At 61.9% G+C, this 57,671-nt stretch carries 52 protein-coding genes, 1 tRNA gene and 1 pseudogene (1 of these 54 running past the window's edge); 37 read left to right on the top strand and 17 right to left on the bottom strand.

Features of this window, described 5'->3' with window-relative positions; all coding sequences use genetic code 11:
* The 6 genes in view from GTP46_RS27315 to GTP46_RS27290 are tightly spaced (at most 49 nt apart) and all read right to left on the bottom strand, a layout consistent with a single transcriptional unit that may run on beyond the window.
* Positions 1 to 655: the 5' portion of an efflux RND transporter periplasmic adaptor subunit gene (locus tag GTP46_RS27315; protein ID WP_161009786.1), read on the bottom strand. It extends 206 nt beyond the left edge of the window; only the first 655 of its 861 coding nucleotides appear in the window; the start codon lies at positions 653 to 655; its stop codon lies beyond the left edge, outside the window.
* Between the two features lie 29 nt (positions 656 to 684).
* On the bottom strand, positions 685 to 897 hold the full coding sequence (locus GTP46_RS27310; protein ID WP_229259124.1) for a DUF1656 domain-containing protein: 213 nt from the start codon (positions 895 to 897) through the stop codon (positions 685 to 687).
* Entirely contained in the window at positions 875 to 3,028 is a 2,154-nt protein-coding gene (locus tag GTP46_RS27305; protein ID WP_161009785.1) for an FUSC family protein, read from the bottom strand. Before GTP46_RS27305 ends, GTP46_RS27310 begins: the two co-directional genes overlap by 23 nt.
* A gap of 10 nt (positions 3,029 to 3,038) precedes the next feature.
* Positions 3,039 to 3,536, bottom strand: a complete 498-nt coding sequence (locus tag GTP46_RS27300; RefSeq protein WP_161009784.1) for a MarR family winged helix-turn-helix transcriptional regulator — start codon at positions 3,534 to 3,536, stop codon at positions 3,039 to 3,041.
* A 49-nt stretch (positions 3,537 to 3,585) separates the two neighbouring features.
* Positions 3,586 to 5,028, bottom strand: a complete 1,443-nt coding sequence (locus GTP46_RS27295) for an efflux transporter outer membrane subunit (RefSeq protein WP_161009783.1) — start codon at positions 5,026 to 5,028, stop codon at positions 3,586 to 3,588.
* 9 nt (positions 5,029 to 5,037) lie between these two features.
* Complete coding sequence (locus tag GTP46_RS27290; protein ID WP_161009782.1) at positions 5,038 to 5,352, bottom strand: DUF4148 domain-containing protein; 315 nt, start codon at positions 5,350 to 5,352, stop codon at positions 5,038 to 5,040.
* Between the two features lie 152 nt (positions 5,353 to 5,504).
* Between GTP46_RS27290 and GTP46_RS29570 the strand changes: the two genes are divergently transcribed.
* Positions 5,505 to 5,744: a hypothetical protein gene (locus tag GTP46_RS29570; protein WP_202414459.1), complete on the top strand. Its 240-nt coding sequence runs from the start codon at positions 5,505 to 5,507 to the stop codon at positions 5,742 to 5,744.
* Here the strand turns inward: GTP46_RS29570 and GTP46_RS27285 are convergent.
* The 4 genes from GTP46_RS27285 to GTP46_RS27270 all read right to left on the bottom strand — a co-directional run bounded on the left by GTP46_RS27285 (position 5,737) and on the right by GTP46_RS27270 (position 9,422).
* Positions 5,737 to 6,639 carry a LysR family transcriptional regulator gene (locus GTP46_RS27285; RefSeq protein ID WP_161009781.1) on the bottom strand — a complete coding sequence of 301 codons (903 nt, stop codon included), beginning with the start codon at positions 6,637 to 6,639 and terminating at the stop codon, positions 5,737 to 5,739. The two genes, GTP46_RS29570 and GTP46_RS27285, sit on opposite strands and share 8 nt — an antisense overlap.
* Entirely contained in the window at positions 6,639 to 7,679 is a 1,041-nt protein-coding gene (gene mgrA / locus GTP46_RS27280; RefSeq protein WP_161009780.1) for an L-glyceraldehyde 3-phosphate reductase, read from the bottom strand. Before mgrA ends, GTP46_RS27285 begins: the two co-directional genes overlap by 1 nt.
* A 77-nt stretch (positions 7,680 to 7,756) precedes the next feature.
* Positions 7,757 to 8,335, bottom strand: coding sequence for a superoxide dismutase (locus GTP46_RS27275; protein WP_161009779.1), 579 nt, complete (start codon positions 8,333 to 8,335; stop codon positions 7,757 to 7,759).
* A gap of 106 nt (positions 8,336 to 8,441) precedes the next feature.
* Entirely contained in the window at positions 8,442 to 9,422 is a 981-nt protein-coding gene (locus GTP46_RS27270; RefSeq protein WP_161009804.1) for a LacI family DNA-binding transcriptional regulator, read from the bottom strand.
* 251 nt (positions 9,423 to 9,673) lie between these two features.
* Between GTP46_RS27270 and glk the strand changes: the two genes are divergently transcribed.
* Positions 9,674 to 10,666 (top strand): glucokinase, encoded by a 993-nt coding sequence (glk, locus tag GTP46_RS27265; RefSeq protein WP_161009778.1) that lies wholly within the window; start codon positions 9,674 to 9,676, stop codon positions 10,664 to 10,666.
* A gap of 97 nt (positions 10,667 to 10,763) precedes the next feature.
* Here the strand turns inward: glk and xseA are convergent, their stop codons facing one another.
* Positions 10,764 to 12,113 (bottom strand): exodeoxyribonuclease VII large subunit, encoded by a 1,350-nt coding sequence (xseA, locus tag GTP46_RS27260; RefSeq protein WP_161009777.1) that lies wholly within the window; start codon positions 12,111 to 12,113, stop codon positions 10,764 to 10,766.
* 1,088 nt (positions 12,114 to 13,201) lie between these two features.
* On the opposite strand from xseA, the gene GTP46_RS27255 reads away from it, so the two are divergent.
* From GTP46_RS27255 to GTP46_RS27220, 8 genes are all read left to right on the top strand, one after another.
* On the top strand, positions 13,202 to 13,807 hold the full coding sequence (locus tag GTP46_RS27255; RefSeq protein ID WP_161009776.1) for a MotA/TolQ/ExbB proton channel family protein: 606 nt from the start codon (positions 13,202 to 13,204) through the stop codon (positions 13,805 to 13,807).
* Positions 13,808 to 13,816: 9 nt separating this feature from the next.
* Positions 13,817 to 14,251 (top strand): ExbD/TolR family protein, encoded by a 435-nt coding sequence (locus tag GTP46_RS27250; RefSeq protein ID WP_161009775.1) that lies wholly within the window; start codon positions 13,817 to 13,819, stop codon positions 14,249 to 14,251.
* Positions 14,238 to 15,338: a tetraacyldisaccharide 4'-kinase gene (gene lpxK / locus GTP46_RS27245; protein ID WP_371869773.1), complete on the top strand. Its 1,101-nt coding sequence runs from the start codon at positions 14,238 to 14,240 to the stop codon at positions 15,336 to 15,338. The genes GTP46_RS27250 and lpxK overlap by 14 nt, the downstream gene beginning before the upstream one ends.
* On the top strand, positions 15,319 to 15,495 hold the full coding sequence (locus GTP46_RS27240; protein WP_081632595.1) for a Trm112 family protein: 177 nt from the start codon (positions 15,319 to 15,321) through the stop codon (positions 15,493 to 15,495). Before lpxK ends, GTP46_RS27240 begins: the two co-directional genes overlap by 20 nt.
* A 3-nt stretch (positions 15,496 to 15,498) precedes the next feature.
* Entirely contained in the window at positions 15,499 to 16,245 is a 747-nt protein-coding gene (kdsB, locus tag GTP46_RS27235; RefSeq protein WP_161009773.1) for a 3-deoxy-manno-octulosonate cytidylyltransferase, read from the top strand.
* A 174-nt stretch (positions 16,246 to 16,419) separates the two neighbouring features.
* Positions 16,420 to 17,076, top strand: a complete 657-nt coding sequence (gene adk / locus GTP46_RS27230; protein ID WP_161009772.1) for an adenylate kinase — start codon at positions 16,420 to 16,422, stop codon at positions 17,074 to 17,076.
* A 228-nt stretch (positions 17,077 to 17,304) separates the two neighbouring features.
* Positions 17,305 to 19,428, top strand: coding sequence for a sodium-translocating pyrophosphatase (locus GTP46_RS27225; protein WP_161009771.1), 2,124 nt, complete (start codon positions 17,305 to 17,307; stop codon positions 19,426 to 19,428).
* A 69-nt stretch (positions 19,429 to 19,497) separates the two neighbouring features.
* On the top strand, positions 19,498 to 19,932 hold the full coding sequence (locus GTP46_RS27220; protein ID WP_161009770.1) for a hypothetical protein: 435 nt from the start codon (positions 19,498 to 19,500) through the stop codon (positions 19,930 to 19,932).
* On the opposite strand, the gene GTP46_RS27215 is transcribed toward GTP46_RS27220, so the two are convergent.
* On the bottom strand, positions 19,919 to 20,362 hold the full coding sequence (locus GTP46_RS27215) for an OsmC family protein (protein ID WP_161009769.1): 444 nt from the start codon (positions 20,360 to 20,362) through the stop codon (positions 19,919 to 19,921). The two genes, GTP46_RS27220 and GTP46_RS27215, sit on opposite strands and share 14 nt — an antisense overlap.
* A gap of 39 nt (positions 20,363 to 20,401) precedes the next feature.
* Here GTP46_RS27215 and GTP46_RS27210 point away from each other — a divergent pair, with 39 nt between their 5' ends.
* The 14 genes from GTP46_RS27210 (at position 20,402) to GTP46_RS27145 (ending at position 39,571) form a co-directional block, all read left to right on the top strand.
* Positions 20,402 to 21,088 (top strand): YjjG family noncanonical pyrimidine nucleotidase, encoded by a 687-nt coding sequence (locus tag GTP46_RS27210; protein ID WP_161009768.1) that lies wholly within the window; start codon positions 20,402 to 20,404, stop codon positions 21,086 to 21,088.
* Positions 21,089 to 21,130: 42 nt separating this feature from the next.
* On the top strand, positions 21,131 to 21,889 hold the full coding sequence (locus tag GTP46_RS27205) for a 3-hydroxyacyl-CoA dehydrogenase (RefSeq protein ID WP_161009767.1): 759 nt from the start codon (positions 21,131 to 21,133) through the stop codon (positions 21,887 to 21,889).
* A 25-nt stretch (positions 21,890 to 21,914) separates the two neighbouring features.
* Positions 21,915 to 22,256 carry an SMR family transporter gene (locus GTP46_RS27200; RefSeq protein ID WP_161009766.1) on the top strand — a complete coding sequence of 114 codons (342 nt, stop codon included), beginning with the start codon at positions 21,915 to 21,917 and terminating at the stop codon, positions 22,254 to 22,256.
* Positions 22,257 to 22,271: 15 nt separating this feature from the next.
* Positions 22,272 to 24,044 carry a gamma-glutamyltransferase gene (gene ggt / locus GTP46_RS27195; RefSeq protein ID WP_161009765.1) on the top strand — a complete coding sequence of 591 codons (1,773 nt, stop codon included), beginning with the start codon at positions 22,272 to 22,274 and terminating at the stop codon, positions 24,042 to 24,044.
* 39 nt (positions 24,045 to 24,083) lie between these two features.
* Positions 24,084 to 25,259, top strand: coding sequence for a patatin-like phospholipase family protein (locus tag GTP46_RS27190; RefSeq protein WP_161009764.1), 1,176 nt, complete (start codon positions 24,084 to 24,086; stop codon positions 25,257 to 25,259).
* Between the two features lie 3 nt (positions 25,260 to 25,262).
* Entirely contained in the window at positions 25,263 to 30,185 is a 4,923-nt protein-coding gene (locus tag GTP46_RS27185) for a two-component regulator propeller domain-containing protein (protein ID WP_161009763.1), read from the top strand.
* Between the two features lie 79 nt (positions 30,186 to 30,264).
* Complete coding sequence (locus tag GTP46_RS27180) at positions 30,265 to 30,978, top strand: response regulator (RefSeq protein ID WP_161009762.1); 714 nt, start codon at positions 30,265 to 30,267, stop codon at positions 30,976 to 30,978.
* An 80-nt stretch (positions 30,979 to 31,058) separates the two neighbouring features.
* Positions 31,059 to 32,666 (top strand): AMP-binding protein, encoded by a 1,608-nt coding sequence (locus GTP46_RS27175; RefSeq protein WP_161009761.1) that lies wholly within the window; start codon positions 31,059 to 31,061, stop codon positions 32,664 to 32,666.
* Between the two features lies 1 nt (position 32,667).
* Positions 32,668 to 34,995, top strand: a complete 2,328-nt coding sequence (locus GTP46_RS27170) for a bifunctional salicylyl-CoA 5-hydroxylase/oxidoreductase (protein ID WP_161009760.1) — start codon at positions 32,668 to 32,670, stop codon at positions 34,993 to 34,995.
* Positions 34,985 to 35,461 (top strand): MarR family winged helix-turn-helix transcriptional regulator, encoded by a 477-nt coding sequence (locus GTP46_RS27165; protein WP_371869776.1) that lies wholly within the window; start codon positions 34,985 to 34,987, stop codon positions 35,459 to 35,461. The genes GTP46_RS27170 and GTP46_RS27165 overlap by 11 nt, the downstream gene beginning before the upstream one ends.
* A gap of 9 nt (positions 35,462 to 35,470) precedes the next feature.
* Positions 35,471 to 36,271: an enoyl-CoA hydratase family protein gene (locus GTP46_RS27160; RefSeq protein WP_161009758.1), complete on the top strand. Its 801-nt coding sequence runs from the start codon at positions 35,471 to 35,473 to the stop codon at positions 36,269 to 36,271.
* Positions 36,271 to 37,431: an acyl-CoA dehydrogenase family protein gene (locus GTP46_RS27155; RefSeq protein WP_161009757.1), complete on the top strand. Its 1,161-nt coding sequence runs from the start codon at positions 36,271 to 36,273 to the stop codon at positions 37,429 to 37,431. Before GTP46_RS27160 ends, GTP46_RS27155 begins: the two co-directional genes overlap by 1 nt.
* The gene (locus GTP46_RS27150; RefSeq protein ID WP_161009803.1) at positions 37,431 to 37,835 is read left to right on the top strand and encodes a RidA family protein; all 405 of its coding nucleotides are present in this window, start codon (positions 37,431 to 37,433) and stop codon (positions 37,833 to 37,835) included. The genes GTP46_RS27155 and GTP46_RS27150 overlap by 1 nt, the downstream gene beginning before the upstream one ends.
* A 395-nt stretch (positions 37,836 to 38,230) precedes the next feature.
* On the top strand, positions 38,231 to 39,571 hold the full coding sequence (locus tag GTP46_RS27145) for an NHL repeat-containing protein (RefSeq protein WP_202414455.1): 1,341 nt from the start codon (positions 38,231 to 38,233) through the stop codon (positions 39,569 to 39,571).
* On the opposite strand, the gene GTP46_RS30240 is transcribed toward GTP46_RS27145, so the two are convergent.
* The 5 genes and pseudogenes from GTP46_RS30240 to GTP46_RS27130 all read right to left on the bottom strand — a co-directional run bounded on the left by GTP46_RS30240 (position 39,533) and on the right by GTP46_RS27130 (position 41,863).
* Entirely contained in the window at positions 39,533 to 40,165 is a 633-nt protein-coding gene (locus GTP46_RS30240) for a tyrosine-type recombinase/integrase (protein WP_371869775.1), read from the bottom strand. The genes GTP46_RS27145 and GTP46_RS30240 overlap by 39 nt on opposite strands.
* A gap of 159 nt (positions 40,166 to 40,324) precedes the next feature.
* Positions 40,325 to 40,463: pseudogene (locus GTP46_RS30435) on the bottom strand (phage integrase central domain-containing protein); the annotation flags it as partial.
* A 57-nt stretch (positions 40,464 to 40,520) separates the two neighbouring features.
* A complete protein-coding gene (locus GTP46_RS30235; protein ID WP_308495456.1) occupies positions 40,521 to 40,841 on the bottom strand; it encodes an Arm DNA-binding domain-containing protein in 321 nt (106 codons plus the stop codon).
* Positions 40,842 to 41,017: 176 nt separating this feature from the next.
* Positions 41,018 to 41,092 (bottom strand) — tRNA-Arg (locus GTP46_RS27135).
* A gap of 96 nt (positions 41,093 to 41,188) precedes the next feature.
* Positions 41,189 to 41,863 carry a hypothetical protein gene (locus GTP46_RS27130; RefSeq protein ID WP_229259123.1) on the bottom strand — a complete coding sequence of 225 codons (675 nt, stop codon included), beginning with the start codon at positions 41,861 to 41,863 and terminating at the stop codon, positions 41,189 to 41,191.
* Positions 41,864 to 42,063: 200 nt separating this feature from the next.
* Here GTP46_RS27130 and GTP46_RS27125 point away from each other — a divergent pair, with 200 nt between their 5' ends.
* The 13 genes from GTP46_RS27125 to GTP46_RS27065 form a co-directional block, all read left to right on the top strand.
* The gene (locus GTP46_RS27125) at positions 42,064 to 43,965 is read left to right on the top strand and encodes an ATP-binding cassette domain-containing protein (RefSeq protein WP_161009755.1); all 1,902 of its coding nucleotides are present in this window, start codon (positions 42,064 to 42,066) and stop codon (positions 43,963 to 43,965) included.
* A gap of 120 nt (positions 43,966 to 44,085) precedes the next feature.
* Complete coding sequence (locus GTP46_RS27120) at positions 44,086 to 44,748, top strand: CAAX prenyl protease-related protein (RefSeq protein ID WP_371869772.1); 663 nt, start codon at positions 44,086 to 44,088, stop codon at positions 44,746 to 44,748.
* Positions 44,749 to 44,808: 60 nt separating this feature from the next.
* Positions 44,809 to 46,077: an XrtB/PEP-CTERM-associated polysaccharide biosynthesis outer membrane protein EpsL gene (gene epsL / locus GTP46_RS27115; RefSeq protein ID WP_161009753.1), complete on the top strand. Its 1,269-nt coding sequence runs from the start codon at positions 44,809 to 44,811 to the stop codon at positions 46,075 to 46,077.
* 1 nt (position 46,078) lies between these two features.
* On the top strand, positions 46,079 to 47,461 hold the full coding sequence (locus GTP46_RS27110; RefSeq protein WP_161009752.1) for an undecaprenyl-phosphate glucose phosphotransferase: 1,383 nt from the start codon (positions 46,079 to 46,081) through the stop codon (positions 47,459 to 47,461).
* Between the two features lie 318 nt (positions 47,462 to 47,779).
* Positions 47,780 to 48,751, top strand: a complete 972-nt coding sequence (locus GTP46_RS27105; protein WP_229259122.1) for an EpsD family peptidyl-prolyl cis-trans isomerase — start codon at positions 47,780 to 47,782, stop codon at positions 48,749 to 48,751.
* A 42-nt stretch (positions 48,752 to 48,793) separates the two neighbouring features.
* Positions 48,794 to 49,582, top strand: coding sequence for a polysaccharide export protein EpsE (gene epsE / locus GTP46_RS27100; RefSeq protein ID WP_202414456.1), 789 nt, complete (start codon positions 48,794 to 48,796; stop codon positions 49,580 to 49,582).
* Between the two features lie 73 nt (positions 49,583 to 49,655).
* The gene (epsF, locus tag GTP46_RS27095; protein WP_161009751.1) at positions 49,656 to 51,062 is read left to right on the top strand and encodes a chain length determinant protein EpsF; all 1,407 of its coding nucleotides are present in this window, start codon (positions 49,656 to 49,658) and stop codon (positions 51,060 to 51,062) included.
* Positions 51,063 to 51,076: 14 nt separating this feature from the next.
* Entirely contained in the window at positions 51,077 to 51,970 is an 894-nt protein-coding gene (gene epsG, locus GTP46_RS27090) for a chain length determinant protein tyrosine kinase EpsG (protein ID WP_161009750.1), read from the top strand.
* Entirely contained in the window at positions 51,970 to 52,884 is a 915-nt protein-coding gene (xrtB, locus tag GTP46_RS27085; RefSeq protein ID WP_161009749.1) for an exosortase B, read from the top strand. Before epsG ends, xrtB begins: the two co-directional genes overlap by 1 nt.
* The gene (gene epsI, locus GTP46_RS27080) at positions 52,881 to 53,579 is read left to right on the top strand and encodes an exosortase-associated protein EpsI, B-type (protein WP_161009748.1); all 699 of its coding nucleotides are present in this window, start codon (positions 52,881 to 52,883) and stop codon (positions 53,577 to 53,579) included. The genes xrtB and epsI overlap by 4 nt, the downstream gene beginning before the upstream one ends.
* Before the next feature lie 45 nt (positions 53,580 to 53,624).
* Positions 53,625 to 55,541, top strand: coding sequence for an asparagine synthase (glutamine-hydrolyzing) (gene asnB / locus GTP46_RS27075; RefSeq protein WP_229259121.1), 1,917 nt, complete (start codon positions 53,625 to 53,627; stop codon positions 55,539 to 55,541).
* The gene (locus GTP46_RS27070) at positions 55,538 to 56,647 is read left to right on the top strand and encodes a glycosyltransferase family 4 protein (protein WP_161009746.1); all 1,110 of its coding nucleotides are present in this window, start codon (positions 55,538 to 55,540) and stop codon (positions 56,645 to 56,647) included. The genes asnB and GTP46_RS27070 overlap by 4 nt, the downstream gene beginning before the upstream one ends.
* Positions 56,644 to 57,671: glycosyltransferase family 4 protein (locus GTP46_RS27065; protein WP_161009745.1), on the top strand; the 1,028-nt coding region annotated here is incomplete at its 3' end. The genes GTP46_RS27070 and GTP46_RS27065, both read left to right, overlap by 4 nt.

Genomic DNA, 57,671 nt, shown 5'->3' with positions numbered 1-57,671 from the left:
GCGCTTCGCCGCTCATCATGTGGATCTCGACCTTGTCGTTCACCTTCAATAGCGGCAGTTTAGTCTCTTCGAAGTAGCCCACTACGTAGAACGATTCGCTGTTGATCAGCGCCAGCTTGGCCGAACCGACGGCGGCGAAATCGCCTGCGTGCACATTCAAGTTGGTGACGTAGCCGGTGACCGGTGCGCGCACCACGGTGCGCTCCAGGTTCAGCTCCGCGAGATTGCGCGACGACAGTGCGGCCTGATACTGCGCCGACGCCGTGCCGACCGCCGCTTCCGCCGTCTCCTTGCTTTCGGCCGAAACGATGGAGCTGTCCAGGCCCGCGCGGCGCTTGGCCTCCTGCGAGCGGCGGCCTTTTTCCACCTGTTGCGAGGCTAGCATGGCGTTGGCCTGCGTCAGCGCGTTTTCGTAGCGCGCCTTATCGACCACGAACAGCACATCGCCTTTTTGCACCAGCTGGTTATCGTGTACCAGCACCTCGGTCACGGTGCCGGCGACGTCGGCGCTGATGGTGACCACGTCCGCCTTGACGCGGCCATCGCGGGTCCATGCCGAGTCCATGTAATGGTCCCACGCCGAGCGGCCCATCCACAGGGCCGCCGCCAGCAACAGCATGGTCAGGCAAAATCGGAAAATTTTAGAGACGCTCATAGAACTCATTGAACTCATAGAAGGTTAAATTATTTATACAAGGTGACCAGCAGGGCGCTGAAGATGCAGACGAACATGGACAGCCGTACCAGCGCCGGGTGCCAGCTGCGGCGGTACGCGCCGATGTAGCTCAGGCCCGCGTCCAGCACCAGCTGCAACAGCACGGCGATCAGGAACACCGGCAGCACGCCGGGTAGCAGCACACCAAAAAAATCGACTTCACGCGGCAGGTGTTGGAACATGGGGTTCTCCGGAAAGCTGGTCCAGCAAGGACGTGTAGATGGAATGCAGGTCGGTCAGCGCAGTGTGCAGGCGTGCGCGCCGTTCTGGATGGGCGTCGGCCAGGGCCGCGCGCACGGCGGTGCCAGCGTCGAGGATGGCGCGCAGTGCTGCTTCGCCGCTGGCGTGCGACGGTGCGTGCAGATAGGCGGTCAGCAGGCGCAGGACTTTTTCCAGGCTGTCGCGCGCGGCGCCGGCGTGCGAGGCAGCGATTAGCTGGCGCAGTTCGATGATGGCGTGGCCCAGTTCCAGCAAGGTCAAACCCTGGCGCACTACGCTGCGCGTTTCGGCATTTGGCGCGGGGCCGGCGGCGGCGTTCAGTTGGCTGAGCAAGTCGCGCACACGGTTGTCGAAGCGGCGCTTGAGGCGATGCAGTTTGGCAGTGCAAGCGGTTTGCGCTTCGCGCCACAGAGCTGTCGCCACGTGGTTGCGGTGGCCCATGGTGTGCTCGGGCAGCACCACCTTGAACATCAGGTAGGCCACTGCTACGCCCATCGTCAGCGATAGTTCGCTGCTGATGAAGGATTCGACGTCGTAGCGCATCAAGTTGGTCGGCACCACCAGCGTGGCGCAGAACATGCCAAGGCCGACGCCGACGCCGCCCCAGCGCGGGCTGCTGCTCAGGTATGCGCCGAAGGCGAACAGCGGCAGTGCGGCCAGCACCAGCGGGTAGAAGTTGTCGGCCTTGGCCACCAGCAGGAATTCGGTGATGAAGGCCAGCGGCATGGCGATCAGGAAGCCAATCAGCACTTGCGATACCAGCACGGTGGGGCGCGGCGAGGAGGAGGCCAGCGCGCAGAAAATCGTCGCCATCAGGATGGCGTTGACAGTGGCCGGCCATGCGAGCCAGTACCACATGGCGGCGGTGACCAGCAGCGTGGCGGCGGCGCGGAAGCCGCTGGCGGCGATGATGGCGGGCGGCGTCTTTGGCGAGTAGGAGCCGGGATCGCTGACTTGCTGGCGCTTCTGCTGCGTCAGGCCGTGATACAGCACGGCGAAGTCGGCGAGATCGCCGGCGAAGCGCTGTAGCAGTTCGACGGCGGTGTCGAAATCGATTTGCTGCGCGCGGTCCAGTGCTGGACCGGCGGCCCATTGCGCGCGTGCGGCGGCGATGTCGTTGGCCAGTGCGTTGCGCATCTGCGCAAGGCGCGCTGCAGTCAGGTCGTTGCGCAGTGCGGAAGCCATGTGCGCTTCCAGTGGCGCGACCAGCGCCAGCACGCGGTCCGTGCCGGCCATCGTGCTCGCCGCGCGCAGGCGGTGGCTCAGGCGATGCAGCGTGTAGAAGGTGGTCAGCGCCGTCATGAAGGCGGCGTTAAAGGCGTGCAGCTGGCGCGTGTGCGAGCGCGAATGGCCTGCTTCAAAGAAGGCAGCGGCGCGGCCCGATTCCAGGGCAGCGATATCAGCGGCGAACTTCAGGTGATTCAGCTCGGCGTCTGCCGGTGTGATGCGCTGCTCCAGCACCTTGACGCAAAAGTCGATAAAGCCTGCGTAGCGTTCCTGTACGGTGCGCATCACGGCGCGCGAGTGGCGGCGCGGGAAGATCACATCATGCACCACGGCGGAACAGATAATCCCCAGTCCCACCTCGGTCACACGCGTGACGGCCAGTGTGAATACATGGTCCGGCGCATCGACCGCCGGCGTGGCGATCATCACCGCCGTGTACCCGGCCAGCACGAAGCTGTACGACTGCTGGTTGCGATGCATGGCCGCGCCGCCTGTGCACAGCGCCACCCACAGCGCCAGGCCGAGGAACAGCATGACCGGCGTTTGCGGGAACAAGGCCACCAGCGCCAGCGCGGCCGAACATCCCACCAGCGTACCGAGAAAACGATAGAACGCCTTTTCCAGCACCATGCCGCTGCTAGGCATGGCAAGGATAATGGTGGTGGCAAGGGCGGTGTAGGGAGCGTCGAGACCTAGCCGGAAGGCCAGCCACAAAGCAGAGAAGGAGGCCAGCATGGCCTTGGCGACGAAGATCCAGCGTTCGCCTTCAGTGCTTGCCCAGCCGGCGGTTTCGGAAGAAAGCCACCGGAGCACTCTCCGCGCCGCGCTGTGTTCCTGGGAGGGCTGGGCGGCTGGAGAGGCGTTCATGTGATGAGGTCTAGCTAATAGATTCTAAGTTGTCGAGCTGCCGTTTCAGCAGCGATTCCAAAAGTTTTACTTCTTCCGCGCTGTAGCCGTCGTAGGCACGCGTGGTTTTGCTCCAGACTTCAGGCAGCACTTGTTCCGCCAGCGCGCGGCCGTTGTCGGTCAGCGAAATCATCACGCAGCGACGGTCGCCAGGACGATTGCCGCGCGTGATCAGGCCTTGTGCTTCCAGGTCGTTACACACGCGCGTCAGGTTGGCCGGCTTTTCCATGCAGGCCTCGCCCAGCGTGGACGCGGTCGAGGTCTCATTGTCCGAACCGTACAGCACTGCCAGCACCATATAGCTGGCATCCACCAAGTCGTACTTGCGCAAGGCGGCGTTACTTAAATCCTTCATCCGTTTCTGGATGTGATAAGTCATGCGCACCAGGCGCATAGCGTCCTCTGGGAACTCCGGTATTCGGGCATGGATATTTTTTAGGCGTTTTTTAGTCGCTTCAAAACTACTCATTGCCACTCCTCTGATATTTTTGGAAAGGATTGATTGTACTATCTAAGTATCAATGTGAATCCAGTTTTATGCCCCCACCCAGCGCAGACATCAACAATGCGAAGTTATCCAGTTGTTTGCTAGCCACTTGCGCCATCTGCTGCTGTTCGTTCAATAAGGTCAGCTGCGCGTTGATCACATTCAGCGTGTCGGTCAGGCCGGCTTGGTAGGCGCGTTCCGCCAGTTGCTGTTGGTGCTGCGCCGATGCCAGCGCGCGTTGCGCCAGCTGGTCCTGCTGCTTGATCGATTCGATCTTCACTACTGCGTTGGCCACGTCCGACATGGCCTGGATCACGGCGGCGTTGTACTGCTCGACCGCGCCGTCGTAGATCGCGGTCTGGTTACCGAGCTGGCTGCGCAGGCGGCCGCCCTCAAATACGGGCAGACTGACGGCCGGCGTGATGCCGCGCATCTGCGAGCCTGATTCTAAAAAGTGACCGAAGCCCAGCGACTGCACGCCGACAAACGCCGCCAGGTTGATGTTCGGGTAGAAGTCCTTCTTGGCGCTGTCGATGCGCGAACTGGCTGCTTCCACGCGCCAGCGCTGTGCGACGATATCGGGACGACGCCCCACCAGCTCCGCCGGCAGGTTGGCAGGAACCGCCGCCTGTGCTCCGGCTTGCGCGCCTGCCTTGAGGGTCAGCATTGGCCGGGCGATCGTATCGCCGTCGCCCGGTCCCTTGCCAATCAGTGCCGCCAGCTGGTTGCGCAGCAGCGCAATGGCTTCGCCATGCTGCTCATGCTCGCGCCGTCCAGCGGGCAGCGTAGTTTCAATGCTCGTTACTTCAATATCGCTGGCCAGTCCGGCCGCCTTGCGGCGACGCGTGATGTCCAGGATGCGCTGGCGCTGCGCCAGATTCTCCGTCACGCTATCCAGCAGCGCGTACTCCAGCGACAGCTGGATGTAGGTGCGGACGATGGAAGTCTCCAGCGTCAGGCGCGCCATTTGCGACTCGGCCGCTGCCATGTGCACATCATCCAGCGCAGCGGCCAGCGCATCGCGGTTGCGACCCCACAGATCCAGATCGTAGGAACCGGATAGCGTGGCCGTGTTCTTCCACGCGTAGTTCCCTGCGAGCGGTGCGGGGATCGTGCTGTGCGCCGAGTACAACTCGCGGTCGGCGCTGGCCGATGCATCCACGCGCGCTTGCGTGGCGGCTTTGCTCACGCCGGCCAGGGCTTCGGCCTGGCGCACGCGGGCCAGCGTCGCGCGCAGCGAGGGATTGTCACTCAGCGCGGTGTTCATCAAACGGTCCAGCTGCGCGTCGTGCAGGACTTCCCACCACTGCTCTTCCGGCCACGCCACGTTGGCGCTGGCGGCGCTGAGCGCCTTGCCGGGATGGAGGTCGGTGGATTTGAGCTGCACGGCTTGCGGCTTGACTTTGCCCATGTCCGCACAGCCGGCCAATACTGCTACGGCGATGACGACGGCGGCGGACGCGAGCTGTTTCACGGGTGCTGCTTACTTGGCGTTGTGCTTGCGGGTCTGGGCGACGTCGAAGTCCGCCTCGGTTTCCAGCAGGGTGCCGTTTTTGCGGGCTTCCAGGAACTCAGCCTGTACTTCGGCGCGGGTTTTACCGGCTGCCTGAACTTTGACCGATGCCAGTGCGCTGTTGGCCACGCTGTTCTGGGCAGCGGTGGTGGTGGCAGCGGCGGTGGTTGCAGCCGGGGTAGCCGCGGTCTGGGCGAAAGCGTTAGTCACGGTGGTGGCAGTGGCGGCGATCGCAAACGCCACGGTTGCGGCAGCGGTCAGCAGGTGCTTGGTGGTTGTGCTCATGATGTTCTCCTTGGTTGATGGCTTAACTATAGGGATGAACATTACATTTGTAAAGTAAAAAATTCCTATGAGCACGATAGCCTTTTGTGCGGACTCACACCGACATATAGCGGACGCGGTGGTTCAATAGTTTTTTTGACAAGGAGACCGTCATGGCTGACAGTACTTTAGACCCGGACAATATCCCGGTAGGCACTGATCGCAAGCTGGGCAGTGGTCACGACAAGCGCACGCTGGGACCGAGTGACACGTCCGACAGCGGCAGTGACCTGGTAGGTGAGTCCGGCAGCGATCTGGATAGCGATACCGATGCCGAGGGCACAGGCGAAAGCGATGTGCCGTTGAAGCCGCAGCGTGAGGAACGCCGCGACTGGTCGCGCACCTCTAGCTAGCGGCGCTCATCACGTCGGCCAGCCAGTCGACGAACACACGCACGCGCGGCGACAACTGGCGCTGATGCGGATATAGCACCGACACCGGCATCGGGCGCGGGCGCCACTGCGCCAGCACTTCGACGAAAGCGCCGCTGCGTAGCTGCTGCTCAACGTGGTAGCGCGGCATCTGCACCAGTCCGAGGTCGCTGGCGCAGCAGGCCGCGTAAGCCTCGGCGCTGCCGACCGAGACGCTGCCCGGCAAGTGAATGCTGCGCTGTTCGCCCTCGACGATGAAATCGAAGGGGAACAGCTTGCCGGTAGCGGAAGAGAAAAAATTGACGGCGCGATGGCCCTGGCTGAGCAAGTCATCCAGCGTCAGCGGCGTGCCGTACTGCTCAAAGTACGCCGCGCTGGCACAAGTCACCTGCTGCAGGCTGGCGACGCGGCGCGCCACCATGCTGGAGTCGCGCAGCTCGCCCACGCGCAGCACGCAATCGACGCCGTCGCGCACCAGATCGACCAGCCGGTCGCCCATGCCGATTTCTAATTCAATGCCGGGATAGCGGGCAAAGAATTCCTTCAATCGCGGCAACACGTAATGGCGCGACAGCGTGCCTTGCAAATCCACGCGCAGCTTGCCGCGCGGCGCCGCGCCGCTGTTGCCAAATCCTGCCTCGGTCTCCTCCACATCAGCGAGGATGCGTACGCAACGTTCGTAATACGCTTGCCCGTCCAGCGTGGTGCTGACGTGGCGCGTAGTCCGCTGCAGCAGGCGCACGCCAAGGTGCGCCTCCAGCTGCTTGATGGTGTAGGTGGCCGTGGCGGCCGGAATCTGCACATCCTCCGCCGCCTTGCTGAAACTTCCCAGCTCGACGATGCGGGCGAATATGCGCATGGCATTGAAGCGGTCCATTAGCGGTGCGAGGACGACCCGGCCCAGAGGTTGATGGCGCCTTCCTGCGCTTGCGCGTCGATCTGCGCCAGCTCTTCTGCGGTGAAGGCGAGGTTCTTCAGCGCCGCCACGTTCTCGCGGATTTGCGCAGCGTTGCTGGCGCCGATCAGCGTGGAGGTGATGCGCGCGTCGCGCAGTACCCAGGCCAGCGCCATCTGCGCCAGCGTTTGTCCACGGCGCTTGGCGATTTCATTCAGGCCGCGCACACGTTCCAGATTGGCCACGCTCAAATGCGATTGCAGCAACGAGCCGCCGCCCGGGCGGTTGACGCGCGCATCGGCCGGTACGCCGTTCAAATACTTGTCGCTCAGGATGCCTTGCGCCAGTGCAGTGAAGGTGATGCAGCCGATACCCTCCTGGCCCAGCGTGTCGAGCAGGCCGTCGGTTTCGATCCAGCGGTTCAGCAGATTGTAGGACGGCTGGTGGATCAGGCACGGCACCTTCCATTCCTTGAGCAGGCGCGAAGCTTCCGCAGTCTTCTCTGCTGAGTAGGAGGATACGCCGACGTACAGCGCCTTGCCTTGCTGGACTGCGTGCGCCAGTGCGCCCATGGTTTCTTCCAGCGGCGTATCGGGATCGAAGCGGTGCGAGTAGAAGATGTCGACGTAATCGAGGCCCATGCGCTGCAGCGATTGATCGAGGCTGGCCAGCACGTATTTGCGCGAGCCGCCGCCCAGGCCATAAGGGCCGGGCCACATATCCCATCCGGCCTTGGTGGAGATGATCAGCTCATCGCGGTACGGTTTGAAGTCTTCCTTGAACAGGTGGCCGAAATTGGTTTCAGCGGAGCCGTAGGGCGGGCCGTAGTTGTTGGCGAGGTCGAAGTGGGTGATGCCCAGGTCGAAGGCGGTGCGCAGCATTTCGCGTTGCGAGGCGAGGGTGTTGGAATCGCCAAAGTTGTGCCACAGGCCGAGCGACATCAGCGGCAGTTTCAGGCCGCTGCGGCCGCAGGTACGGTACTGCATTTCTTCATAGCGTTGCGGGGACGCGAGGTAGGTCATGCGTAATCTCCGATGTGATAAAAAAAGCCCGCAGGCGCGGGCGCTGCGGGCTTTCTGGCTTAGGCTGCCGGGATCGCTCAGGCGAAGTTGGCGGCAGCGAAGTCCCAGTTGGCGAGCTTGAAGAAGGTCTCGATGAACTTAGGACGAGCGTTGCGGTAGTCGATGTAGTAAGCGTGTTCCCACAGGTCGATGGTGATCAGCGCTTTGGCATCGCTGGTCAGTGGGGTAGCGGCGTTCGAGGTGTTGACGATGTCCAGCGAACCGTCAGCCTTTTTCACCAGCCAGGTCCAGCTCGAACCGAAGTTGCCAACGGCCGACTTGGTGAACTCTTCCTTGAACTTGTCGAACGAACCCCATTTCGCGTTGATGGCTTCAGCCAGCGCGCCTTCTGGTGCGCCTTTGCCGTTTGGCGTCAGGCTGTTCCAGAAGAAGGTGTGGTTCCAGATCTGAGCCGAGTTGTTGAAGATGCCGCCCGACGATTTCTTGATGATTTCTTCCAGCGACAGGGCTTCGAATTCGGTGCCCTTGATCAGGTTGTTCAGGTTGGTGACATACGTTTGGTGGTGCTTACCGTAGTGGTATTCCAGCGTTTCTTGCGAGATAGCAGGCGCCAGGGCGTCGATTGCATAGGGCAGAGGTGGCAGGGTATGTTCCATTGTTCTTCCTTTGTGTAGGTGTTAAAAATGTCGAAACGCCCACCATTGTAAAGCGGATGGGCGACGATCGCTGAAAAGTCCGGCGTTTTGTGTGGGTTAGCTGGCGTTACCGTACGCGGCGGGTGGTTTCGCGCACAATCAGCTCTAGCGGCGGCACCTCGCCGCACGCCGCTTCGCCGTTGATGATGCGCAGCAGCGCCTGGGTGGCAATGCGGCCGATGTCGTACAGCGGCTGGCGGATGGTGGTCAGCGGCGGCGTGGTGTACGACGAGCCCGGCAGATCATCGAAGCCGACCAGCGAGATATCGTCCGGCACCCGGATGCCCTTGCGGTACAAGGCCAGCCTTGCACCGTAGGCGCTCAAGTCATTGGCGGCAAACACGGCGGTGAAATGCTGGTGGGTGTCGAACAGGCGGTTCATGGCCAGCATGCCGCTGGCCTCGTGGTAATTACCCTCGACGATCAGGTTCTCGTCCACCGGCAGGCTGGCTTCCTGCAGTGCGCGCTTGTAGCCGGCCAGGCGCTCGTCGGCGTCGGCGTTGTTGGACGGGCCGGAAATAAAGGCGATGTGGCGGTGGCCCAGCTCGATCAAATGGTGCACGGCCAGGTAGGCGCCGTATTCATTGTCCATCTTGAAGCCGAGCGCGGTGCGGGTTTTCAGTGCGCGGCCGGTGGAGACGATCGGGCGCTGGGTGGAGAAATTCAGCACCGTGTCGTCGGCCATGCGGCCCGACAGCAGGATGATGCCGTCCACCTTGCGCGCCAGCAGCAAGCGGATGCGCTCGGCTTCCTCGTCGGCGTTCCAGTGGCCGCTGACGATCACCGAGGCGAAGCCGGTGCCTTTCAGGCCATCGTCCACGCCGCGCAGGGTTTCGTCGAAGAAGGGCGAGGAAATATCCTGCACCACAATGCCGATGGTCATCGAGCGGCCTTTTTTCAGGCCCTGCGCCATCTGGTTGGGCGCAAAGTTCATCGCCTCGATGGCTTTCAGCACGGCCTGGCGCTTGTCGTCGGAGACCTTGGCAGTGCCGTTCAGAATGCGGGAAACCGTACTGGGCGACACTCCCGCCTGGCGTGCAACATCCATCAGGGTCGATGGGCCGGGGGAACGGGAGCTATCTGCCAAAGTATTTCCTTTATCGATGTAGTTATGAAAACCTTTTCTGCTCAAGATTACCATATTCTAGGGACATTCCGCCAATTTGGAGAGTGACAGCGGATTGACTTTCTGCTGTTGGCGGTATTTAATGGCCGGGTGTTTGAAAACGTTTTCATGACATTGTATGCCATATAATTCAAGCGCCAGCAGGAAACACAAAAGATAGAACGGAAAGAGACATGAAACGCGACGCTTTTTCGCACCTCGCGCACGGCCCGCGCATCCTGGCCGACATAGGTGGCAGCAGCGCCAGCTTCGGACTGGAGACGGCGCCGAACCAGATCGAAGCGGTCTGGATGACTGAGTGCGCGGCTTACCCGACCCTGGGCGCGGCGCTGGTGGCCTATTTGTCGCAGGCGGCGACGGTGGCGGCGGGCGGCTACCAGGCGCGCTTTGCCGGCATCGCCATCGCCAACCCGATCGACGGCGATTGGGTGACCATGACCAATCATCACTGGTCGTTCTCGATTGAGGCCGTGTGTTCGCAATTCAGTTTGAAATCGCTGGTGGTGGTGAACGACTTTACAGCGCTGGCCAGCGCCTTGCCGTATCTGGCGCCGGAGCACAAGCACCAGATCGGCGGTGGCATCGTTCGCAGCGGCGCGCCGATCGGGCTGGTGGGGGCGGATGCGGGCTTGGGCGTGTCGGCACTGGTGCCGGTGGACGACCGCTGGATCGCCATCGACAGCGAGGGCGGTCATGCTACTTTCGCGCCGATGAACGAGCGTGAAATCGACATCCTGCGTTATGCGCGGCGTTATCACGAGCACGTGTCGAGCGAGCGGCTGGTGTCGGGCATTGGCATTGCGCTGGTGTACCGCGCCTTGTGTGAGCGGGCGCGTGTTGAGCCGCAGAATTTGAATACGGCAGAGATTATGGAGCGGGGCGTGCATCGCCATGACCCAGTGTGCGAGGAAACTTTGCTGGCGTTCTGCGAAATGCTGGGCACCGTGGCTGGCAACGTCGCGCTGACCTTGGGCGCGAAAGGCGGCATCTACATCGGCGGCCGCACCGTGCTGAAGATGAGCGAGTTCTTCGAACGCTCAGGCTTCCGCGCCCGTTTCGAGCAGAAAGGCCGTTTCTCCGATTACCTGGCGCACATCCCCACCTACGTCATCACCGAGCAGAACCCCGTACTGACCGGCATGTCCGCCATGCTATCCGCCGCATAATTCGGGGTCAGCTCTGTCATTTGGACATGCGCACACGATGTTTGAGAAATCTCAATACGTAAATTATTTGTCCGAATGACAGAGCTGACCCCGATTTTTAGCTCACACTGTCGATGCCAATTTGGGCGGTGCCCTCAGCCAGACGTACGGTGACGATGCTGCGCGGCTTCAGTTGTGTTGGCGCGCGCATGATGGCGCCGGCTTCGTCGGTGACGATGGCGTAGCCGCGCTCCAGCGTGCGCTGCGGATTCAGCAGTTCCAGCTGCGAGGCGAGGGCGGCCAGTGCGTCACGCCGCTGGCCCAGTTGGGTGTTGATGCTGATCGCGGCCCGATGCTGCAAGCTCGCCAGCACGGAGCGGGCGCCGCTTACTTCCGGCTTGCGCGCGCCGAGACGGCCGCTCAGGCGATCCAGTTGATGGCGTGCTTGCGTCAACGGCGCACGGTTGGCGTGCGTGATGGCCGCTGCCATCGCTTGCAGCTTGTGGCGCTGCTGATCGATCTGCGCGCTTGGGTTCAGCAGGCGGCGCGTGTAGCCATCCAGCGTTTGCCCTGCATCATTCACCTTGCGGCGCATGGCGCGGCGCACGTCAATCACGTCCGCCTTCAGCGAGCCGATCCAGTCCGCGCGCGGCGTGACGGCCAACTCGGCCGCCGCCGTCGGCGTCGCGGCGCGCAGGTCGGCGGCGAAATCGCAAATCGTGAAGTCGGTCTCGTGGCCCACGCCGGAAATCACCGGCATGCGGCAATTGGCCACCGCGTACGCCACTTCCTCATCATTGAACGACCACAAATCCTCAATGCTGCCGCCGCCCCGGCACACAATCAGCACGTCGCAATCATTACGCAGCGAGGCCGTATCAATCGCCGCCGCAATCTTCGCCGCGGCCAGCTGGCCTTGTACCGGAGTCGGATACAGCACCACCTGCACGTGCGGCGCGCGGCGCTTCAGAGCCGCCAGTACATCGCGCAGCGCCGCTGCTTGCGGGCTGGTGACGATGCCTACCGTACGCGGGAAGATCGGCAGCGCGCGCTTGCGGTCCGGATGGAACAGGCCCTCCGCGTCCAGTTTCTCTTTCAGCCGCTGGAACGCCTCAAACAACGATCCCACACCGGCGCGGCGTATCGCCTCCACATTGATCTGGTAGTCCCCACGCGGCCCGTACAGCGTGACCAGCGCCCGCACCTCGACCTTGTCGCCCTCGCGCGGCACAAAGCTGGCGTATTGCGCGCGGCCGCGGAACATCACTGCCCGCACCTGTGCGCCATCATCCTTGAGCGTGAAGTACCAATGCCCCGATGCCGCCCGCGTGAAGTTGGACACTTCGCCCGAAATCCAGGTCAGTGGAAAACTGCGCTCCAGCAGTCGCGAAACGGCCTGGTTCAGCGCGCTGACGGTAAGCACCGGCGCAGCGGCTGGGGCGGATTCAATATGTTCGTCGAAGTTCATAGGATTTCAAAAAATGAAACTATCCACACTATGTGGGTTTGGTCACACAGCGGTAACAGCGTAGTGTTTGCGCTAGGTATTATAGGTAGGTCCATGATTTTAAAGGGTAAACATTTCTGCCGTATTTGCGTGCACGGAGGAAAAACCCTTACAGATCAAGTACTTTGCCCTCGCCACCCACGGTTACGCACAAAGTTATCCACAAAAGATGTGTGAAACTTTGGTGATCGATAGTCTTTTTCTTGTTGTTGTTTTTGTCATGCTTAAAATTTACGCAGAGAAATTATATTGTTATAAATCAATGACTTAAGTGCTACTGCGCACTGTTTCGCACACTTTTATCCACAGAATTTGTGCAAAACTCGGTTCTTGTCATAATCCGACCCCGCTTGGTGAATATCCCGGGCCGGTGTTTTGAGGACCGGTATCCCCCTCGGTCGGCATCGGGTATCGCCTGCTTTATTTTTGCGCATGGCAATAAATATATTATAAATCAATGACTTGAATAGTTCGCTTGGGCCTTGCTAACAATCTTATCCACACAAAATGTGCAGAAGTGCACAGTTGCTCCTGATAGTTGAAAGCGATCAGTCGCGTTGAGGTAGGCGCCGGTGGATAAGCCCGTTTTTGCCCCGGAGAAGGGCTAAAAACACCCTCGTGCTAAATTTTTACTCAGGGTAAAAAATCCCTTATAAATCAAGGGGCTTGGATATTGTTTGAGTGCTTGCTAACAATCTTATCCACACGAAGTGTGTAGAAGTGCACAGCGTAGTTTGGCTACCAAAAAGCTGCTCTTTTTTTGCGCAATGAAAAATTATTCATTGAAATCAGTGACTTGGAATAAGTTCGTCACCTTGCGCACAATCTTGTCCACAGAAATTGGGCATAACTGAGATAAGTTCCCATTCACCTGCGCGATTTTTGAGCGGTGCAAGTATTCCCTTATAGATCAATGGTTTAGCAATGAAGGGTTAGTCTTGCTCACATTATTGTCCACAGAAAATGTTGAGAACTCCGCCAGACACTTGCCGACATCGGCCCAACAAGATACATTGCGCCATTCGGTTGTTAATATTCAGGAGTTCGTTTTGCTCGCCATATTCCAAGTTGCAGGTTGGCCTATCTGGCTGTTGTTGATTGCTTCCGTCGTCGCAACCGCCCTGATTATCGAACGCCTGATGTATCTGCGCCGCAGCAAGATCATCCCGAAGAAGCTGCTGGACGAGGTCGTGCAGGTCTACCGCAGCAACCGCATCACCCCGGACATCATCGACAAGCTGGAAAAGTCCTCGCCGCTGGGCATCGTGCTGTCGGCCGCGCTGCGCAATGTAGACGCGCCGCGCGAGGTGATGAAGGAATCCATTGAAGAGGCAGGCAGCGGTGTGGCGCACACGCTGGAACGCTTCCTGACCACGCTGGGCACCATTGCCACCCTGGCGCCGCTGATGGGCCTGTTCGGCACGGTGGTCGGCATGATCGAGATTTTCGGTTCGCAGAATGCGGCCGGCTCCAATCCTGCAGCACTGGCGCACGGCATCTCCGTAGCCTTGTACAACACCGGCTTCGGCCTGGCGATTGCGATGCCGACGCTGGTGTTCTACCGTCACTTCCGCGCGCTGGTGGATAGCTTCATCATCGACATGGAGCAGCAGGCGGTGAAGTTTGTCGACGTCGTGCACAGCAAGCGCAAATAAGGACGTTCCATGAATTTCCGCAAAGGCCAGCGCCGCGAGGATCCGGAGATCAACCTGATTCCGTTCATCGACGTGCTGCTGGTAATCCTGATTTTCCTGATGGTCAGTACCACCTACAGCAAGTTCACCGAGCTGCAAATCACGCTGCCGACTGCCGATGCGCAGAAGGCCACCGAGAAGCCGTTTGAACTCAACGTGACGGTGGATGCCAAAGGCAATTACACCATCAATGGCGAGCCGATTTCCTTCCGTGATGTGAACGGCTTTGCGCAGGCCTTGCGCGAGGCAGCAGGCAAGGGCGGTGAGGCCGGCAAGTCGCCGGTGGTCATCGTCAATGCCGACCAGTTCGCCATGCACCAGATGGTGATCAATGTGATGGAAGCCGCGCGCCTTGCCGGCTATGAGAAACTTACCTTTGCGGCGCAAACCGGTGGCGGCAAATAATTCGTCGGCGCTGGAGTCCACACTGACGCGTAACTGGCTGCGGCGCGGACCGCTGGCTTGTGCGTTGTGGCCGCTGTCGCTGGTGTTCCGCGCGGTGATTGGCTTGCGCCTGGCCTTGTTCAAGGCGGGTGTGCTGAAGTCGTCGCGGCTGCCGGTGCCGGTGGTGGTGGTGGGGAATATCTACATCGGCGGCACGGGCAAGACGCCGCTGACCATTTGGCTGGTGCAGGCGCTGCAAGCGGCTGGCATGAAGCCGGGCGTGATTTCGCGTGGCTTCGGCAGCTCGGAGGAGGGCGCGCGCGAAGTGACGTCGACCTCGACGCCGGCGCAGGTGGGCGATGAGCCGCTGCTGATCAAGCAGCGCACTGGTGCGCCGGTGATGGTGGGACGTGATCGCGCCGCTACCGGCCGCGCGCTGCTGGCCGCGCATCCGGATGTCGATATCCTGCTGACCGACGACGGTTTGCAGCACTACAAGCTGCAGCGCGATGTGGAAATCATCCTGTTCGATGGCCGCGGCGCCGGCAATGGCTGGCTGCTGCCGGCCGGGCCGCTGCGCGAGCCGGTGAGCCGCCGCCGCGATTTCACCGTCATCAACGCGCCGGTGCTGACCGAGGATTTGGTGCGCGCAGTCCACCCCGGTAAGGCGGGGTCTGACCCCGTACGGGGTCAGACCCCATGTACGCAGGCGCCGGCAGTCCAGATGACGCTCGTGGGGGAGCACGCTGAACAACTCCGGGACCGCACCCGCAAGCAATCTCTGACGGAGCTCGCGGCTCAACCCGAACTGCGCATCGCTGCCGCCGCTGGTATTGGCAATCCTGCACGCTTCTTTGGGATGCTTAAGGGGGCGGGGTTGAACATCACCGAGCTGCCTTTGCCCGATCATCACGACTTCCAGGACCGCCCATTTGCCACCCTCGAAGCCGACCTTATCTTGATGACCGAGAAGGATGCAGTAAAATGTGCGCAAATTGAAGAACTCAGTGATGATCCACGCCTGTGGGTCGTCCCGGTAACAGCGCGCATCGACCGCGCGCTGGCCGACCAAATTGTGGAGAAATGTCGTGGACGCTCGATTGCTTGATATCCTGGTATGCCCGGTCTGCAAAGGCCCGCTGGAGTACGATAAAAAGGCGCAGGAGATGATTTGCAAAGGCGATCGCCTGGCCTATCCTATCCGTGATGGCATCCCCATCATGTGGGCCGATGAAGCGCGCACCCTGCAGGACAAGGCGGACTAAATAGTGAGTTTCATCGTTATCATCCCGGCCCGCCTGGCCTCGACCCGGCTGCCGAACAAACCGCTGGCCGACCTCGGCGGCAAGCCGATGGTGGTGCGCGTCGCTGAACGCGCCCAGCTGTCGGGCGCCTCGCGCATCATCGTCGCCACCGATCACGAAGACATCCGCGCCGCCTGCGAACAGCACGGTGTGGAAGTGTGCATGACCCGTGCCGACCATCCGTCCGGCACCGACCGCATCGCTGAAGTGGCGCATAAGCTGAACCTGCCGCTGGATGCCGTCATCGTCAACTTGCAAGGCGACGAACCGCTGATCGATCCGGCCCTGCTGCAAGCGGCGGCCGCCCGCATCAACGCCGACGTCGCTATGTCGACCTGCGCCCACCCGCTGCACGACGCCGCCGACGCCTTCAATCCGAATGTCGTCAAAGTGGTGTTGGACAAGAATGGCCGCGCCTTGTATTTCTCGCGCGCGACTATACCGTGGCACCGCGACGCCTTCGCACAGTCCAAGGACAGCCTGCCAGCTGGCTACGTGCCGCTCCGTCACATCGGACTGTACGCCTACCGCAACGACTTCCTGCAAGCCTATCCGGCGCTGGAACTGTCGCCGCTGGAATCAATCGAAGCGCTGGAGCAGTTGCGGGTGCTGTGGCATGGCTACCTGATCGCTGTGCACGTGACCGATTCGGCGCCGGCCGCCGGCGTGGACACCCCGGAAGACCTGGAACGCGTCCGCCAGCACTATTAAAGCAGTTTAAAAAGCGTCAGGTACGAGTCAGCTGCCACTGTTATAACGTTCATGACTGTGCGATATTCATACGGAATATCAACCAGAAATTGGCGTAACGACTAAGTTTTGTGGTAAGTTTCGTACGATCTGACACTAACTAACCCATATCCCATATCTGTTTTAGGAAACTTCATGCGTCTCATTCTGTTAGGAGCACCAGGTGCCGGCAAGGGCACTCAGGCTAATTTCATCAAAGAAAAATACAACATCCCGCAAATTTCCACTGGTGATATGCTGCGCGCCGCCATCAAGGCCGGCACGGAACTGGGCATGGCTGCCAAAAAGGTCATGGATGCGGGTGGTTTGGTTTCGGATGACCTGATCATTGGCCTGGTCAAGGACCGCTTGGCCCAGCCAGACTGCGCCAACGGCTACCTGTTCGACGGCTTCCCACGCACCATCGCCCAAGCGGACGCGATGAAGGACAGCGGCGTGACCGTGGACTACGTGCTGGAAATCGCCGTGCCGGACGAATCGATCATCGAGCGCATGGATGGCCGCCGCTGCCACCCAGCTTCGGGCCGCGTCTACCACGTGAAATTCAATCCGCCTAAAATCGAAGGCAAAGACGACGTTACCGGTGAAGACCTGGTACAGCGCGACGACGACAAAGCAGAAGTCGTGAAGAAGCGCCTGGACGTCTACCACAATCAAACCGAAGTGCTGCTGGGCTACTACAACACCTGGGCGCAAACCGGCGAACCGGGTGCACCGAAGTACCGCCGCATCGAGGGCGTCGGCCCCGTCGAGCAAATTCGTGACAGTGCGTTTGCCGCATTGTCCAAATAAGCTGTAAAGTAGAGCGGACCGATGGTCCGCTTTTTTTTCGGCCGATTAAAAATGACCGCAGCTTCGTTGCGGCGCCTCGCCGTGCATTCGCACTGTCTTCGTTGCCGGCGCCTCGCTGCGATCATTTTTAATCGGCCTCACCAGCGCCATCCCATTTTTTTGAAGTTTTGCAGTTCGCACTTTGTGGTGTGGTTGTACAAGCTTGATCAACAAAAATAAGGGGACACTATGACAGGCAGCTTATGGTTGGCAGTCGCGTGCGGCATCATTGCCGTGGTTTATGGACTTTGGTCGCGGAGCTGGATACTGCGACAAGATGCGGGCAATCCGCGTATGCAGGAAATCGCGCTCGCGATTCAACAGGGCGCCGCCGCTTATCTGGCGCGCCAATATCGCACCATCGCCATCGTCGGCGTGGTACTCCTGATTCTCATTGCAGTTTTTCTGGATGTTAGTACCGGCATCGGCTTCCTGATTGGCGCGGTGCTGTCGGGCGCGTGCGGCTTCATCGGCATGAACGTCTCGGTGCGCGCCAATGTGCGCACGGCGCAGGCGGCCTCCAAGGGCATGAACGAAGCGCTCGACGTTGCGTTCAAGGGCGGCGCCATCACCGGCATGCTGGTGGTCGGCCTGGGCCTGCTGGGCGTGGTGCTGTTCTATGTTTATCTGGTGGCGGGCGTGGCGCCGGGCACCAATTTGCACAAGACGATAGAGCCGATGATCGGGCTGGCGTTTGGCGCCTCGCTGATTTCGATCTTTGCCCGTCTTGGCGGCGGTATCTTCACCAAGGGCGCCGACGTGGGCGCGGATTTGGTCGGCAAGGTGGAGGCGGGCATTCCGGAAGACGATCCGCGCAATCCAGCCGTGATTGCCGATAACGTTGGCGACAACGTCGGCGACTGCGCCGGCATGGCGGCCGACCTGTTTGAGACTTATGTGGTGACGCTGATTGCCACCATGCTGCTGGGCGCGCTGCTGCTCAGTGCTTCGGGCACTGCGGCGGTGGTCTATCCCTTGCTGCTGGGTGCTGTGTCCATCATCGGCTCCATCATCGGCTGCTCGATGGTCAAGGCCAAGCCGGGCAAGAAGATTATGTCGGCGCTATACACCGGCTTGTGGTGGGCGGCGGGCTTGTCGCTGATCGGCTTCGTGGTGGTGACGTGGCAAGTGTGGCCGGACGACGCCATGCGCTACAAGATGATTGGCTGCACCGTGGTCGGCATCGTGCTGACTGGGCTGATGGTCTACATCACCGAGTACTACACCGGCACCGACTTCCATCCGGTCAGGCACATCGCTGAAGCCTCGACCACCGGCCACGGCACCAACATCATCGCCGGCCTGGGTGTGTCGATGAAATCAACCGCTTGGCCGGTGCTGGCCGTGTGCGCGGCAATCCTGGTCTCCTATCAGCTGGGTCAACTGTACGGCGTAGCGATTGCCGCGACCTCCATGCTGTCGATGGCTGGCATCGTGGTGGCGCTGGACGCCTACGGTCCGATCACCGACAACGCCGGCGGCATCGCTGAAATGTCGGGCATGCCAGACTCGGTGCGCGCGATTACCGATCCGCTGGACGCGGTGGGCAATACCACCAAGGCTGTCACCAAAGGCTATGCCATCGGCTCGGCCGGTTTGGCCGCGCTGGTGCTGTTTGCTGACTACACCCACGCGCTGGAATCGGCAGGGCGCAGCGTGTCGTTCGATCTGTCGAATCCGATGGTGATTGTGGGCCTGATCATCGGCGGCCTGGTGCCTTACCTGTTCGGTGCGATGGCGATGGAAGCGGTGGGCCGCGCGGCCGGTGCGGTGGTGGTGGAAGTGCGCCGCCAGTTCCGCGACATCAAGGGCATCATGGATGGCACTGGCAAGCCGGAATACGACAAGGCGGTCGACATGCTGACTGCCTCGGCCATCAAGGAAATGATCATCCCGTCGCTGCTGCCGGTGGTGGTGCCGATTCTGGTCGGGATGCTGCTGGGGGCAGCTGCGCTGGGTGGCATGCTGATGGGCACCATCGTCACCGGCCTGTTCGTGGCGATTTCCATGACCACCGGCGGTGGCGCGTGGGATAACGCCAAGAAGTATATCGAGGACGGCCACTTCGGCGGCAAGGGTTCGGATGCGCACAAGGCAGCCGTTACCGGCGACACTGTCGGTGACCCGTACAAGGACACAGCCGGTCCGGCGGTGAATCCGCTGATCAAGATCATCAACATCGTGGCGCTGCTGCTGGTACCGTTGCTGCCGGCGGCCGGCTGGCTGGCGGTGTCGTCGTCGGCGCCGCCGCCGCAAGCGAAAGTGGCGCCGGCTGAGGTGCCACCTCCGCCGCCAGCCACCGTACAGCAGTAAAGTTACCAATTGTTTCGTTGCTTCCCTCTCGCGTTTGCAGGGCTAATATGTAAGCAGGGAGGGAGCGCCATGAACATTGCCAAATGCGCCGCGTTTGCGGTTGTATTCCTGTTCTGCATGCTGGTCTGTGAATTTGTGTGGGCGGATCAGGCGGCGGACGACTATGCCAAACTGCCGGTCTGCACACTCAGTGCGGATGGCAAAGCGCTGGCGGTCGAGCCGTGCCGCACTGCACCAGCCCAAGTACCGATGCCGCGCCGTCCGGTGCCGCAAATCATCCAGCGCATGCCGCAAACCAAACCGCCGCCTAAACTGGCGATGCCGACGGCGCCGCCGTTGCCGGCCTTGGACGGCATGGTCAAGCCGCCGGTGCCCACCACCAGTTGCGATGCTGCCGGCTGCTACGGCGCCAACGGCGTGCGCTACAACAGCGTTGGCGCGGGCGCGGTGGTCACGCCGTCGGGCAAGGTATGCAACCGTTCAGGCAGCACTATCCAATGCTAGGCTCGCAGTCGATAGGAAAGTTGACCGACTTGGCGATGTAGCATTCCTCATGCGCCTTGTGATGCAGGCGCAGCGCCAGTTCGCGGTCACCAGCCGAGATGGTTACGCGCGGGCGCAGTACCACGCGCTCAAAGCGGTCACCATTCATCGTGCCTTCCGCCTCATCCACATATGCCGTGACGATGATGCCAGCATCGGCACACAAATGCAGGTACCACAGCTTGTGGCAGGCCGAGGCCGACGCCAGCAGCAATTCCTCCGGATTCCAGCGCGCAGCATCGCCACGAAACGCCGGATCCGACGAGCCGGGAATCGCCGGCTTGCCCGCCGCGCTGATGACGTGGCTGCGGTCGTAATCGCGATAGCCCGAGGTGCCGGTGCCGCGGTTGCCGGTCCATTCCACCGCCAGTTTGTAATGGTGTGCCGTCATAAAACCCTCCAGTTGAGCGCTGAAGTATACTGTCGAGCTATGACCTATCGACTATTTCTTTTTGACTTGGACGACACGCTACTGGACTTCAAAGCCTCCGAGCAGCTGTCCTTTGTCCGCACCCTCAACCAGCTCGGCCACCACGACGTGTCCGACGCGCTGTTCGCGCAGTACCAGGCGATTAATACGGCGCTGTGGCGGGCCTTCGAAACCGGCGACGTCAGCAAGGACTTCCTCAAGGTCGAACGCTTCCGCAAGACCTTCGAAGCCAACCGCCTGCTGCTCGATCCGGAGGCGGCCAGCCTGTTGTACCTGGAATCGCTGTCCGAAACCGTGGTGCTGATCGACGGCGCCACGGCGTTGTGCGCGCAGCTGGCGGCGGTGGGCGAGGTGGGCATCATCACCAACGGCGTGGATGCGATCCAGCATCGCCGCGTGGCTGCATCGGGCCTCGGCCAGTACATCTCCTTCATCGCCACTTCCGAAGCCTGCGGCTACGCCAAGCCGGACGTCCGCTTCTTCGAGTACGCAGCTGGCATGGCGCGCCCGGTGCGCCGCGAGGAAATGGTTATCATCGGTGATCGCCTGGATGCCGATATCCTCGGCGCCAACCGCTACGGCATCGACAGCTGCTGGTTCAATCCCGAGCGCCTGCCCAACGTCTCGGAAGCCATTCCCACCTTTGAAGTCGCCCACTTGAGTGCCGTCCCGCCTGCCTTGCTATAATGCTGACGTTTACGTAAACGTCAATTAAAACAGGAGACAGGAATGCAGATCAAGGACAGCGTATTCATCATCACCGGCGGCGCATCGGGCCTGGGCGCGGGCACGGCGCGCATGATCGTGGAGCAGGGCGGCAAAGTAGTGCTGGCCGACGTGCAGGCTGAAGCCGGCCAGGCGCTGGCGGCGGAACTGGGCGCCGTGTTCGTCAAATGCGACGTCACCTCGGAAGCCGACGGCCAGACCGTGGTGGCAGCAGCGCTGGCACTGGGCACGCTGCGTGGTGCGATCAACTGCGCCGGCGTGGCGCCTGCCGCCAAGACCGTGGGCAAGGACGGCCCGCATCCGTTGGACCTGTTCCAGCGCGTGGTCAGCATCAACTTGATCGGCACCTTCAATATGTCGCGCCTCGCGGCGGATGCCATGAGCAAGAACGCGCCGCTGGAGACTGGTGAGCGCGGCGTCATCATCAACACTGCCTCCGTCGCGGCCTTCGACGGCCAGATCGGCCAGGCCGCCTACGCCGCCTCCAAGGCCGCCGTGGCCGGCCTGACCTTGCCGATGGCGCGCGACCTGTCGCGCAACGGCATCCGCGTGATGACCATCGCGCCGGGCATCTTCGAAACGCCGATGCTGTCGGCCATGCCGCAGGAAGTGCAGGACGCGCTGGGCGCGATGGTGCCGTTCCCGCCGCGCCTCGGCAAGCCGGCCGAATACGCGCTGCTGGCTAAAGCCATCATTGAAAACGCCATGCTGAATGGCGAAACCATTCGCCTCGACGGCGCGATCCGCATGCAGCCCAAGTAAATAAAACGGGCGGTATAATCTGCGGATGAATCCAACAATCGCAGGTTATCTTTGGCTGGTGCTGGCGTCTGTCGCCAGCGCCGCCGCCACCTTCCTGATCAAGATGTCCAGCCAGACTGGCGACGGTATCAACCTCGCGCGCCTTATGTGGCTGGGCGGCGCCGGCAGCACCTACGTGCTGGGCTTCGTCTGCTATTCACTCGCATTGGCCAAGCTGGAAATCAGCGTCGCCTATCCCTTCATGACCGCCGTGACCATCGTGATGGTGACGCTGCTCGGCTCCCAACTGCTGCACGAGGCGCTGTCGCCGATGAAAGTCCTCGGCCTGCTGCTGATTGGCGCCGGCGCGTTCGTGGTGGCCCGTTAAATCCCTGGAGTATTCATGCATCGTTTGAAGATCATCGCCCTGAGCCTTTCCTTGCTGGGCGCATTGCCGGTCCACGCGCAGCGCACCACGCCGGACGCCGCGCCGGAAATCGCCACCGGCTATGCCGAGAAGGCCGGCAAGTCCTCGCAAAAATTCATGGTGGCTGCGGCCAATCCGCTGGCCACGCAGGCCGGCTATCAAATGCTGAAACAGGGTGGTAGCGCGGTTGACGCGGCCATCGCGGTGCAGATGGTGTTGACGCTGGTGGAGCCGCAATCGTCCGGCATCGGCGGCGGCTCCTTCCTGATGTACAGCGACGGCAAACGCGTGCAATCCTACGATGGCCGTGAAACCGCGCCCGCTGCTGCGGATGAACACCTGTTCCAGGACAAGGACGGCAAACCTGTCTCGCGTGAAGCGGGCGTGGTCGGTGGCCGCTCGACCGGCGCACCGGGTGTACTGCGCATGCTGGAACTGGCACACAAACAGCATGGCAAGCTGCCGTGGAAGGCGTTGTTCCAGCCGGCGATCCAGTTGGCGGAAAACGGCTTTGCCGTCAGCCCGCGCTTGAATGCGCTGCTGTCGTGGGATAAATACCTGTCGCGCGATCCGGTGGCGCGCGCCTACTTCTTCGACGCGCAAGGCAAACCGCGCCCGGTCGGCTATGTGCTGAAAAATCCTGAGCTGGCGCGCACGCTGCGCGAAATCGCCGACGGCGGCGCGGACGTATTCTACCAAGGGCATATTGCGCAAGACATCGCCGCCAAGGTGGCGTCCCATCCGACCAATCCCGGCAAGCTGACGGCCGCCGACATCGCTGGCTACCAGGCCAAAGAGCGCGACCCGATCTGCAGCGATTACAAGAAGTGGACCGTGTGCGGCGCGCCGCCGCCATCGTCGGGCGGCATCGCCATCGCGCAGATGCTGGGCATTTTGGAGAACAAGGACATCAGCCCGTACAAGCCGCTGAATGGCCAGCTGACGGCGGAAGGCATACACCTGTTCACGGAAGCCGGCCGGCTGGCCTACGCGGACCGCAACCGCTACGTGGCCGATACCGACTTCGTGCCGCTGCCAGGCAAAGGCGTGAATGCCATGCTAGATAAGGGCTACTTGAAACAACGCGCGGCGCTGATCGGCGAACAGTCGATGGGCATGGCGAAGTTCGGCACACCGGACACCATGCAGGTGGCGTGGGGCGCCGATACCGCCATCGACAAACCATCCACCTCGCACCTGGTGGCAGTGGATGCATTCGGCGGCGGCCTGTCGATGACCACGTCGGTGGAAGACGCTTTCGGCGCGCGCCAGATGGTGGATGGCTTCATGCTGAATAACCAGCTGACCGATTTTTCCTTCGATTCGCAGGACGCCAACGGCCCGATCGCCAACCGCGTCCAGCCGGGCAAGCGCCCGCGCAGCGCCATGTCGCCGACGCTGGTGTTTGACAAGGGCACGCACAAACTGGTGCTGGCCACCGGTTCGCCGGGAGGTTCGACCATCATCAACTACGTGGCCAAGGTGCTGGTCGGAACGCTGGACTGGGGCCTGGATGTGCAGCAGGCTATCAGCCTGCCCAACATCGGCAGCCGCAATGGCCCGACCGAACTGGAAGCAGGGCGCGTCAGCCGCGCCGTGGTTGAGCAGCTCAAGGCGCGCGGCCACGATATCCGCGAATACGACCAGAACTCCGGTCTGCAGGGCATCCAGCGCCGCACCGTCAACGGCAAGGAAGAGTGGTTTGGCGGCGCCGATCCACGCCGGGAAGGTGTGGTTTTAGGGGATTAATTCTCCCCTAAATTGTAAAGACCCTGCTAATCTTGCAAGATGGGACTACAAAAGAAAACAGGCCTGATCCTGACCGGGGGCGGCGCCCGAGCCGCCTATCAGGTCGGCGTGTTACAGGCGATATCGGAGATTTTATGGGAAGAGGGCTGGCCGCCGGCCCGCAATCCCTTTGAAATCATCTGCGGCACTTCAGCTGGCGCGATCAATGCGACCGCGCTGGCCTGCCGCGCCGATAACTTCGGCGAGGGCGTGCAAAAGCTGCTCGACGTCTGGCAAAATATTCAAGTGGAAGAAGTTTATCGCGCCGATTCGCTGGGCGTGATCCGTTCCGGCGCGCGCTGGCTGTCGCTGCTGTCCTTCGGCTGGCTGCTGCGCAAATGGCGCGCCGCGCCGCCGGCCTCCCTGCTCGACAACACGCCGCTGGTCGGCCTGCTGCACCGCATGCTGGACTTGCCGCGCCTTGACGCTGTGCTGTCCGAAGGCCTGCTGCATGCGCTGGCGGTTACCGCCTCGTCCTACACTGCCGGTAATCACCTGACCTTTTATCAAACCGCAGCCGACATCGCGCCGTGGATCCGCATGCAGCGCGTGGCGTTGCAGGACCAGATCGGCGTTGAACACTTGCTGGCGTCGTCGGCGATTCCATTCATCTTCCCGGCCACGCCGTTGTTCATGGGCGGCCACCGCGAATACTGCGGCGACGGTTCGATGCGCCAGCTGGCGCCGATCTCGCCGGCCATCCACCTCGGTGCCGACAAGGTGCTGGTGGTGGGCGCCGGACGCCTGACCGAACCCGCACGCAGCGCCGCTGAAAAAAACTCGGCGCGCTATCCTAGCGTGGCGCAGATCGCCGGCCACGCCATGTCGTCGATCTTCCTCGATAGTCTGGCGGTGGATATTGAGCGGCTGGAGCGGGTTAACAAAACGCTGTCCATGCTGCCGCCGGAGTACCTCGAAAAGACGCCGCTCAAACCGATCCAGCTGCTGGTGATCGCGCCATCAGAACGGCTGGACGATATCGCCACCCGCCACATCGGCAGCCTGCCGGCGCCTATCCGCACCATGTTGTCCGGTATCGGTGCGACCGAAGCGCGCGGTGCGGCGCTGGCCTCCTACCTGCTGTTTGAATCCTCCTATACTTGCGAGTTAATTCGCCTCGGCCAGCGCGACACCCATGCGCGCAAGAGCGATGTACTGGCCTTCTTCGAATCCTGATGCATGCGTCGTTTTAGCTATATCCTTTTCCTGCTCTTGCTGTGGCACGTTGCCGCATCCGCCGGCGCGCCGCCGCGCACTTTGCGTTTCGAGCAGCTTAGCGTGGAGCACGGACTGGCGCAGGAAACCGTGCTGGCCATCGCGCAGGACAAGCAGGGCTTCATCTGGCTCGGTACGCAGGCCGGCCTGACGCGCTTCGACGGCTACCGTACCATCACCTATAAGAGCGCGATTTCCGATCCGCGCAGCCTGGCCGACAACTGGGTGCGTGTGCTGCACCTCGACCGTTCCGGCCAGCTATGGGTCGGCACCGACGGTGGGCTGGATCGTTACGACTCGGCCACCAGGACCTTCACCCATTACCTGCCGCGCGAGTCGGCGCAGCGCGGCAACGGCAACCGCCACGTGCGCGCGATTGCGGACGATGGACTGGGCGGACTGTGGATCGCCAGCGCCGACGGCCTGCATCACTTCGACCCGGTCAGCAAGCGCTTCACCAGCTGGCACCACGATCCGGCCGATGCGGGCAGCCTGGCCAACGACCATGTGAACGCACTGGCGCGTGATGCGTCGGGGCGTTTGTGGGTCGGCACCGCGTCGGGCCTCGACATGCTGCCGTCGGGCGGCACGCGCTTCCAGCACTACACCATCGACGCCAGCGGCGACAGCAAATTCAACTCCGTTATTGCGTTGACGATCGATAGCGCGCAGACGCTGTGGGTCGGCACGCAGGCCGGCCTGGAACAATGGCGTTTGCTGGGTAGCGAACCGCAGCGCCGCCGCCTCGGTGCGCGCGAAGGACTCAAGCCTGGCGTCAGCATCACCACCTTGTATGAAGATGCGGAGACCAACCTGTGGGTAGGCTCGCTGGCCGACGGCTTGTTCCGCTGGCTGCCGGCGGAAGCGCGGCTGGTGCAGTACCGCCACCAGGTCAGCGATACGCACAGCGTGGCCGATAACCAGATCTCCGCTATGTACCGCGACCGGGTCGGCACCTTCTGGGTCGGCACGTGGAACGATGGCGTCAGCCGCGTTGACATGGGCAGCGGCGGCTTTGCGCGTATCGTGCGGCAGGGCGACCAGTCTAATTCGCTGTCCGACAACAAGGCGCGCAGCATCGTCGCCGATGGACGCGGCAAACTGTGGCTGGCCAGCGCCGGCGGTTTGAACCTGTACGACCCGGTGAACGGTGAGAGCAAGGTGTGGCGCCACAATCCGCAAGTCGCCAACAGCATCAGCGACGATCAGGTGACTACGCTGTGGCGCGAGAAGACCGGCAATGTATGGCTGGGCGGCCCGGCTGGCGTCAATCATTTGAATGTGGCGACCGGTGCGATACGCGCGGTGTCGTTTGTGCGCGGCGATCCGGCCAGCGACACCATCCGCAACATCGTCGGCGATCGTAGCGGCGTGCTGTGGATCGCCTCGCGCGGCGGCTTGCACCGGCTCGATCCGAACACGCTGGAATCGCGCACCTTCCGCCACGACCCGGCCGATCCGGCCAGCCTATCGGACAACGTGGTGCGGCCGATACTGGAAGACCGCAACGGCCAGCTGTGGATCGGCACCTTCAACGGCCTTGATCTGCTGGACCGCAAGACCGGCAAGTTCCGCCACTACCGGCGCGATCCCAACGATCCGCGCAGCCTCAGTCACGACGAAGTGCACTACCTGTACGAAGACGCGCGCGGCACCATCTGGGTTGGCACGGCGGCGGGCCTGAACAAGATGGAAGTGGGCGCAGACGGCAGCGTGAAATTCCGCCGCTTCCTGCGTAAGGACGGCATCGCCGACGACGCCATCGCCTCCATCCTGCCGGACGACGCGGGCAATCTGTGGATGAGCACCAACAGCGGCTTGTCGCGCCTGAATATCGAAACGGGACTAGTGCGCAACTACAGCGGCGCAGATGGCACCATCGAAGGCGCCTACTTTGACGGCGCAGCCTTGCGTACGCCGGACGGTACGCTGTACTTCGGCGGCTTTAACGGCATCACTGCTTTCTCGCCCGCCGAAGTGCGCGAGAACAGCGTGGCGCCAACGGTAGCGATTACCGATTTCCAGATTTTTAACAAGTCGCTCAAGCCGGGGCAGGGCGAGCATGGCGAGGTGCTGAAAACCGCTATCGAACACACCGGCGCTTTAACGCTGGTGGAAGCCGACTCCGTGTTCTCGCTGGAGTTCGCAGCCTTGCACTACGCCGCGCCGCAGCGCAACCGCTTCGCCTACCAGCTGCAGGGCTTTGATGAGGATTGGGTGGTCACCGATTCCACCAAGCGCTTCGCCACCTACACCAATCTCGATCCGGGCAAGTACGTGTTCCGCGTGAAGGCCGCCAACAAGGACGGCATCTGGAACGACAACGCGGCCACGCTGGAGATCAATATCCGTCCGCCGTTCTGGAAGACGTGGTGGTTCCGCAGCGTGTTGATCGTGATCGCGCTGGGTGCCGCTTACGCCGTCTACCATGCACGTGTGCGCGCCTTGCGCCACCAGCAGTGGCGGCTGGAGCACCTGGTCGGCTCGCGCACGGCGGAAGTCGAATACAAGAACCAGCAGCTGCAGCAGCAAAAGCATGAACTGGAACGCCGCCGGCTGGAAGCGGAAGCCCAGCGCGCCGAGGCCGAGCAGCGTCGCATTGATACCGAACGCCAGAAAGAGGAAGTGGAGCAGGCGCACCGCAATATCTCGGTGCTGAGTGAACTGGGCCGCGAGATGAGCGCGTCGCTGGACATGGAAACCACCATGCAGACGCTGTATCGCCACGTGAATCACCTGATGAATGCGCAGATTTTCGGCATCGGCTTCGTACACGATGAAGAGGGGGTGATCGAATTCCCGTTCGCGATTGAAGGCGGCGTACGCACCTTCCCGTACCGCCGCCAGATGAACCAGCCGAACCAGCTGGCGGTGTGGTGCCTCGTGCATCGCAAACCGATCTTCATCAACGACTTCCACAAGGAGTACCGCGACTACATGGACGATTCCGGTCTTGATTCGCTGGTGCCGTGCGTGCGCGAAGACGGCATGCCGGTGGCGGTGGCTTACTCGATGATGTACGCACCGCTGGTGATCAATGACCGCGTGGTGGGCTTGCTGTGCGTGCAAAGTACGGAGCGCAATGCCTACCAGCGCATCCACATGGACATGCTGCAAACGCTGGCCTCGCACGCTGCGGCCGGCCTGGAAAATGCGCGCGCCTACCAGCAGCTGGAAGATACGCTGCAAACCCTGCGCCAGACGCAGGACCAGCTGATGGCGCAGGAGCGGCAGGTACGCTTGCACACCGAGGAACTGGCGCTGGCCAACCGCGCCTTGCAGGATAACGAGGAACGCCTGCGCTACGCCAAGCAGAAGGCGGAAGACGCCACCCGCCAGAAGTCCGAATTCCTGGCTAATATGAGTCACGAGATGCGCACGCCGCTGGCCGGTGTGATCGGCATGCTGGGCTTCGCGCTGCGCGATCCGCACATGGCGTCCGGCACCCGCGAGCAGATCTTGCGCGGGCAGGCGAATGCACAGTCGCTGCTGTCCATCATTAACGACCTGCTGGACTTCTCCAAGATCGAAGCGGGCAAGCTGACGATTGAGAATATCGACTTTTCGCTGTCGGCAGCGGTGGAGAATGTAGTCAGCCTGTTTGAAGAACAAGCAGCGGCCCACAGCGTCGGTTTCGCGCTGGAGTTTGACGAAAACCTGCCGCAGTTCGTGGTCGGCGATCCGACGCGCCTGCGGCAGGTGCTGGTGAATTTGGTCGGTAACGCCTTCAAGTTCACGCAGCAAGGCACGGTGAAGATGCGTGTCGAACGCGTCGATAGCGAAGCAGACGATGGCCAGCATAATCGCATCCGCTTTAGTGTCAGCGACACCGGCATTGGCATCGATGCTGATGCCATCCCGCGTCTGTTCCAGCAGTTCGAGCAAGCCGACGCATCGACCACGCGCCGCTACGGCGGCACTGGCCTGGGACTGGCGATCTGCCGCCAGCTGGTGGAGCTGATGGGCGGCAGCATCAACGCCGTCAGCGTGCCGGGCGAGGGGAGTATGTTCATGTTCGAAGTGCCGCTGCCGAACGGCGTGGCGCCGCCGGTGGTGCAGCACGTGCCGCGCGAGCCGCACAGCCACCAGCTCAAGGTACTGTGCGCGGAAGACTTCCCGACTAACCAGATTATCATCCGTATGATGCTGGAAGACCTGGGCCACAAAGTCGATATCGCCGCCAACGGCCTGCTGGCGGTAAAAGCTTGCTCGCTCACGCGCTATGACTTGATCCTGATGGATGGCCGCATGCCGGAGATGGACGGCGCCAGCGCCACCCGTTTGATCCGCTCCGGCGGTCCGGATATCGCACCGGTGCGCGACCAGGAACTGATGATCATCGCGCTGACCGCCAACGCCAGCGAGGAAGACCGCAGCCGCTACCTCGCTTCCGGCATGGACGATTTCCTGACCAAGCCGATTGATGAAGACAAGCTGCACTTCCAGTTAAGCCGCGCTATTGAACGTCAGTTGCAACGCGGCTTCCAGCTGCCGCGCATGCAGCCGCGCCGCAACCCGGCGCTCGGCACGCCGGAGCTGGATTCCATGTTCGGCGTGGCACCGGCGGCGCTGGAGACGTCGCGTCTTGCACAACACAGCGGCGGTGCTAGCGATCTGAAAGCCCGTCTGCGCTCAGTCTTCAACCAGGATGCGCCGATGCGACTGGCGGACCTGGAACTGGCCTTGCTGGACCGCGACCGCGAAGTCGCCAGCCGCCTGCTGCATGGAATGAAGGGCAGCGCCGGCTATCTGGAAGAGCAGGAACTGCAGGCGCTGTGCGGTGACCTGGAGATGGAGGCGGACCACGGCAACTGGCAGCAGGTGGAGATGGCCATGCCTCACCTGCGCCGCTTGCTCGAGCAGGTGCGGGCGGCTAGCACGCTGTAAGGCGCAATCTTTCTTGTGTAGGACATTGCAAGTAGTGCCGATTGATGTAAGATTATTAAAAAACGACATAGGGAGCCACATGAAAGTTCTGGTAGTGGACGATGATGTCGTCTCGCGCATGGTGCTGATGCACCTGATCGACAGCTGCGGCAGTTTTGACATCATTGAAGCGGAAGACGGCGCCGATGCCTGGCAACAGCTGGAAGACGGCTTGCGTCCCGCCATCTGCTTCTGCGACTTGCGCATGCCGCGCCTGTCCGGCATGGAGCTGCTGCAGCGCGTGAAGGCGCATGCGGAGCTCAACACCATACCGTTCGTGCTGGTCACCTCGGCCAACGACAAAGAAACGGTGCAGGAAGCCGCCAAGTTCGGCGCGGCAGGCCACATCGTCAAGCCATTCCAGGCGGAGCAGGTGCGCGTCCATCTTGTGGATTTTCTCGATCAAGCGGCCAACGGTTACGAACATGAAGCCGAAGCACCGGCCGACACCTTGCGCCGGCTCGGCATCAACAGCGAACGCCTGCTGGTCTACCTGAGCGGCTTCCAGAACCAGCTGACCGCTGCGGCGGGCGAGCTGGAAGCCATGCTGGCTAAAGGCGAGCAGCTGGAGGCGCAGACGCGCATTGACCGCCTGCACGCTGGCTGCGTCACGCTCGGCCTGCACGGTGCGGCGACTGCGCTGAAGGGCATCGCACCGGGCCAGCTGTCCAACGAAATCGTGCAGTCCGTGCTATCGGACGTGGTGCGCGCCGTGATCCATCAATCAGGCCTGGTGCGTCAGGAATCTGCATAAACGCTTGATGTCGAGATAGTTTAAGTTTAAAGTATCTGCGGTGCAGCGGATCTCTTTCGACTTTTAACTTCAGGGCGATTATGACCACACCCTTCGCAGCCAGCGCCTATACCGACCATTTCGCGCGCGCGCATTTGCCGCCGCCGGAATTATGGCCGGAATTACGTTTCGACCTGCCCGAGCTGCAGTATCCACCGCGCCTGAATTGCGCGGCCGAGCTACTGGTTGGCGGCGTGCCCGCGCACGTAGCGTTGCGCGGCGCCGGCGGCGACTGGACGTATGGGCAACTGCAGCAGCAGGTGAACCGCATCGCCCACGTGCTGCGTGGCCAGCTGAAACTGGAGACTGGCAACCGCGTGCTGCTGCGCGGCGCCAACACGCCGATGATGGCGGCCTGCGTGCTGGCGGTGATCAAGGCTGGCCTGATCGCCGTGCCGACCATGCCGCTGCTGCGCGCGCGCGAGTTGGGCGCCATCGCCAACAAGGCGCAGGTGAATGCGGTGCTGTGTGCCGACAACCTGCGCGCGGAGCTGGAGGCGACCGCGCTGCCGGATGCGGCGCGCGCCAACACGCTGTGGTTCGGCGGCGAAAGCACATCGCTGGAAGCAGCGATGAAGGCGCAGCCGTCGCAGTTCGACGCGGTCGACACGGCGGCCGATGATGTGTGCCTGATCAGCTTCACCTCGGGCACCACCGGCATCCCGAAAGGCACCATGCATTTCCATCGCGATGTGATGGTGATTTGTGATTGCTTCCCGCGCTCGATATTGAAATCGGAGCGCAGTGATGTGTTTATCGGCACGCCGCCGTTGGCTTTTACTTTTGGCCTTGGCGGCTTGCTGCTATTCCCGCTGCGCGTCGGCGCGACGGCGGTGCTGCTGGAAAAACTGACGCCGGAAAGCCTGCTGAAAGCGATAGAGACGTACCGCGCCACGATATGCTTTACTGCACCGACCTCGTATCGCCAGATGGCGGGCATGGTCGGCCAGTTCGATCTATCGAGCCTGAAAAAAAGCGTGTCGGCCGGCGAGGCGCTGCCACTGGCCACGCGCGAAAGCTGGCGCCAGGCCACAGGGCTGGTGATGATCGACGGCATAGGTGCGACGGAGCTGCTGCATATTTTTATCTCCGCTGCGGACGGACAGGTGCGGCCCGGCGCGACCGGCAAACCGGTGCCCGGCTACCAGGCCTGCATCCTCGATCTGGAAGGGAGGCCGGTGGGGCCGGGCGTGATCGGCAGGCTGGCGGTGAAAGGCCCGACCGGCTGTCGCTATCTGGACGATGAGCGCCAGCGCGACTATGTGCTGAACGGCTGGAACCTGACCGGTGATGCGTACGAGATGGATGCGGACGGCTTTTTCTACTACCGCTCGCGCACTGACGACATGATTATTTCGGCCGGCTACAACATCGCCGGGCCGGAGGTGGAGGATGTGCTGCTGCGCCATCCAGCGGTGGCGGAGTGCGGCGTGATCGGCAAGGCCGACGAGGAGCGCGGGCAGATTGTGGAAGCGCATGTGGTGCTGCGCGCTGGCGTTGAAGCATCGGTGGAACTGGCGGTGCAGCTGCAGGAGTTTGTGAAGCAGCAGATAGCGCCGTATAAATATCCGCGCTCGGTGAAGTTCTTGAATGTTTTACCGCGCACCGAAACCGGCAAATTGCAACGCTTCAAACTGCGTACTGAATGATATGAAGATACTTTGCATAGGCGGCGGCCCGGCGGGATTGTATTTCGCGCTGCTGATGAAAAAACAGAATCCGTCCCACCAGATCACGGTGGTGGAGCGCAATCGTCCCTACGATACCTTCGGCTGGGGCGTGGTGTTCTCCGACCAGACGCTGGGCAATCTGGCGGAGGCGGATGCGCAGACTGCGCAGGCCATCGAGGCATCGTTCAATCATTGGGACGATATCGATGTGTTCTTCAAGGGCGAAAAGGTGACCTCGGGCGGCCATGGCTTCTGCGGCATAGGGCGCAAGCACCTGCTCAACATCCTGCAGCATCGCTGCGAGGAACTGGGCGTGGAGTTGGTGTTCGAGACGGAGCTGATGGACTATGCGCAGTATGGCGCGGACTTGGTAATCGCTTCGGATGGCCTGAATAGCCGCGTGCGCGCACGCTATGCGGACAGCTACCAGCCGATGATCGAGCCGCGCCGCTGCCGCTTTGTATGGCTCGGCACACGCAAGAAGTTTGAGGCGTTCACCTTCGCGTTTAAACAAACGGAGCATGGCTGGTTCCAGGCGCACATCTACCAGTACGACGCTGACACCTCGACCTTCATCGTTGAAACGCCGGAGACGGTGTGGCGCGCGTCGGGCCTTGAGACCATGTCTCAAGAGGAATCGATTGCGTTCTGCGAGCGTTTGTTTGCCGAGCAGCTGGATGGACATAAGTTAATGTCCAACGCATCCCACCTGCGCGGTTCGGCGATGTGGATTACCTTCCCGCGCATTGTGTGCGGTAAGTGGGTGCATTGGGATGGCAAGGTGCCGGTGGTGCTGATGGGCGATGCAGCGCACAGCGCACATTACTCGATCGGCTCGGGCACCAAGCTGGCGCTGGAGGATGCGATTGAATTGGCGCGCTGCTTCGGCCAGCACACGGACGCAGTCAGCGCATTGGCAGCGTATGAAGCAGTGCGCGCCGTGGAAGTACTCAAATTGCAAAGCGCGGCGCGCAATTCGATGGAGTGGTTCGAGAACGTCGAGCGTTACACAGCGATGGAAGCGCCGCAGTTTGCCTACTCCATGCTGACACGCAGCCAGCGCCTGTCCCATGAAAATCTGCGCCTGCGCGACGCAGCTTACGTCGAAGGCTACGAACGCTGGTTCGCGCAACGCGCCGCCACGCACGCCGGCGTGTCCGCCGCACCGGCTGCCGCCACACTCGCTGCGCCGGCGCCCGTGCCGCCGATGTTCACGCCATTCACGGTGCGCGGCCTCACGCTGAAAAACCGCATCGCCGTTTCGCCGATGGCGCAATACAGCGCCGTTGATGGCATCGCTGGCGACTACCATCTCGCTCACCTCGGCGCGCGCGCGCTGGGCGGTGCGGCACTGGTATTCGCCGAAATGACCTGCGTCTCCGCCGACGCCCGCATCACGCCATACTGCCCCGGCATGTACGCGCCCGAACACACGCAAGCCTGGAAGCGCATCGTCGATTTCGTCCATCAGCACAGCGACGCCGCCATCGCGCTGCAACTTGGTCACGCTGGCGCCAAAGGCTCCACCCGTGCGATGTGGGACGGCATCGACAAGCCACTGGACAAGAATAACTGGCCGCTAGTCTCCGCCTCACCGCAGCAATACCTGCAAGGCCTGTCGCAAACCGCCCGCGAAATGACAGCAGAAGACATGGACCGCATCCAGGCCGACTTTGTGCGCGCCACGCAAGCCGCTGACGAAGCAGGCTTCGATTGGGTGGAACTGCACTGCGCCCACGGCTACCTGCTGTCGTCCTTCATCTCGCCACTGACCAACCAGCGCAGCGACGAATACGGTGGCACACTGGAAAACCGCTGCCGCTACCCACTGCGCGTGTTCACCGCAATGCGCGCCGCATGGCCGCAGCACAAACCAATGAGCGTGCGCATCTCCGCCCACGACTGGGTCGAAGGCGGCATCACACCGGATGACGCGGTGCAAATCGCCAGAATGTTCAAGGCCGCCGGCGCCGACATGATCGACTGCTCATCCGGTCAGGTTAGCAAGCTTGAAAAGCCCGTGTATGGCCGCATGTTCCAGACCCCGTTCGCAGACCGCATCCGCAACGAGGCTGGTATCGGCGCCATCGCCGTCGGCTCGATCTACGAAGCGGACCACGCCAACAGCATTATCGCCGCTGGCCGGGCCGACCTGTGCGCAGTGGGACGGCCGCACCTGGCCAATCCAGCGTGGACGCTGGCCGAAGCGGCGCGCATCGGCTACACCGCAGTCGCATGGCCTAAACAATACCTGCCCGGCAAACAGCAAATGGAAAGAAATCTGGCAAGAGGAAATGATGGAAGATGAAGAAGAACAGCTGGACCTGGCCAGCCGCTTGACGCAAGACCACCACCAGTCGCTGAAACTGTGGTTGCGTATGTTGTCCTGCACCGTGAAGATCGAGAACGAGATCCGCAGCCGGCTGCGTGCCAGCTTCGGCATCACGCTGCCGCGCTTCGACTTGATGGCGCAGCTGGAGCGGTATCCGCAAGGTCTGCGCATGGGCGAACTGTCCAAGCGCATGATGGTCACGGGTGGGAATATCACGGGCATCACCGATCAGCTGGAGCAGGAAAAGCTGGTGGTGCGCGTGCCCGACCCGAAGGACGGCCGCGCCTACAGCGTCAAGCTCACTGCGGCCGGCCGCAAAGCCTTCGCCAGCATGGCGGCCGAACACGAAAGCTGGATCGAGGAGCTGCTGCAAGATGTCTCCAGCGCCGATAAGGCAAGGCTGATCGACATGCTGTCGACCATGAAGCAGCATCTGAAATAAGGAACCACCATGCAGTACACGCCCAGCCATTTTTTGTTTGAAGTCAGCAGCGGCGTCGCCACGCTGACGTTGAATCGTCCCGAGCGCAAAAATCCGCTCACCTTCGAATCCTACGCCGAGCTGCGCGACTTGTTCCGCGCGCTGGCCTACGACAACGACATCAAAGCCGTGGTGCTGACCGGCGCCGGCGATAACTTCTGTTCCGGCGGCGACGTGCACGACATCATCGGCCCGCTGACCAAGCTCGATATGCCAGGCCTGCTGGCCTTCACCCGCATGACCGGCGACCTGGTGAAAGCCATGCGCGCTTGCCCGCAACCGATCATCGCAGCGGTGGACGGCGTGTGCGCCGGGGCGGGCGCCATCCTGTCGTTGGCGTCGGATATCCGCCTCGGCACGGCGCGCAGCAAGACCGCCTTCCTGTTCACACGCGTAGGCCTGGCCGGCGCCGACATGGGCGCTTGCTCGCTGCTGCCGCGCGTGATCGGCCAGGGGCGTGCAGCGGAGCTGCTGTACACGGGACGTTCCATGTCCGGTACCGAGGCAGAACGCTGGGGCTTCTTCAACAGCGTGCAGGAACCGGAAGCCTTGCTGGACGCAGCGCACGACTACGCGCAAGCGCTGGCCAGCGGCCCAACCTTCGCACATGGCATGACCAAGAAAATGCTGCAGCAGGAATGGAATATGGGCGTGGACGAAGCCATCGAAGCGGAAGCGCAGGCGCAGGCGATCTGCATGGCGACGCAGGATTTTCATCGCGCCTATCATGCTTTCGTGGCCAAGCAAAAGCCGAAGTTTGAGGGTAACTAATGAGCGATAAAAATTATCTTGCGTGGCCGTTCTTCGAACCGCATCACGCCGCGCTGGAACAGGCGCTGGATGCCTGGGCCGTGCAGCACGTTGCGCATGGCCATGGCGATGATGTCGATGCGGCTTGCCGCCAACTGGTGCGACAGTTGGGCGAGGGAGGCTGGCTGCGTCACGCCATCGGTGGCACCGAACATGGCGGCGCGGGCGACAGCATCGACACGCGCGCTATTTGCCTGATCCGCGAAACGCTGGCGCGCCACAACGGACTGGCGGATTTCGCTTTCGCCATGCAGGGATTGGGCTCCGGCGCTATCAGCCTGTTTGGCAGCGCGGCTAATCGTGCCGAGTACCTGCCGCGCGTGGCGCGTGGTGATGCGATTGCGGCGTTTGCGTTGTCCGAACCACAGGCCGGTTCCGATGTCGCTGCCATGCAGTGCGCGGCGGTGCAGGATGGCGACCATTATGTTTTGAACGGCGAGAAGACGTGGATCTCCAACGGTGGCATCGCCGATTTCTACGTGGTGTTTGCCCGCACCGGCGAACAGCCCGGCGCGCGTGGCATCAGCGCCTTCATCGTTGATGCCGATGCACCGGGCCTGACGATTGCTGAGCGCATCAACGTGATTGCACCGCATCCGCTGGCACGCTTGCAGTTCACCGATTGCCGCATCCCTGCGTCCAAACGCTTGGGCGAAGCAGGGCAGGGCTTCAAAGTGGCGATGGCCACGCTGGACGTGTTCCGTACCTCGGTCGCCGCGGCGGCGCTGGGCTTTGCGCGGCGCGCGATGGATGAAGCATTACAGCGTGCCACGCAGCGTCAGATGTTCGGCCAGGTGCTGGCCGACTTCCAGCTCACGCAAGCCAAGCTGGCCGAGATGGCAACCGGTATCGACACCTCGGCGCTGCTGACCTACCGCGCCGCCTGGCAGCGCGACCAGGGCGGCAAGGTCACCAAAGAGGCGGCGATGGCCAAGCTGCATGCCACCGAAACTGCGCAGCAGGTGATCGATGCGGCGCTGCAGATGTTCGGCGGCCTTGGTGTGGTCAGCGGCCAGATCGTCGAGAGCCTGTACCGCGAAATCCGCGCGCTACGCATTTACGAAGGTGCGACCGAAGTGCAGCAACTGATCATCGCGCGCGAACTGCTGAAGGAGACATGATGGAGATACTGCAACCGCCAGGCTGGGCGCGTCCGCGCGGCTACTCGAACGGCGTAGCCGCCAGCGGCCGCATGGTGTGCGTCAGCGGCATGATAGGCTGGGACGGCGACGGCGTATTCCACACCGACGATTTCGCCGGCCAGGTGCGGCAGGCGCTGCTCAACATCGTTGCCGTGCTGGCCGAAGCCAAGGCCCGCCCGGAACATATCATGCGCATGACGTGGTACGTGGTGGACAAGAATGAATACGTAGCGGCCTACAAAGAGATCGGCCGCGCCTACCGTGAGATCATCGGCGACCACTATCCTGCGATGACGGCGGTACAAGTGACAGCGCTGGTGGAAGACCGCGCCAAGGTGGAGATTGAGGTGACAGCGATGGTCCAGACTGGAATCGCATTGTAGTCGCTAACCCGCATAGATAGGGCGGTTTGCTGAAATTCATCGCTCGGATACCGACAGATGTACCGACAAATGGCCGCGCTGATTGTGCGTGGTTCGACGCCTTATGCGTAGCAGACACATTCATCATTGCCTACATTCGAATTGAACGTGGCGAGAAAAGGCAGCATCCGTTGGACTTGCAAACTTGTCTTTTGACGGTGGGAGAAAGGTCCGCGCTGCGTGGGCGCCGCTGAAGCAGACTGAGCTTAACCAGGCCGGCGCCTCACAGCCCAAGTTGTAATGTCAAACTCCCTCTGTGCAAATGTTGCCAAATAAGCTAAAGTTGCCAAGCGCGCTCAACCGGCTAAAGGCAGACACCTCTATTGCGCAAACATTTATTGTTAACTGATGAATTTATGAAACGAATCGTATTCCCTGTGGCTGCCATTATTCTCTTGAGCATGCTGCTATCTGCTTGCGGTGGCGGAAATGACACCTCACCGCCAAGCACCTTCTCTTTAGCGAGCAGCGTCAGCAATCTGACCGCATCAGGGCTAGTCCTGTCGAATGGAACGGAGACGATTTCCGTCGCTCCCGGAGCCAACAGCGTCACGTTTCCGACAAAACTCCTCAGTGGCACCACCTACAATGTGAGCATCGCAAGTCAACCACAAGGATTTACGGACATTTGCGTCCTGAATAATGGCGCTGGTACTGTGAGCAATTCAAACGTCACAAATATCGCGGTGTCATGCCATGCTGCTAAGGCGATGGTTACCACGTTTGCCGGTAGCGGCGTTATGGGAAGCACTGATGGGATAGGGACTGCGACGAGTTTTAATTCCCCTGGACGTCTCGCAGTAGACGCATCAGGGAACGTGTACGTGGCTGATTCCGGCAACAATCTGATCCGAAAAATTACACCTGCAGGTATTGTTACTAAGCTGGCGGGGAGCGGCGCACCAGGCAACAAAGACGGTGCTGGCAGCGCTGCCAGCTTTAATAATCCAGGCGGCGTTGCAGTCGATAAATCTGGTAACGTCTATGTGGCCGATTCGCGGAACAATTTGATCCGTAAGATCACACCCGGCGGAGTGGTTACGACACTAGCCGGTAGCGGAAATTATAACAGCGCAAACGGTATGGGCGCGGCCGCCAGTTTCGCTTTCCCGACTGACGTCTCGGTCGATGCTGCCGGCAATGTTTATGTCGCTGACGCATCCAATAATATGATCCGCAAAGTTACCCCAACCGGCTTGGTTACGACATATGCAGGCAGTGGCAGTCCCGATAAGCCGGTGTTTGGCAATGGGCCTGCGTATGCAGCAGCCTTCGAATTTCCGGACAGTGTTACCGTCGATGCCGTGGGTAATGTTTATGTGGCCGATACACTTAACAATTCAATTCGAGAGATTACGACGGCTGGGATAGTCACCTCACTTGCGGGGGACATCTATGGCAAGAGAGGCAGCGCTGACGGCGCCGGGACCGCAGCTACTTTCCTCGCGCCTAATGGGGTGGTCGTCGATACCGCCGGTAACGTCTACGTGGTGGATTCTGGCAATAGGTTGATCCGCAAGATCGATGCAAGGGGAACGGTGACGACCATTGCGGGCAATGCTAGCAACACTGATAGCGATGGCATCGGTATCGCCGCCAGTTTCCGTCATCCTGTGGGAATCGCGCTGGATTCCGCAGGTAACATCTACATATCCGATTCAGAAAGCCATTTGATACGTAAAATTAGCGCGCAATAATGCGAGTATCCTGTGCAGCGGCAGGCGACTGCTGCCGGTCGCCAAGCTCAAACAGGCTATTGACCTGTTTAGGATGGCGCGCGCAGAAGAATAACCTCTGCGCCTTTGCGTAACTGGGCAAGATAATCGGCCCAGCGCTGCATCAACTCTCTGTGGCGGGCAGGTGCGCAGTGCGGTTGTATGCTCGGCCATTTGAGTCTCTTTTCCCGCATGCGCCAGCTGGTGTTCGATCAAGTCGACGCGCGCGCCCAAAACTTCATACATGATTGTCCGTGCAGTGGCTCTAAATCCATGCGCCGTCATGACTTCTTTGCTGTACCCCATGCCCCGCAGAGCCGCACTAAGGGTGTTTTCGCTCATGCATTTGTCGACGGTACGGATGCTCGGAAAGATGTACTTCGCGTGGCCGGTCAAACGGTGCAAGTCGCGCAGAATCGAGCCAGCCTGGCTCGCCAGCGGTGCGATGTGCTCGATCTTCATTTTCATTTTGTGCGCCGGGATGCGCCATGCCGCAGTTTCAAGGTTAATTTCCTTCCACGTGGCAGAGCGTCGTTCGCCAGGTCGCACGAATAACATTGACGACAGTTTGAGCACGGCGATGGCATATGGATGCCCACTGTAGGATTCAATCGAACGCAGCAATTGGGCGACGTGTTGTGGCTCGGGGATGGCAGCGTAATAGCGCGCAAGCACTCCCTTTAGATCAGCCGTCACGTCGCGGTCAGCGAAGCCGCTTGCTACCGCGTACTGGAGTACTTGGCCGCAGATGCGCTTCAACTTATGCGCCGACTCGAACACGCCGCGTGCTTCCATTTTTTGTATGGCGAGAAGAACGTGGGGTAATTGTTGAGACTGGTTTCTTGCCGATGTGTGGGAAGACATCCTTCTCCAGCCAGGTTGTTAGCTTCTGTTGCGTGCTTTCGGCCCGATCGGCTGCCGTTTTGCTCAGCTACTGCCTCGCCGCCGCCTCGAACGTGTTGGTCGCTGCGGCGATCTGAAGCAGCTTTTTCTCGCGTTTGTCGGCGCCAGGGGCAATCCCATCAGCGATGAGTGTACGGGCCTCCTCGCGTCGTTTGCGTGCCTTGGCGAGCGATACGTCAGGGTAGATGCCTAGCGCGAGGGTTTTGCGGACACCGAGGTAGCGGTAGTCCAGTCGCCAGTATTTTCCCGTCGGCTTGAGCAGCAAATACATCCCGCTCCCGTCGGCGTGTTTGTCGCCGCTTGGTTTGCTGGGTTTGACTTGGCGAACGAACGTGTCTGTGAGCGGCATGGCTGCCTCCGTGACGGTATCTCGTTTTTGCTCATTAGAGAAATACCGTCAAAAATGACGTTATTTCTCTAAGCTTTGATGGTACCGCTAAGGACTTTCGGTGGACAGGTGGGGGCGTTCTAAGCCCTTGAGGACTAACTTTTTTGGAAGACTGTGGAGTGTTTGATGCCGACTCTTGGTCCCCCCGACTGGAATCGAACCAGTATCCCACGCTTAGGAGGCATGTGCACTATCCATTGTGCTACGGGGAGGGCCAGCGGCCAAGGCCAGACTGGCCGCTATTATAGTCGAGGACAGGCAATATTGCGCTCGCTTCTACGTAGCCTGACGAGAGCGCCCTACCTTGTTTAAAGCAGGACGCCGGCGGTGTACATCCGCAATTGCAGGGTTTTTTGTGTTACCCATACCACCTGGTCGTCGAATTCGCCTCCCGGCGCGGCGGGATTGGTGCTTTCCCTGCGGCTGAAGAAGTCGGTGATGCTGCTGTTGTTTTGCTGTTCGTCAGGATTGCGGCTGCGGGTATCTTGTTGGACGACTCCCTGCGCCGAGATGGCCGGGCCGTTTTTTCCGCTGGAAAAGACCACCGCCGGGGCGCAGTTGGTCAGTGCGCAACTGTCAGCCCCGACCAGATAATACGGCTGGCCGTCGTCTGCGCGACTGCTGACGCGCTTGGTGGGCAGCGTCTGTCCGGCATAGAGCGGGGCTTCCGTATAAGATCGGCTGACGCTGTAGTGCAGCAGCCGACCCCAGCTATCGACACCATTCACCCCCAGCGTCACCCACGGTAAGAGGCCGGTACAGTCCTGCTCAGATTGGCAACTGTCGCGTTCGCGCCCATCACTGGCGGAAATGGCTGGCCTCGGCAGCCGTCCGTGCGTGGTCGCATAGCCGATCAGGGCATCGCGCGCATCGACCAGCGTGGCATGCGTGCGGTAGACCCGGACCGTCGCCTCGGGCGGACCCCACTGCTGCATCAGCACGCCGGCTGCCCCCATGCCGAGCACGAGCAGGAGCAGGAGCAAGGCGGCGCCAGTCTGGTGCCGGGGGGAGAGGCAGGGCGGAAGCATGGCAAATCGTTAAGATGATGATGGGCGATGGTACCGCATCCTCGCCGCAACTGCCAGCCCGCAGTGGTTTGTGGGCCGGCTTGTGGGTACAATGGCGCTTCTTTCAATTTCGGCGCCGGCGCTGTATTTCTGGCGTTGCCTCACTCTGTCCTCCTATGGCTGTTATTTCTCTTTCTTCCGCTCAACTCGCATTTGGCCACGTGGCGCTGCTCGATCACGCTGAATTTTCCCTTGAGACCGGCGAGCGCGTCGGCTTGATCGGCCGTAACGGCACCGGCAAATCGTCGCTGCTCAAGATTATTTCCGGCCGCTTCAAGCTGGACGACGGCCTGCTGGTGATGCAGCAGAATCTCAATATCGTCTACGTCGAGCAGGAACCGGTGTTCGAACCGGACATGACCGTGCACGACGCCGTGGCTTCCGGCCTGGGCGAGTTGCCGGCCCTGCTCAAAGAATACGAAACACTGACCGGCCAGTTCGGCCAGGGCGATGACGACGCGCTGATGGCGCGCATGCATGATATCCAGGTCAAGCTGGACGCGGCCGACGGCTGGAATGTGTCGAACAAGGTGGAAACCGTGCTCGGCAAGCTGAACTTGCCGGGCGATTTGCAGATGAAGGCACTGTCGGGCGGCATGCAAAAGCGCGTGGCGCTGGCGCGTGCGCTGGTCTCGGCGCCGGACGTGCTGCTGCTGGACGAACCGACCAACCACCTCGACTTCACCTCGATCCAGTGGCTGGAAGGCTTGCTGCGCGACTTCAAGGGCAGCGTGCTGTTCATTACCCACGACCGCTCCTTCCTTGATAATGTGGCGACCCGCATCATCGAGCTGGACCGTGGCCGGCTGCTGTCCTTCCCAGGCAATTTCACCACCTACCAGAGCCGCAAGGCGGAACTGCTGGAAAATGAAGAGGTGGAAAACGCCAAGTTCGACAAGGTGCTGGCGCAGGAAGAAATCTGGATCCGCAAGGGCGTCAAGGCGCGCCGGGTGCGCGACGAAGGCCGTGTGCGCCGGCTGGAAGCACTGCGCCTGCAGCGCACCGCGCGCCGCGAGCAGCAGGGCCAGGTCAAGCTGGAAGTGACGGTGGGCGAGCGCTCGGGCAAGATCGTGGCCGAACTGGAGAACATCAGCAAGACTTATGGCGCGCGTGCCATTGTCAGCAACTTCACCGGCACCATCCTGCGTGGTGACAAGGTCGGCCTGATCGGCGCCAACGGCGCTGGCAAGACTACCTTGTTGAAAATGATCCTGGGCGAACTGGCCCCGGACAGCGGCGTGGCCAAGCTCGGCACCAAGCTGGAAGTGGCTTACTTCGATCAGATGCGCACCCAGCTTAACGAAGAAGCCAGCCTGGTCGATACCATCTCGCCGGGCAGCGACTGGGTCGAGATCAACGGCCAGCGCAAGCACTCGATGAGCTACCTGAACGATTTCCTGTTCTCGCCGGAACGCGCGCGTTCGCCAGTCAAGTCGCTGTCTGGTGGTGAGCGCAACCGCCTGCTGCTGGCGCGCCTGTTTGCCAAGCCGGCCAACTGCCTGGTGCTGGACGAACCGACCAACGATCTCGACATCGAAACCCTGGAATTGCTGGAAGAGCTGCTGGAAGACTACAGCGGCACCGTGTTCCTGGTCAGCCACGACCGCACCTTCCTCGACAACGTGGTCACGCAAGTGATCGTGGCCGAGGGCGAGGGGCAGTGGCGTGAATTCGTCGGCGGCTACAGCGACTGGGAGCGGGTGCGCGACACCGTGCTTACGCCGGCCAAGGCCGCCAAGCCGTCGGTTGCCAAGACTGAGCCGGCGCCGGTCGTCGCTGCCGCCAAGTCGAAAAAGCTCAGCTTCAAGGAGCAGCGCGAGCTGGAGGAGTTGCCCAAGCTGATCGCCCAGTTGGAAGACGAACAGTCGGCGCTGGCAATTGAACTTGCTGCCCCGGATATTTACAGGCAAAATCCGGCGGAAGCGAAACGCATGACCGCACGCATCGAGGCGATTGAAAGCGAGTTGCTGGCGGCATTGGAAAAATGGGAGCAGATCGAAGCGCGTTCCAAGGCCTGATGGCCGAGCCGGGCGGCCTGCACCCCCACTACTTGAGGAGTTGCATGCTGCCCCACCACCTGTTTCCCACTGGCGCCACCGGGCGCCATGCCTTCCTCCCCTTGTTCTCCCGTCTGTCCCGTGCTTAGCCGCGCGGCGTGGGCGCGCGTCCTGCCCTTCCTGACCTATATCGGTTTCATCGTGCTGGCCGACCTGCTGCAGCGGGCCGGCTGGGACGCGGCCCAGTTGCGCTGGTTGTACCCGCTCAAGATCGGGCTGGTGCTGGGCTTGCTGGTGCTGTTCTGGCGTGATTACGACGAGCTGCGTGCCGGGCTGCCGTCGGCCCGCGCGCTGGTGGCGGCACTGCTGCTGGGTGTGCTGGTCTGGTGGTTGTGGATACGGCTGGACGCCGGCTGGATGGTGGTGGGACAGTCGGACGGCTATGACCCGCGCCAGGATGGCATGATAGCCTGGCCGCTGGCTATCGTCCGCCTGGCAGGCGCGGCGCTGGTGGTGCCGGTCATGGAAGAACTGTTCTGGCGCTCGTTCCTAATGCGCTGGCTGACCGCCGAGCAGTTCCAGACCGTGGCGCCGGCGCACGTCGGAGTTCGTGGTTTTGTGATCACTATGTTATTGTTTGGTGTTGAACACAACTTATGGCTGGCTGGCATCGTGGCCGGGGCGGTGTATGGACTAATTTACATGCGTTCAGGCAATTTATGGGCGGCAATCGGCGCGCATGCGGTGACCAATGGTGTGCTGGGGGTATGGATAATTTCCACCAATAGCTGGAGTTACTGGTAGGGTTACTGGTAATATTATATTTTCTAGCCGTTTTATCAATTTTCAAAGACGAATAACACTATGCTGAATTCCTTGGGGACGCCGGTCTTGGGCGCAGTCAACGCCGCAACATACCAACGAATTCTGCCTGCAGGGCCGGTCGCCAAGGTACTGGGGCTGGCGGTCGCACTCAGCCTTGCCAGCGCTGGCAGTGCCCAGGCCGGCAGCTATGATGCCATCCAATATTTCGCCAGTGTTGGCTTCAATCACGACAGCAATCTGTTCCGCCTGCCCGACGACAGCCCCGGCTACGGCGGCGTGCGCGACGATACGTCGCGTTCGGTGACGGCTGGCGTGGCGTTTGACCAAACTTATGGCCGCCAGCAGATTACCGCCCAGGCCCAGGCCAGCCGCGTTAACTTCAGCCATTTTTCGGTGCTCGATTACAACGGTACGGATGGGCGCGCGAACTTGAATTGGCACCTCGGCAACCACCTGGATGGCACGGCCGGCGCCACGTATGCCGAAACGCTGGCGCCGTACACCGACGTCTCGACCAATGACCGTAATTTGCGGCTTGAGCAGCGTGAATATGCCACGGTTAACTGGAATTTCCATCCGAGCTGGCGCGCCCGCGCCGGCTGGACCCACTCCCGCTTCCACTATGACCTGCTGAGCCAGGCCTATAACAACCACACTGACGACAATGGCGAGGCTGGGGTCGACTACCTGGTGTCCAGTGGCAGCAGTATCGGCCTGCAGGTTGGCAAGCTGAAGCGCAATTATGACGTGCTGCGTAGCGTCAACGGCCAACAGGTGGACGCCGACAGCGACCAGACCGACCTGAAACTCAAGGTGGTGTGGCGGGCGACGCAGGTCACCACGGTGCAGTTTCTGGGCGGGCATGCGCGCCGTAGCTACAGCTCGCTCAACGAGCGTGATTCCAGTGGCTTCAATGCGCGTTTGATCGGCAGCACGATGATCGACGGCAAAATCAGCCTGAATGCCAATATCTGGCGCGAGTTCTCTGGCGTCGAAAGCACGGTGTTCAGCTACGCCCAGAATACCGGCGCCAGCCTGACAGCAGGGTGGGACCTCAGCGCCAAGCTGCGCGCCACCGCTGACGCAAAATACCTGCAGCGCCGCTTCGAGGGTTTGCTGGCTTCGCGTGTGGCGGAGGGCTTGCGCGACACCACCAATACTTACACGGCTGGATTAACCTATACGCCGCTGCCCCTCATCTCGCTGAACGCCTCGTTGTTCCGCGAGGGGCGCACCGGCATTGCGCTGCTCGGTAGCGGCAGCTATCACGCCAACGGCGCCAGTGTCACCGTAAACCTGCAGTACTGATATGACCCTGAACGATATTCCGCTGATCTCCTTTTTTCAGCGCGTCATTGATCCGTTGATCATCATGGGGTCGCTGTATTTGTGCACGGTGCGGATGGGGCTGCCGTTCACCGGCTATGACCTGGTGTTGATGATACTGGCCTTTTTCCTGTCGTCCACCACCTATCAGTATGTTGATCCCTACCGCACCTGGCGCAGCGGCCGTACCGCCGCCTATGTGCGCGACACGGTGATCGGCTGGGTGCTGACCGTGCTGCTGCTGGCGGTGATCGGCGCCGCCAGCGGACTGGCTGGGCGCTTTGATCGCCGGGTGCTGATGTCCTGGTTTGTGCTCACGCCGGTGGTCCTGCTGCTGAGCCACTTTACCATGCGCCGCAGTACCCTGGGCGCCAGCAAGGACAGCGAGCAGCGCTCGGTACTGATCGTCGGCGTCAATCCGGTGGGCATGAAGTTTGCCCGTGTGTGCCGTACCAAGCCCCATCTGTTCATGGAGGTGCGTGGCTTTTTCGATGACCGGGTAGAGGACCGCTACCCTGCCGACATGCGCGAACCGGTGCTGGGCAAGATGAGCGATATCGCGGCCTATGTGCGCGAACACAGCATCAAGATGATTTTCATCAGCCAGCCGATCTCGGCCCAGCCGCGCATCCGCAAGCTGCTCGATGAGCTGCAAGACACCACCGCCTCGGTCTACTTCCTGCCCGATATCTATGTGTTTGACCTGATGCAGGCACGCTTTGACAATGTCGGCGGCATGCCGGTGATTGCCATCTGCGAATCGCCGTTTACCGGGATTAACAGCATGGTGAAGCGGGGCAGCGACATCGTGCTGGCGTCGTTGATTCAGGTGCTATTGCTGCCGCTGATGCTGGTCGTGGCGCTGGCGGTGAAGCTGTCCTCGCCCGGGCCCGTGATATTCCGTCAGCGGCGCTATGGGCTGTACGGAGAGGAAATCATCGTCTATAAATTCCGCTCCATGACCGTCACGGATGATGGCGCGAGCGTGGTGCAGGCCAGGCAGAATGATCCGCGGGTGACGCGAGTGGGCGCGTTTCTTCGGCGCAGTTCGCTTGATGAGCTACCCCAATTTGTCAACGTACTGCAAGGCCGTATGAGTATCGTCGGGCCGCGTCCTCATGCGGTGGCCCACAACGAGCAGTATCGCAAGTTGATCAAGGGCTATATGTTGCGCCACAAAGTCAAGCCGGGCATCACCGGCTGGGCGCAGGTGAACGGGATGCGCGGCGAAACCGAGACGCTGGACAAGATGGAGGCGCGTATCCACTATGACCTGGATTACTTGCGCAAGTGGTCCCTGTGGCTCGATATCTGGATCATCATCAAGACCGTGCAGGTGGTGCTGAAGCGGCAAAATGCCCACTAGTGTTGCAGGCGGTTCGCTTTAAGGGTGGGCTAAGTGTCAGTTTGCCATTCATATTGCCCAATAGGGTAGCATGGTGGACCAAACTGCCGAGGGTATCCGGTGCGCCTCGCGGCAGGTCAAGCGGTTTATATTATTGACAAGCGCGCCGCGCAACGGGCATACTTTCACGGTTGTTATTTATGGATTTTTGCTAACACCTGTTGCCTTTTTTTGTATTCCGCATGCGGCCTGCGCGGGCTGTGTCTGGAGGTCTTGCCGGTGCAGTGCGGCAAGGCAGGGGACGGGATCACCGAGGATAATGCTTTGAATCATTTCGACATGACTACTGCAATGCACGCGCCACGTTCGCTGGCCCGTAAGTCGGTGCTGGCCGCCGCCGTCGTCGTCCTGTTGGCGGGGTTGACCGCTTGTGGCAACAAGGAGTCCAAGCCGGGTCAGGCGCTGGCCAGCGTCAATGGCGAGGAAATTACCTTCCTGCAGCTGAACGAGGAATTGCAGCGCGCCGGCGTGCAGGCTGCGCAGCAGGAAGCTGCCAGCAAGCAGATCCTGGAATCCCTGATCGATCGCCAGTTGCTGCTCAACGAAGCCGCCAAGGAAAAGCTGGACCGTGACCCCAAAGTGATGCAGGCCATCGAGCGCGCCAAGGCCCTGATTATTGCGCAGGCCTATATACAAAAGCTGATCGGCACGCCGACCAAACCAGGCAAGGCTGAGGTGGAAGAGTACTACCAGAAGAATCCGCAATTTTTCGCCAACCGCAAGCAACTGCTGATGCACCAGCTGGTGCTGGCCACCAACTCCCTGACCCCGGAAGTCAAAGCGACCATCGACAACGCCAAAACGCTGGATGAGGTTGCCGGATGGCTGGACGCGCACCAGGTCAAATACAACCGTGGTCAGCAGGCACGCACGACGGCTGAGTTGCCGCCGGAGTTGTCCCGCCAACTGCTGTCGATGGCCAAAGGCCAGCTGTTCATCATCCGCGAAGGCGAGCGCAGCGTCTTGATCACGATCGCCGAGATCAAGGATGCCCCCGTGAGTCCGGAAGCTGCAGCGCCCCAGATCGAGCAATACTTGCTGAATAAGAAGAACAAAGACACTGCCGATGCCGAAGTCAAGCGTCTGCGCGCGGTGGCCAAGATCGAATACCTGAATAAAGCCAAGGCGCCTGCTGCCGCTTCGGCGCCGGCCGCAAGTGCTGCGCCGGCTGCGGCGTCCGCTGCAGCGTCGGCCCCAGCGTCGACCCCGGCAGACGATGCGACGGCGCGTGGCGTCGCCGGCCTGAAGTAATTGGACTTGCTACATTTTATACATAGACTGGACCGACTCATGATGAAACAGCTGATGAAACTCTTTGCCGCCCTGGCGCTGGCGCTATGTGTGGGACAGGCGGGGGCGGCGGAATTGTTGCTGGGCCCTGGTGATGTGATCAAGATTGCCGTATATGGCAATCCCGATCTGACGCTGGAGACCCGCGTCAGCGATAGCGGCATGGTCACGTATCCGCTGTTGGGCGATGTCCTGGTGGGCGGCCTGGCGACCGCCGACGCTGAAAAGAAGATCAGCGCCCTGCTGGAAAAAGGCGGCTTCCTGAAAAAAGCCCAGGTCAACATCCTGGTCACGGTGGTGACCAGCCAGCAAGTGTCGGTACTGGGCCAGGTAAGCCGTCCGGGCCGCTATCCGCTGGACTCGCGCCGCAGCGTGCTGGAGATGTTGGCGGTGGCGGGGGGCATCGCCCCTGAGGGCAGCGACTCTGTCACGCTGATCCGTACGCGCAATGGCAAGACCACCAAACAAGTGATCGACATTGTGGGCATGGTGCGCTCCGGCGAACTGCGCAGCGACGAAGAGGTTGCCAGTAATGATGTGATCTTCGTTGAGCGGGCAGCGCGTTTCTACATCTATGGCGAAGTTCAGCGTCCGGGGGCGTTCCGCATCGAGCGCGACATGACCGTAGCCCAGGCGCTGTCGATGGGTGGGGGGCTGACCCCGCGCGGCACCGAGCGCGGCATCCGCGTCACCCGCCGTGACGCCAGCGGCAAGGCGGCGGCGGTGGAAGTGAAACTGGATGACTTGATTCAAAGCGATGACGTGCTCTACATCAAGGAAAGTCTGTTCTAAGCGGGCAGAGCGCCGCTGATTGTTACCCACGCGCCGGACTACTCCGGCACCTTGCTTACATCGAGAATTTGCCATGAATCTGAATCAACTCCTGCTCGTGCTTCGGGCGCGCTACAAGATCATCCTGATCACCATGGCGCTGACCACCGTCACCACGCTGGTGGTCAGCCTGATGCTGCCTAAGAGCTACAAAGCGACCGCGTCGGTCCTGCTCAACTATCGCGGCATCGACCCGCTGACGGGCATGAATATGCCCGGCCAGCTGCTGCCCGGCTATATGGCCACCCAGATCGACATCATCACCAGCAAGAACGTCTCGCTGCGTGTGATCGACCAGCTCAAGCTGGCGCAGAGCCCGGCGGTGATCCAGCAGTTCAATGAAGCCCAGAACGGCAAGGGCAGTGTGCGTGACTGGCTGGCGGACTTGCTGGTCAAGAAGCTCGATGTGCTGCCGGCACGCGAATCGAGTGTGGTCGAGATCACCTTCAAGGGTTCCGATCCGCAATTTGTCGCCGCCGTGGCCAACGCCTATGCTGACGAATACCAGAAACTGAGCATCCAGCTCAAAGTCGATCCCTTGAAAAAAGCCTCGGCTTATTTCAACGACCAGCTCAAGGGCTTGCGTGATTCGGTTGAGGTTGCCCAAGGGCGGCTGTCCAAATATCAGCAAGATAATGGCATTGTCAGCGTCGACAATCGCCTCGACGTCGAATCGAACCGCCTCAACGACTTGTCGGCGCAGCTGGTGACGGCCCAGGTGATGTCCACCGAAGCGGCCTCGCGTGAACGCCTGGCCACCGGCCAGGCCGGCGAGTCGCCGGACGTCTCGAACAACAGCCTGGTGCAGAACCTGCGCGCGCAGCTGGCGCTGAGCGAAGCCAAGCTGGCCGAGCTGGGCCAGCGCCTGGATCACAACCATCCGCAATACCAGGCGTCGAAAGCCGAGGTCGAACGCATGCGCGCCGACCTGAACGCGCAAGTCAAGTCGACCAGCAACTCGGTGGGCAATACGGCGTCGATCATGCGCCAGCGTGAAGGCGAAATCCGCGCTGCCCTGCAAGCCCAGAAGGCCAAGGTGCTGGAACTGAACCGCACGCGCGACGAGATGAACGTCTTGCTCAAGGATGTCGAGAACGCCCAGCGCGCGTTCGACGCGACCGCCCAGCGCTTCTCGCAGACCCGGATCGAAGGCCAGTCCGAGCAATCCGACATTGCCCTGCTGAACCCGGCCACGGCGCCGGCCGAGCCGTCGAGCCCGAAAGTGGTGCTCAACACCATGCTGTCGGTGGTGCTGGGCATTGCGCTGGGAGTGGCGCTGGGCATGGTGGCCGAGATGCTGGACCGCCGCTTGCGCTCCGAGTCTGATCTGTCCGAGGCGCTGGGCATTCCCGTGTTTGGCACGATCGCATGGAATGCACCCAAGCCGACCCCGTTCGGCCTGAAAAAACTGTTCCTGCCGCGCCGTTTGCGCCTGAATTAACTGAAGGATTGTCGATGACTTCCCCCAATACCACCGTCTCCGCCCCCATCCCGCCGGCCGCTGCGCCACGGTCCCGCCCGAGCGACTCCAGCATCGGTGGGCTATTGCTCGCCACCGGCAAGATCACGCCGGAAGCCGCTGAACGCGTGCTGCGCATGCAAAAAGAAATGGGCCTGCGCTTCGGCGAAGCGGCCCGTCGCCTGGGCCTGGTCACCGAAGAGGACATCCAGCACGTGCTGGCGCGCCAGTTCGACTATCCCTACCTGCAAGCGGGCGAGGGCAAGTATTCGGACAAGCTGGTGGCGGCCTACCAGCCGTTCAGCTATCAGGTTGAAAAACTGCGCGCCGTGCGCAGCCAGCTGATGCTGCGCTGGTTCGCGCGCGGCCGCAAGGCCCTGGCCGTGGTCGAAGTAAACCCGGCCGACGGCGCCAGCATGCTGGCGGCCAACCTGGCCGTGGTGTTCTCGCAACTGGGCGAACAGACGCTGCTGGTCGATGCCAATTTGCGTGAGCCGCGCCAGCAGGAGATCTTCGGCCTGCAGGCACGCCAGGGCTTGTCCGACATCCTGGCCGGCCGCGCCGACACCGGCGCCATCACCAAGATCGAACATTTCGTCGACCTGTCGGTGCTCAGCGCTGGCACCTTGCCGCCCAACCCGCAGGAACTGCTGTCGCGCAGCGGCTTCGGCACGCTGAACCTGCAGCTGGAGTCGCGTTACGATGTGGTGCTGTACGACGTGGCGCCGCTCGCCGTCGGTTCGGATGCCCTGGGCGTGGCGGCCCGCGTCGGCGGCGTGCTGCTGGCGGCGCGCCAGAACCACACCCACCTTGCCGACATCAGTGCGATGGCCGAGCAGGTGGTGCAATCTGGCGCCGAAGTCGTTGGCGCGGTGCTGCTGGACTTCTGATGACTGGCGCGTCTCCGACTCTGCCGGCCGATCGGCTCGCCGGCTTCAAGCGCGCCTTGCCTGAATGGTGGCCGGTGCTGGCGGGCTTGCTGTTGTTGTTCGTGCCGACCTTTTTCGACCTGTTCCGCGGCCAGTGGGCGTCGGAAGAGCAGGCGCACGGCCCGATCATTCTGGCGCTGTCGCTGTGGCTGATGTACTCCCGCTGGCCTGACATGATGGAGCGCACCGCCGGCATCCAGGCCTCGGTGGCGGGCTGGCCGCTGTTCGTGATCGGCTTGCTGATGTACGTGATCGGCCGTTCGCAGCACATCATTCTGTTTGAGCTGTCGTCCTTCATCTGGGTGCTGGCGGCGGTGCTGCTGGTCAAGCGTGGCGGCAAGGCGTTGCGCATCCTGTGGTTCCCCTTCTTCTTCATGCTGTTCATGATTCCGCTGCCAGGCGCGCTGGTGAGTATGCTGACCATGCCGATGAAGATGGCGGTCTCGTATGTCGTCGAACATGTGCTGTTCTGGGCTGGCTATCCGATCGCCCGCACCGGCGTGATCCTGCAGATCGGCCAGTACCAGTTGCTGGTGGCCGATGCCTGCGCCGGCCTGCAGACCTTCCTGACGCTGGAAGCGCTTGGCCTGTTCTACCTGAACCTGGTGCGCCATACCTCGGCACTGCGGAATATCGGCATCGCGATCCTGATCATCCCGATTTCCTTCACCGCCAACGTCATCCGCGTGACGGTGCTGACCCTGATCACCTATTATTTCGGCGATGCCGCCGGCCAAGGTTTCCTGCATGGCTTCGCCGGCATGGTCTTGTTCATCAGCGCACTGACGCTGATCCTGAGCCTGGACCGCCTGCTGCAATGGTGGGTCAAGCGCCGCGCTGCCCGCGCCACCGTCATCCAAGGAACGCCGTCATGAACCTTCCGCTCTTACGCAGTGCTGTACTGGGCCTGGCCATGCTGGCGGCAGCCGCCGCCACGGTGGCCATTACGCCGACGGTCAAGATTGCCGACCACCAGGAAAAGGTCGACTTGCAAGCCATCGTGCCGAGCCAGTTTGGCGACTGGCGGGTCGATCCCAACGCCGGCGCTGCAGTGGCGCCATCGGCCGACGTCCAGGCCAACCTGGACAAGACTTACGACCAGATCCTCAGCCGCACCTATGTCAATAGCGCTGGCGATGCCATCATGCTGACGGTGTCCTACGGCAGCCAGCAGACCCAGGAACTGCGCGCCCACCGCCAAGAGGTATGCTATGCGGCGCAGGGCTTCGACATCAACAATCTCAGCCACGATACCCTCAGCATCGGCGGCCATGCGATCCCGGTGACGCGGATGCTGGCCATCAACGGCCCGCGCAGTGAACCGGTCACTTACTGGTTTACCATGGGTGACCAAGTGGTGCTGAGCCGTACCGAGCGCTTCTTGGTCCAGCTCAAGTATTCGTTCTCCGGCATCATTCCCGATGGCATGCTGGTGCGGGTATCGAACCTGACGCGCGACGAGCAGGGCGGCTACCGCGCCCACGAAGCCTTCCTGGCCGCCTTGATGAAGGCAGTCGACAGGAAGTCGGCCGATAAATTGATGGGTGCGCCGACCGGCCACGCCAGCTAACCGGGCCGCAGTGCGCCCGGCAGACCTCGTCAGGAAGTTTTTTACATGTGTGGAATTGCAGGATACTTGGTGCGGACTGCGCGCCCCGCCGGCTTGTCGGCCGAACTGGAGGCAGCCGTCACTGCCTTGCGCCATCGCGGCCCGAATGACCAGGGCACATGGGAACAGGATCCGATGGCAGGGCTGGGCCAGACCCGCTTGTCGGTGCTGGACCTGTCCAGCAATGGCCACCAGCCGATGGTGTCCGAGGATGGCCAGTTGATCATGGCCTTCAATGGCGAGGTGTATAACTTCGCCGCGTTGCGTACCGAACTCGAGGCGCTCGGCCACCGCTTCCGCGGCACCGGCGACTCCGAAGTGGTACTGGCCGCGCTGCGCGCCTGGGGTGTCGGCGCGGTCGAGCGCTTCATTGGCATGTTTGCCATTGCCCTGTGGGACCGCCAGGCGCAGCGCCTGCTGCTGCTGCGCGACCGCCTGGGTGTCAAGCCCCTGTATTTTGGCTGGGACGGCAGCACTTTCTGTTTTGCCTCCGAACTGAAGGCGCTGCGCGCCTTCAGCCACTGGACGCCGCAACTGGACAAGGCGGCGCTGGCTGAGTGCTTCCAGTTCGGCTACATCAATGCGCCACGTAGCATCTATGCCGGCATCGCCAAGCTCGAACCGGGCCACTGGCTGGAAATCGGCATGGATGGTGCGCCGCGCATTGAGCGCTACTGGTCGGTACTGGACGCCCTGGCCACGCCGTTGCAGGGCACCGAGGAAGAACTGACGGCACAGCTTGAGACCTTGTTGATCGATGCCTGCAAGCTGCGGATGGTGGCGGACGTGCCGGTTGGGGTGTTTCTGTCGGGCGGCATCGATTCCTCGCTGGTGACGGCGCTGCTGCAGCGCCATGCGGGCACGCCGATTCACACCTTCACCATTGGCTTCTCCGAGGCCGCCGTGGACGAATCGCATCATGCGCGCCGCGTGGCCGAGCATCTGGGCACCCAGCACACCGCATGGGTCATGCAGCCGGAGCAGGCGCTGGCGCTGCTGCCGAGCTGGGGCCAGCTGTTCGACGAACCAATTTTCGACCCGTCCGGCCTGCCGACCTACCTGGTCACCAAGATGGCGGGCCAGCAGGTCACGGTGGTACTGTCGGCCGACGGCGGCGACGAAGCCTTCAGCGGCTACGCCATCTACGAGACCATGGTGGCCAAGTGGCGCCAGCGCGCAGCCATGCCGGCGGCGCTGCTGTCGCTGCTGCAAGCGGTATTGCCGCGCCTGCCGATCGAAGCGGCCGACCGTGGCGTCGGCCACCTGCCGTTGCCACCGCGCTGGCGCGCAGCGCTGCGCAAGCACCTGATCACGCGCGCGCGCATGTTGCGCGACGTGGTGTGCGCGCCCAGCCTGGGCGCTGCGTTCGAGGCCATGTATTCGCTGTGGCCGGTGCGCGACCTGCGCCGCCTGCTGGGCGAGGTGCGGTCCGTGCGCGAGCCGGCCGATGTCTATCCGGGCACCCCGGTCGACCAAATGGGGCTGTGGGACTTGCACAACTACCTGCCCGGCGATGTGCTGGCCAAGGTCGACCGCGCCTCGATGGCGCTGGGCATGGAAGGGCGCGAACCGCTGCTCGACCACCGCATCCTCGAATTCGCCTTCCGCCTGCCGGTGGCGCTGCGCCGTGGCGCGCTGGGCGGTAAGCACATCTTGCGCCGCATCCTCTACAAATATGTGCCGCAGGCGCTGATCGACCGTCCGAAACAGGGCTTCACCATCCCGCTGGGACAATGGCTGCGTCACGACCTGGCCAGCATGCTCGATCACCACCTGGCGCCTGACGCCATTGCGGCCCAGGGCATCTTCAATCCGGACGAAGTGGCGGCCACGCTGGCGGCCTTCCGCGCCGGCGACGAGCGCCAGGTGCAGCGCGTCTGGTCGCTGCTGGCGTTCCAGCTGTGGCGCGAGCGGTGGCTGTGAGCGCGCCGTCGATTTGCTTCGTCGCGCCGGCGATCTATCCGGTACTGGCGGGCAGCACCACGATCGAGAGTGTGGGCGGGGCCGAGGTGCAGCAGGCAATCCTGGCGCGCAGCCTGGTCGCTGCCGGCCATGCGGTGTCGGTGGTGACCATGGATTACGGCCAGGCGCAAGAAGAGAACATCGACGGCATCCGCGTGCTGCGCGCGCATGCGCCGTTGGCTGGCTTGCCTGGGCTGCGCTTTGTCCACCCGCGCATGACTGCGCTATGGGCGGCCATGCGGCGCGCCGACGCCGCTATTTATTACCAGCGCGGCTCCGGCATGCTGACCAGCCTGGTCGCGGCGTTTTGCCGCCGCTACGGCCGCCGCTTTGTGTTTGCCGCCGCTTCCGACGCCGATTTCTACGCCGAGCTGCCGCTGGTGCACTACCGGCGCGACAAATGGCTGTACCGGCGCGGGCTGCGCGCGGCCGACCTGATCGTGGTGCAAAACCACACGCAGCAAGCCGCCTGCGCCGCCCAGTTCCAGCGCAGCAGCCATCTGGTGCCAAGCTGCCATCTGCCGCGCCAGCCCGGGGTGGCCGACGCCGCCGGCGTGGTGCTGTGGGTGGGCACGGTCAAGCCGCTCAAGCGCCCGGAGTTATTGGTTGAACTGGCGCGCCGCCTGCCGCAGCTACGCTTCCGCCTGGTGGGCGGTGGTAGCGAGGCTGCGCTGGCGGCACTGCGCGCAATCGCGCCGCCGAACCTGGAGCTGACCGGCTTCGTGCCCTATGTCCAGGTCGATACCCATTTCAACCAGGCGCGCGTGTTCGTCAACACCTCCGAGTATGAAGGCTTCCCCAACACCTTCCTGCAAGCCTGGTCGCGCGCCATCCCCAGTGTCAGCTTCTTCGACACCGGCTCGCGCCAGGACGGCGTGCCGGTGACCGAGCTGGTGGCTGATCTCGATGCCATGGCTGCCGCCATTGTGCGGCTGGCCACGGACGATGCCGCCTGGCGGGCGGCCGGTGGCCGCGCGCTGGCGTATTTCGAAGCCCGGCATACGCCGGCGGCGGCGCTCGGCGCCTACCAGCCGCTGCTGGCCGGCTTGCAGGCGGTGGCGCCATGAACCAGCCGCACATTTGTTTTGTCGCGCCGATCCTGTATCCGGTGCTGGTCAACGACCCGGCCACGCTGGTGGTGGGCGGCGCCGAGGTGCAGCAATGCTTCCTGGCGCGCGCGCTGTGCGCGGCCGGCTACCGCGTGAGCGTGGTGACCGGCGACTTTGGCCAGCCGGACGAGGTGATGGTCGACGGCATCCGCGTGATCAAGATCCGCCGCAGCCGCTTCAACCTTAACCTGCCGGTGTTGCGCTACCTGCACCCGCGCCTGACGTCGATCTGGGCAGCGCTGCGGCGCGCCGACGCCGACATCTACTACCAGCGCTGTGCCGCTGCCGCCAGCGGCGTGGTGGTGGCCTTCGCACGCTGGCACGGCCGGCGCGCGGTGTTTGCCGCCGCCAGCGATATTGACCTGGTGCCGGGGCCGGCCAACAGCAACAAGAGCTGGCGCGACCGCCAGCTGTTCGGCTACGGCCTGCGCCGCGCCGACGCAGTGCTGGTGCAAAATCCGCTGCAGCTGCGCCTGCTGGCCGACTGGACCGGACGGCGCGGCACACTGGTGCCGAGCTGCTATGCTTTGCCAGCGCCAGCGCCAGCGCCGGAGGTGCAGCCGCCGCCGCAGGTTGTGTTGTGGGCCGGTATGATGCGCGTGGCAAAGCGGCCAGAACTGGTGCTGGAACTGGCGGCGCGCTTGCCGCAGCTGCAGTTCCGCATGCTGGGCGGGCCGTCGCTGTCGGGCGGCAGCGATGACTGCTATGCAGCGATACAGGAGCGCGCGCGCGCGCTGCCGAACGTCGAGTTTGTCGGCTTTGTGCCGTATGCGCAGGCCGACCGCCATTTCGACGAGGCGGCCGTCTTCCTCAATACCTCGCTGATCGAGGGCTTCCCCAACACCTTCCTGCAGGCCTGGGCGCGCGCGGTGCCGACCGTGTCCTTCTTCGACTGCGGCGCGGCCGACGCCGACGGTCCGATCGGCCTGCTGGCTGCGGACCTGGACGCCATGGCGGCGCAGCTGGCCGCGCTGGCGGCGGC

The sequence above is a fragment of the Duganella flavida genome (assembly GCF_009857445.1).
Taxonomy (GTDB): Bacteria; Pseudomonadota; Gammaproteobacteria; order Burkholderiales; family Burkholderiaceae_D; genus Rugamonas; species Rugamonas flavida.
The sequence above is the reverse complement of the archived record's forward strand: the minus strand, read 5'-3'. Positions and strand labels throughout refer to the sequence as shown.

Coding starts and splice junctions, on each gene's coding strand:
- GTP46_RS27205 (WP_161009767.1), top strand. CDS start 21,131: ATGCAGATCAAGGACAGCGTATTCATCATCACCGGCGGCGCATCGGGC.
- ggt (WP_161009765.1), top strand. CDS start 22,272: ATGCATCGTTTGAAGATCATCGCCCTGAGCCTTTCCTTGCTGGGCGCA.
- GTP46_RS27170 (WP_161009760.1), top strand. CDS start 32,668: ATGAAGATACTTTGCATAGGCGGCGGCCCGGCGGGATTGTATTTCGCG.
- epsI (WP_161009748.1), top strand. CDS start 52,881: ATGAACCTTCCGCTCTTACGCAGTGCTGTACTGGGCCTGGCCATGCTG.
- GTP46_RS27310 (WP_229259124.1), bottom strand. CDS start 897: ATGTTCCAACACCTGCCGCGTGAAGTCGATTTTTTTGGTGTGCTGCTA.
- GTP46_RS30235 (WP_308495456.1), bottom strand. CDS start 40,841: ATGCCGCTCACAGACACGTTCGTTCGCCAAGTCAAACCCAGCAAACCA.
- GTP46_RS27300 (WP_161009784.1), bottom strand. CDS start 3,536: ATGAGTAGTTTTGAAGCGACTAAAAAACGCCTAAAAAATATCCATGCC.
- GTP46_RS27190 (WP_161009764.1), top strand. CDS start 24,084: ATGGGACTACAAAAGAAAACAGGCCTGATCCTGACCGGGGGCGGCGCC.
- GTP46_RS27285 (WP_161009781.1), bottom strand. CDS start 6,639: ATGGACCGCTTCAATGCCATGCGCATATTCGCCCGCATCGTCGAGCTG.
- GTP46_RS27150 (WP_161009803.1), top strand. CDS start 37,431: ATGGAGATACTGCAACCGCCAGGCTGGGCGCGTCCGCGCGGCTACTCG.
- GTP46_RS27210 (WP_161009768.1), top strand. CDS start 20,402: ATGACCTATCGACTATTTCTTTTTGACTTGGACGACACGCTACTGGAC.
- GTP46_RS27290 (WP_161009782.1), bottom strand. CDS start 5,352: ATGAGCACAACCACCAAGCACCTGCTGACCGCTGCCGCAACCGTGGCG.
- GTP46_RS27305 (WP_161009785.1), bottom strand. CDS start 3,028: ATGAACGCCTCTCCAGCCGCCCAGCCCTCCCAGGAACACAGCGCGGCG.
- GTP46_RS27270 (WP_161009804.1), bottom strand. CDS start 9,422: ATGGATGTTGCACGCCAGGCGGGAGTGTCGCCCAGTACGGTTTCCCGC.
- GTP46_RS27185 (WP_161009763.1), top strand. CDS start 25,263: ATGCGTCGTTTTAGCTATATCCTTTTCCTGCTCTTGCTGTGGCACGTT.
- epsL (WP_161009753.1), top strand. CDS start 44,809: ATGCTGAATTCCTTGGGGACGCCGGTCTTGGGCGCAGTCAACGCCGCA.
- xrtB (WP_161009749.1), top strand. CDS start 51,970: ATGACTGGCGCGTCTCCGACTCTGCCGGCCGATCGGCTCGCCGGCTTC.
- asnB (WP_229259121.1), top strand. CDS start 53,625: ATGTGTGGAATTGCAGGATACTTGGTGCGGACTGCGCGCCCCGCCGGC.
- GTP46_RS27165 (WP_371869776.1), top strand. CDS start 34,985: ATGGAAGATGAAGAAGAACAGCTGGACCTGGCCAGCCGCTTGACGCAA.
- GTP46_RS27220 (WP_161009770.1), top strand. CDS start 19,498: ATGAACATTGCCAAATGCGCCGCGTTTGCGGTTGTATTCCTGTTCTGC.
- epsG (WP_161009750.1), top strand. CDS start 51,077: ATGACTTCCCCCAATACCACCGTCTCCGCCCCCATCCCGCCGGCCGCT.
- GTP46_RS27250 (WP_161009775.1), top strand. CDS start 13,817: ATGAATTTCCGCAAAGGCCAGCGCCGCGAGGATCCGGAGATCAACCTG.
- GTP46_RS27110 (WP_161009752.1), top strand. CDS start 46,079: ATGACCCTGAACGATATTCCGCTGATCTCCTTTTTTCAGCGCGTCATT.
- GTP46_RS27225 (WP_161009771.1), top strand. CDS start 17,305: ATGACAGGCAGCTTATGGTTGGCAGTCGCGTGCGGCATCATTGCCGTG.
- GTP46_RS27175 (WP_161009761.1), top strand. CDS start 31,059: ATGACCACACCCTTCGCAGCCAGCGCCTATACCGACCATTTCGCGCGC.
- epsF (WP_161009751.1), top strand. CDS start 49,656: ATGAATCTGAATCAACTCCTGCTCGTGCTTCGGGCGCGCTACAAGATC.
- adk (WP_161009772.1), top strand. CDS start 16,420: ATGCGTCTCATTCTGTTAGGAGCACCAGGTGCCGGCAAGGGCACTCAG.
- mgrA (WP_161009780.1), bottom strand. CDS start 7,679: ATGACCTACCTCGCGTCCCCGCAACGCTATGAAGAAATGCAGTACCGT.
- GTP46_RS27215 (WP_161009769.1), bottom strand. CDS start 20,362: ATGACGGCACACCATTACAAACTGGCGGTGGAATGGACCGGCAACCGC.
- GTP46_RS27180 (WP_161009762.1), top strand. CDS start 30,265: ATGAAAGTTCTGGTAGTGGACGATGATGTCGTCTCGCGCATGGTGCTG.
- GTP46_RS27125 (WP_161009755.1), top strand. CDS start 42,064: ATGGCTGTTATTTCTCTTTCTTCCGCTCAACTCGCATTTGGCCACGTG.
- xseA (WP_161009777.1), bottom strand. CDS start 12,113: ATGAACTTCGACGAACATATTGAATCCGCCCCAGCCGCTGCGCCGGTG.
- glk (WP_161009778.1), top strand. CDS start 9,674: ATGAAACGCGACGCTTTTTCGCACCTCGCGCACGGCCCGCGCATCCTG.
- GTP46_RS27145 (WP_202414455.1), top strand. CDS start 38,231: ATGAAACGAATCGTATTCCCTGTGGCTGCCATTATTCTCTTGAGCATG.
- GTP46_RS27200 (WP_161009766.1), top strand. CDS start 21,915: ATGAATCCAACAATCGCAGGTTATCTTTGGCTGGTGCTGGCGTCTGTC.
- GTP46_RS27105 (WP_229259122.1), top strand. CDS start 47,780: ATGACTACTGCAATGCACGCGCCACGTTCGCTGGCCCGTAAGTCGGTG.
- GTP46_RS29570 (WP_202414459.1), top strand. CDS start 5,505: ATGGCTGACAGTACTTTAGACCCGGACAATATCCCGGTAGGCACTGAT.
- GTP46_RS27275 (WP_161009779.1), bottom strand. CDS start 8,335: ATGGAACATACCCTGCCACCTCTGCCCTATGCAATCGACGCCCTGGCG.
- epsE (WP_202414456.1), top strand. CDS start 48,794: ATGAAACAGCTGATGAAACTCTTTGCCGCCCTGGCGCTGGCGCTATGT.
- GTP46_RS27155 (WP_161009757.1), top strand. CDS start 36,271: ATGAGCGATAAAAATTATCTTGCGTGGCCGTTCTTCGAACCGCATCAC.
- GTP46_RS27160 (WP_161009758.1), top strand. CDS start 35,471: ATGCAGTACACGCCCAGCCATTTTTTGTTTGAAGTCAGCAGCGGCGTC.